The 57,671-nt window shown below is 66.9% G+C and carries 42 protein-coding genes (2 of these 42 cut by a window edge); 2 read left to right on the plus strand and 40 right to left on the minus strand.

The genetic code is table 11. The annotated features are described in order from the left end of the window. The 31 genes from VGM20_13595 to VGM20_13745 all read right to left on the minus strand — a co-directional run. Positions 1-929 carry the 5' portion of a tetratricopeptide repeat protein gene (locus VGM20_13595; GenBank protein HEY4101901.1) on the minus strand. It extends 211 nt beyond the left edge of the window, so the window shows 929 of its 1,140 coding nt (coding positions 1-929); its start codon is at positions 927-929; its stop codon lies off the left edge, out of view. 1 nt (position 930) lies between these two features. Further along, positions 931-1,554 (minus strand): chemotaxis protein CheC, encoded by a 624-nt coding sequence (locus VGM20_13600; GenBank protein ID HEY4101902.1) that lies wholly within the window; start codon positions 1,552-1,554, stop codon positions 931-933. A 31-nt stretch (positions 1,555-1,585) separates the two neighbouring features. After that, positions 1,586-3,088, minus strand: a complete 1,503-nt coding sequence (locus VGM20_13605) for a chemotaxis protein CheW (protein ID HEY4101903.1) — start codon at positions 3,086-3,088, stop codon at positions 1,586-1,588. Continuing rightward, positions 3,085-3,450 (minus strand): response regulator, encoded by a 366-nt coding sequence (locus VGM20_13610; protein ID HEY4101904.1) that lies wholly within the window; start codon positions 3,448-3,450, stop codon positions 3,085-3,087. The genes VGM20_13605 and VGM20_13610 overlap by 4 nt, the downstream gene beginning before the upstream one ends. A 22-nt stretch (positions 3,451-3,472) precedes the next feature. After that, the gene (locus VGM20_13615; protein ID HEY4101905.1) at positions 3,473-3,835 is read right to left on the minus strand and encodes a chemotaxis protein CheW; all 363 of its coding nucleotides are present in this window, start codon (positions 3,833-3,835) and stop codon (positions 3,473-3,475) included. Continuing rightward, positions 3,835-4,881: an RluA family pseudouridine synthase gene (locus VGM20_13620; protein ID HEY4101906.1), complete on the minus strand. Its 1,047-nt coding sequence runs from the start codon at positions 4,879-4,881 to the stop codon at positions 3,835-3,837. The genes VGM20_13615 and VGM20_13620 overlap by 1 nt, the downstream gene beginning before the upstream one ends. Further along, positions 4,844-5,401 carry a signal peptidase II gene (gene lspA, locus VGM20_13625; protein HEY4101907.1) on the minus strand — a complete coding sequence of 186 codons (558 nt, stop codon included), beginning with the start codon at positions 5,399-5,401 and terminating at the stop codon, positions 4,844-4,846. Before lspA ends, VGM20_13620 begins: the two co-directional genes overlap by 38 nt. After that, positions 5,334-5,717: a TraR/DksA C4-type zinc finger protein gene (locus VGM20_13630; protein HEY4101908.1), complete on the minus strand. Its 384-nt coding sequence runs from the start codon at positions 5,715-5,717 to the stop codon at positions 5,334-5,336. The genes lspA and VGM20_13630 overlap by 68 nt, the downstream gene beginning before the upstream one ends. Next, entirely contained in the window at positions 5,714-8,944 is a 3,231-nt protein-coding gene (ileS, locus tag VGM20_13635) for an isoleucine--tRNA ligase (protein ID HEY4101909.1), read from the minus strand. Before ileS ends, VGM20_13630 begins: the two co-directional genes overlap by 4 nt. Continuing rightward, the gene (locus VGM20_13640) at positions 8,937-9,620 is read right to left on the minus strand and encodes a YggS family pyridoxal phosphate-dependent enzyme (GenBank protein ID HEY4101910.1); all 684 of its coding nucleotides are present in this window, start codon (positions 9,618-9,620) and stop codon (positions 8,937-8,939) included. Before VGM20_13640 ends, ileS begins: the two co-directional genes overlap by 8 nt. 171 nt (positions 9,621-9,791) lie before the next feature. Then, the gene (locus VGM20_13645) at positions 9,792-12,140 is read right to left on the minus strand and encodes a DUF2723 domain-containing protein (protein HEY4101911.1); all 2,349 of its coding nucleotides are present in this window, start codon (positions 12,138-12,140) and stop codon (positions 9,792-9,794) included. Continuing rightward, entirely contained in the window at positions 12,137-13,309 is a 1,173-nt protein-coding gene (gene folP / locus VGM20_13650; protein ID HEY4101912.1) for a dihydropteroate synthase, read from the minus strand. Before folP ends, VGM20_13645 begins: the two co-directional genes overlap by 4 nt. After that, positions 13,306-15,294 carry an ATP-dependent zinc metalloprotease FtsH gene (gene ftsH / locus VGM20_13655; GenBank protein HEY4101913.1) on the minus strand — a complete coding sequence of 663 codons (1,989 nt, stop codon included), beginning with the start codon at positions 15,292-15,294 and terminating at the stop codon, positions 13,306-13,308. Before ftsH ends, folP begins: the two co-directional genes overlap by 4 nt. Beyond that, positions 15,294-15,827: a hypoxanthine phosphoribosyltransferase gene (gene hpt / locus VGM20_13660; GenBank protein HEY4101914.1), complete on the minus strand. Its 534-nt coding sequence runs from the start codon at positions 15,825-15,827 to the stop codon at positions 15,294-15,296. The genes ftsH and hpt overlap by 1 nt, the downstream gene beginning before the upstream one ends. A gap of 1 nt (position 15,828) precedes the next feature. Continuing rightward, positions 15,829-17,154, minus strand: a complete 1,326-nt coding sequence (tilS, locus tag VGM20_13665) for a tRNA lysidine(34) synthetase TilS (GenBank protein ID HEY4101915.1) — start codon at positions 17,152-17,154, stop codon at positions 15,829-15,831. Further along, positions 17,151-18,062, minus strand: a complete 912-nt coding sequence (locus VGM20_13670; GenBank protein HEY4101916.1) for a cation diffusion facilitator family transporter — start codon at positions 18,060-18,062, stop codon at positions 17,151-17,153. The genes tilS and VGM20_13670 overlap by 4 nt, the downstream gene beginning before the upstream one ends. Beyond that, a complete protein-coding gene (gene pdxH, locus VGM20_13675; GenBank protein HEY4101917.1) occupies positions 18,059-18,679 on the minus strand; it encodes a pyridoxamine 5'-phosphate oxidase in 621 nt (206 codons plus the stop codon). Before pdxH ends, VGM20_13670 begins: the two co-directional genes overlap by 4 nt. Positions 18,680-18,693: 14 nt before the next feature. Beyond that, the gene (locus tag VGM20_13680; GenBank protein HEY4101918.1) at positions 18,694-19,206 is read right to left on the minus strand and encodes a GNAT family N-acetyltransferase; all 513 of its coding nucleotides are present in this window, start codon (positions 19,204-19,206) and stop codon (positions 18,694-18,696) included. Then, positions 19,203-20,495, minus strand: coding sequence for a fumarylacetoacetase (gene fahA, locus VGM20_13685; protein HEY4101919.1), 1,293 nt, complete (start codon positions 20,493-20,495; stop codon positions 19,203-19,205). Before fahA ends, VGM20_13680 begins: the two co-directional genes overlap by 4 nt. After that, positions 20,492-21,370, minus strand: a complete 879-nt coding sequence (locus tag VGM20_13690; protein ID HEY4101920.1) for a hypothetical protein — start codon at positions 21,368-21,370, stop codon at positions 20,492-20,494. The genes fahA and VGM20_13690 overlap by 4 nt, the downstream gene beginning before the upstream one ends. Positions 21,371-21,473: 103 nt before the next feature. Further along, entirely contained in the window at positions 21,474-22,244 is a 771-nt protein-coding gene (locus VGM20_13695; GenBank protein ID HEY4101921.1) for a sigma-70 family RNA polymerase sigma factor, read from the minus strand. Between the two features lie 258 nt (positions 22,245-22,502). After that, positions 22,503-26,432: a DUF4175 family protein gene (locus VGM20_13700; protein ID HEY4101922.1), complete on the minus strand. Its 3,930-nt coding sequence runs from the start codon at positions 26,430-26,432 to the stop codon at positions 22,503-22,505. After that, positions 26,429-28,507, minus strand: coding sequence for a BatA domain-containing protein (locus tag VGM20_13705; GenBank protein HEY4101923.1), 2,079 nt, complete (start codon positions 28,505-28,507; stop codon positions 26,429-26,431). The genes VGM20_13700 and VGM20_13705 overlap by 4 nt, the downstream gene beginning before the upstream one ends. Then, entirely contained in the window at positions 28,507-29,409 is a 903-nt protein-coding gene (locus VGM20_13710) for a DUF58 domain-containing protein (protein HEY4101924.1), read from the minus strand. The genes VGM20_13705 and VGM20_13710 overlap by 1 nt, the downstream gene beginning before the upstream one ends. A gap of 7 nt (positions 29,410-29,416) precedes the next feature. Then, positions 29,417-30,454 (minus strand): MoxR family ATPase, encoded by a 1,038-nt coding sequence (locus VGM20_13715; GenBank protein HEY4101925.1) that lies wholly within the window; start codon positions 30,452-30,454, stop codon positions 29,417-29,419. A gap of 10 nt (positions 30,455-30,464) precedes the next feature. Beyond that, complete coding sequence (locus tag VGM20_13720; GenBank protein HEY4101926.1) at positions 30,465-32,858, minus strand: tetratricopeptide repeat protein; 2,394 nt, start codon at positions 32,856-32,858, stop codon at positions 30,465-30,467. Continuing rightward, positions 32,855-33,790 carry a hypothetical protein gene (locus VGM20_13725; GenBank protein ID HEY4101927.1) on the minus strand — a complete coding sequence of 312 codons (936 nt, stop codon included), beginning with the start codon at positions 33,788-33,790 and terminating at the stop codon, positions 32,855-32,857. The genes VGM20_13720 and VGM20_13725 overlap by 4 nt, the downstream gene beginning before the upstream one ends. Continuing rightward, positions 33,787-36,078 (minus strand): hypothetical protein, encoded by a 2,292-nt coding sequence (locus VGM20_13730; protein ID HEY4101928.1) that lies wholly within the window; start codon positions 36,076-36,078, stop codon positions 33,787-33,789. The genes VGM20_13725 and VGM20_13730 overlap by 4 nt, the downstream gene beginning before the upstream one ends. Before the next feature lie 158 nt (positions 36,079-36,236). Then, complete coding sequence (locus VGM20_13735) at positions 36,237-38,819, minus strand: ABC transporter permease (protein HEY4101929.1); 2,583 nt, start codon at positions 38,817-38,819, stop codon at positions 36,237-36,239. Beyond that, complete coding sequence (locus VGM20_13740; GenBank protein ID HEY4101930.1) at positions 38,819-39,175, minus strand: PadR family transcriptional regulator; 357 nt, start codon at positions 39,173-39,175, stop codon at positions 38,819-38,821. Before VGM20_13740 ends, VGM20_13735 begins: the two co-directional genes overlap by 1 nt. A 66-nt stretch (positions 39,176-39,241) precedes the next feature. Next, positions 39,242-40,738: a hypothetical protein gene (locus tag VGM20_13745; protein HEY4101931.1), complete on the minus strand. Its 1,497-nt coding sequence runs from the start codon at positions 40,736-40,738 to the stop codon at positions 39,242-39,244. 186 nt (positions 40,739-40,924) lie between these two features. Here VGM20_13745 and VGM20_13750 point away from each other — a divergent pair, with 186 nt between their 5' ends. Further along, complete coding sequence (locus VGM20_13750) at positions 40,925-43,843, plus strand: DNA/RNA non-specific endonuclease (protein ID HEY4101932.1); 2,919 nt, start codon at positions 40,925-40,927, stop codon at positions 43,841-43,843. A 46-nt stretch (positions 43,844-43,889) separates the two neighbouring features. Then, the gene (locus VGM20_13755) at positions 43,890-44,444 is read left to right on the plus strand and encodes a hypothetical protein (GenBank protein ID HEY4101933.1); all 555 of its coding nucleotides are present in this window, start codon (positions 43,890-43,892) and stop codon (positions 44,442-44,444) included. Here VGM20_13755 and VGM20_13760 read toward each other — a convergent pair. The 9 genes from VGM20_13760 to VGM20_13800 form a co-directional block, all read right to left on the minus strand. After that, a complete protein-coding gene (locus VGM20_13760) occupies positions 44,434-45,114 on the minus strand; it encodes a hypothetical protein (GenBank protein HEY4101934.1) in 681 nt (226 codons plus the stop codon). The two genes, VGM20_13755 and VGM20_13760, sit on opposite strands and share 11 nt — an antisense overlap. 350 nt (positions 45,115-45,464) lie before the next feature. Beyond that, complete coding sequence (locus VGM20_13765; GenBank protein HEY4101935.1) at positions 45,465-46,088, minus strand: HEAT repeat domain-containing protein; 624 nt, start codon at positions 46,086-46,088, stop codon at positions 45,465-45,467. Continuing rightward, positions 46,085-46,639, minus strand: a complete 555-nt coding sequence (locus VGM20_13770) for an RNA polymerase sigma factor (protein HEY4101936.1) — start codon at positions 46,637-46,639, stop codon at positions 46,085-46,087. Before VGM20_13770 ends, VGM20_13765 begins: the two co-directional genes overlap by 4 nt. A 276-nt stretch (positions 46,640-46,915) precedes the next feature. Beyond that, complete coding sequence (locus VGM20_13775; protein HEY4101937.1) at positions 46,916-48,229, minus strand: TolC family protein; 1,314 nt, start codon at positions 48,227-48,229, stop codon at positions 46,916-46,918. Continuing rightward, positions 48,229-51,252, minus strand: coding sequence for an efflux RND transporter permease subunit (locus VGM20_13780; GenBank protein HEY4101938.1), 3,024 nt, complete (start codon positions 51,250-51,252; stop codon positions 48,229-48,231). The genes VGM20_13775 and VGM20_13780 overlap by 1 nt, the downstream gene beginning before the upstream one ends. Continuing rightward, entirely contained in the window at positions 51,249-54,437 is a 3,189-nt protein-coding gene (locus VGM20_13785) for an efflux RND transporter permease subunit (GenBank protein ID HEY4101939.1), read from the minus strand. The genes VGM20_13780 and VGM20_13785 overlap by 4 nt, the downstream gene beginning before the upstream one ends. Positions 54,438-54,450: 13 nt before the next feature. Continuing rightward, complete coding sequence (locus VGM20_13790; GenBank protein ID HEY4101940.1) at positions 54,451-55,587, minus strand: efflux RND transporter periplasmic adaptor subunit; 1,137 nt, start codon at positions 55,585-55,587, stop codon at positions 54,451-54,453. Positions 55,588-55,749: 162 nt separating this feature from the next. Then, positions 55,750-56,799 carry a hypothetical protein gene (locus tag VGM20_13795; protein ID HEY4101941.1) on the minus strand — a complete coding sequence of 350 codons (1,050 nt, stop codon included), beginning with the start codon at positions 56,797-56,799 and terminating at the stop codon, positions 55,750-55,752. After that, positions 56,796-57,671 carry the 3' portion of a 6-bladed beta-propeller gene (locus VGM20_13800; protein ID HEY4101942.1) on the minus strand. The gene runs 273 nt beyond the window's last position, so 876 of the gene's 1,149 nt are visible here — the last part of the coding sequence; its start codon lies off the right edge, out of view; its stop codon occupies positions 56,796-56,798. Before VGM20_13800 ends, VGM20_13795 begins: the two co-directional genes overlap by 4 nt.

The raw sequence follows: 57,671 nt of genomic DNA on the forward strand, positions 1-57,671 counted from the left end.
GCGAGCGCTTCGCCGAGGTGCGCAGTCTGCAGCAGTGATCGCCCGAGGGTCAGGAGCACCTCGTCGGTGTGCGACGCCGACTCGCCGTCGCCGCTCTCGGCCGGGAGCTCGACCAGGGTTCCAGCGGCATCGCGCTCGAGCAACCAGACTTGTGGCAAATACCATGGAGAGATGAGCAATGCCCGGCGGATGGCAGCGAGCGCGTCGCCGTGCATTCCCATCCGCTCGAAGGCGAGGCCAAGAGTGAAGTGCGCCCGCGCCGAATCGGGATCTGCCGCAGCGGCAGCGGCCAGCAGCGGCAAAGCCTGGGCCGGATCCTGGTCCGCCAGCGCCGCGTAGCCGGCGAGAAAATGCAGCTGCGGTTCGATTGGCGATCGGTCGAGTCGCGGGGCGAGCACGGCCCGGGCGCGATGCGGAAACCCACGCCGCAACATCGCCAGCGCACGGTTGTGCGCGGCAGCCGACGAGTGCGCCGCGAGCGCCCGATCCCACGCGGCGTCTGCTGCGACGCGTTCGTGTCGCTGCTCGTGCAGGACCGCGAGCCCGTTCCACGCCTGCGTGGCAACCTCCGGATCTTCGATCGCCGCGCGGTAGCACGCTTCCGCCACCGCGGATTCCTGCTGCCGATGGGCGGCAACCGCTGCGGCAAGCGGATTTCCGGTGGGCCGCCGATCGCTCGGTGACTCGTCGTCCGCCGCGAGGAGGATCCCGTCGGTGCGCCCGGCGGCGAGCCGTTCGAGGGCGCGGATCGCGGATGCGGGCGCGTCCGGCATCGCGACGGCGCGCCGCGCGGCATCGAGCGCCGTGGCGTGCTCGCCGCGGCGCGCGGCGAACCAGGCGAAATTGTTGAGGGTCGTGGCACCGGCACGAGCAAGTCGACGGCTGAGTGCCGCCACGATCAGCAGATCCTGCGCCCGCTCGCCCGGCACGTCACTCGATCCGGATCGCCTCGAGAATCGCGCGAATCGATGCCTGGTCAGGCATCAACAGGAAGGCACCGGTCAGGGGCTCACCGGTCCCTTCGGCGCGGAACGATGTATCGACGCAGAACACCAGATCGCCTGGCGCCTCCCTCGGATCGGCGGTCGATCCGATCGCCTGCGCCGTCGGTCCGATCGTCAGCGAAGGGACCGACGGCAGGAGCATCATCCCCATGAAGTTGCTCAGGGCGGTGAGATATGCCGAGCAGACGATGTTGCCGACCTCCTTGAGCCCCGACTGCTCGAGCTCGCCGAGGGCGCGCGGCGGCCCGGGAGGGCGCCGGAGAATCAGGTCGCACAACCGCGTGGCGTCGTACTCTCCGAAGGTGAGCAACGCCCGGCCGGTGAGATCGCCGAGCATTCGCATGGCGACGACCGCGACATGATCGCCGAAGGCGCGCACCATCGTCGGCACTTCACCGAAGTGCACCCGGCGCACGCTGGGCACCGAGATCATGATGCGCTGATCGGTGAGCTGCGAGAGTGCGGTCGCGGCGTGCCCCGCGCCGATCGTCGCGACTTCGCGCAGGCCGTCGTGCCGGAGCGCTTCGATGTCGTTCGGAGTCGAGGTCATGAGAAAGTCCGGTCAGGAGTCGTCGGGCGAGTCATACCACGCTCGCCAGGTCCATCATCAGCGCCGGCAAACCGTCATCCAGCACCGTCGCACCGGTAATCCATCGTGCCATCCCCGCCGGCCGATCGATCGGTTGCACCACGGCGTCGACCTGGCCGTGCACCGCATCGGCGAGGAGCGCCACGCGCTGGCCGTTGGCCTCGACCACGACCACCGGGCGATGCTGCGGCGGATCGTCGCCGCGATACTGCAGCAAGCGACGCAGGTCGACGATCGGCAGTGCGTCGCCGCGAACGAAGAGCACCGCTCGGCCATCCTGCTGTCCGATCGATCCGGCTTCCGCCGCCACCAATTCCACCACATGCGTCAGCGGCATCACATACCGCTCCGACCCGATGCTGGTCACCAGTGCCCGCACGATGCCGAGTCGCGTCGGAAGCCGGATGCCGAAGATCGTCCCCCGGCCCGGCACCGTCGACAGCGAGAGGGACGCGCCCATTTCGCGCAGCCGCGCGACGACCACGTCGAGCCCGACACCGCGTCCCGACACCTCGGTGACCTGCGACGCGGTGCTGAATCCCGGTCGCTCCAGCACCGAGAGCAGCCCGTCGTCGGTCAGCACGGCGCGACTGTCGAGCATCCCCATCTCCCGGGCACGGCGCGCGACAGCGTCACGATCGATTCCGCGCCCGTCGTCACCGACCTCGACCACCACCGCGTCACCGTCGCGGCGCGCGACGACCGTGATCCGCCCGGCGGGGCGTTTCCCTGCCGCGCGCCGCTCGTCCATCGTCTCGATCCCGTGGTCCACCGCGTTGCGCATCAGGTGCAGCAACGGATCGGCGAGTTGATCGAGAATCGCGCGGTCGACTTCGAGCCCCTCGCCGGTGATCTGCACCTGCACTTCGCGACCGAGCTGACGCGCCAGATCCCGAACCATCGGCGGCACGCGCTCGAACACTTCGGCGAGCGGCGCCAGGCGGACGTCGAGGATGCGCGATTGCAGCGTGTCGAGCCGCCGGGCCATCCGGAGCGCCGCCTGCGAGATCGTCGAGAACGGGTCGATTTGTGCTCGCCGCTCGAGCTCCTGCCGCGCCGTCACGAGCGCGCCGAGATCTCCGAGCAGTGCGTCGAGCCGATCGAGATCGACGCGAACGATTCGTGCACCCCGTACCGGTGCAGCTGATTCGGTATCGGCCACCTCGCTCGATGCAATTGCCGCTTCGCATGCGAGCGTCACTTCATCGAGCTCGATCGCGAAGGCGCGCAGCCACGCCGGTGTCGCCACCTGGCCGCCGCGGCGAACATCGCTCAGCCGCGTTTCCGTCGCGTGAACCAGGTCGGTCGCGGCCGCAAACTCCAGCGATGCCGCCATCCCCTTGACCGTGTGCAGCGCGCGGAAGATCTCCTCGGCCGGCTCACGCTCGGCGGGTGTGTCGATCCACAGGTCGAGCGCGCGACGTGCGCCGCTCAGCAGCGACCGCGTCTCCGACGCGAAGAGAGCGACGTAACGTGCGCGGCGCGGATCGGTCATCCACCCAGTACGCGCTGAACCGCTTCGAGCACCCGCGCCGGCTGAAACGGCTTGACCACGAAGTCCTTGGCGCCGGCCTGGATCGCTTCCACCACCAGCGCCTGCTGGCCCATCGCGCTGCACATCAGGATCCTGGCCGCCGGATCGGCCGCGACGATCGCGCGGACCGCATCGATGCCGCCCATGTCGGGCATCACGATATCCATCGTGACGAGATCGGGCTTGAGCACCTTGTAGCGGTCGACCGCCTGCAGGCCGCTTTCCGCCTCGCCGACCACGTCATAGCCGGCACCGCTCAGGATGTCGGCGATCATCGTTCGCATGAAGATCGCATCGTCGCAGATCAGGATCCGGTGCGCCACGCAAAGTCCTCCGGCTGAAGAATCAGGCGAAAATCGCGGATGCGATCCGGCCCAGGTCAATTTCTGCAAGGCCCGTGCGAGCCTCCCCGACCAATTCCACCACGGCGTCGGCGACCAGACCGAACCGGCGGCCCTCCCATTCCACCACCACGATCTCGGAGCCGGTGGCACCACCGCCGCCAAGCTCGAGCGCCCGCACCGCGTCGGCGACCACCAGGATCCGGCCGCGGTGATTGGCCATCCCCCGAACGGCCTGGGCTCCCCCGGGCACCCGCACCATCCGCGCGTCGCGCAGGACCTCGATCACGCTGACGACCGGGATGTACCAACGCGATCCGGCCATCTGCACCACGAGGCCGCCGACCCGCAGTCCCCCCTCAGTCATCAGTCGTCCGACCCGAAAAAGCCGAGGGACTGGAGCGCCTCGTCGGCACCCGGCACGGCACCGGAACCCGCCACCATCTCGAGCATCGGCCAGAGATCAGCCGGCCACGGGGAAGTCAGCCGCAGTGCCTCCCCGGTCACCGGATGGCGGAACGCGAGAAGTGCTGCGTGAAGCGCCTGCCGGGGAGCGATCTCCTCCAGTCGCCGCGCCGCCATCCGGGCATTCCCGCCGATCCGCTTCGACCCTCCCGCCCCATAGACCGGGTCGCCCACCACCGGATGGCCGATCGATTCCAGGTGCACCCGGATCTGGTGGGTCCGTCCGCTGTGCAGTTCAAGCCGGACGAGGTCGGTCGACCCAAACCGGCTCACCGCAATGACATCGGTCCTCGCCCCACGCCCTGTGGGAAGTATCGCCATCCGCTTCCGGTCACGAAGGTCTCGGCCGATGGGGGCCTCGATCGAGAGGCGGTCCTCGTCGAGGTGCCCCCAGATCAGCGCGGCGTAGATTCGCGTCACCCGGCGCGCCGCAATCATCGCACCGAGCTTCCGGTGGGCGAGATCGTTCTTGGCCACGATGATGAGCCCCGAGGTGTCGCGGTCGAGCCGGTGCACGATGCCGGGCCGCCCCTCGGCGCCGCTGGCAAGGGTCGTCCCCCGGGCGATCAGCGCGTTGACGAGCGTGTCGTCCCAATGCCCGGGCGCGGGGTGCACCACCAGGCCAGCCGGCTTGTCGATCACCGCCAGGTGCTCGTCCTCGAAGACCACACGCAACGGAATCGGGTTTGGAGCGAGAACGCGCGCAGGTTCGGCGGGGACGTCTGCAAGGACGACCACATCCCCGCGCACCAGCGTGTGCGAGGCGCGAGCGGCGGCTGCGTTGACCGTCAGCGCGCCTGCAGCGAGCAGGCGCGCCGACTGGGTCCGCGAGATGCCGAGCTGATCGGCGAGAAAACGATCGAGTCGCTCAGTCCGCGCGACGGTGACGGAGAACGTCACTCCGCCGCGATCAGGCTGCAGCGCGGGAGGCGGCGGCGCGCCGGGCATCTTCGCGCCAGAGTGAAAGGGCCAGCGCAATGGCGCCGCAGGTCACGGCAATATCCGCGACGTTGAATGTCGGCCACCGCAACGTGCCCGCGCCGATGTCGATGAAATCGACTACGCCGCGCGCCGAGAGAATGCGGTCGATCGCATTCCCCGCCGCACCACCGGCGACGAATGCCACCGCGAACTGTCGCAGGTGATCGCCCGGCACCGCCTGTCGCGCGGCGAGGTAGAGCCACACGATCGCCGCAACGGCGATCGCCAGGAAGATCCATCGCTGCCAGACGCCGAGGTCGAGTCCGAACGCGGCACCCTGATTGTGGACGAGCCGGAACTGCACCGCATCCCCGATCACCGACACCACCCGCTCGCCCAGGCTCCGCTCCGCCACCAGCTTGGTGATCCGGTCGAGCACGATGGTGATCAGCATGATTGCCCAGAACGGGCGATTCCCGTTACCGCCGCTTGGCATCCTCTTCCTTTTCCTTGCACGCGATGCAGAGCCGCGCGTGCGGCAGCGCATCGAGCCGTTCGAAATCGATCTCGACGCCGCACTGATGGCACCGTCCGAATTTGTCGGGCTGGTTGTACATCCGGCGCAGCGCTTCGTTGATGTGCCAGAGGTACCGCCCCTCCTGCGACGCGAAGAGGAACTGCTTTTCGCGCTCCATGGCGTCGGTGCCCTGGTCCGCCATGTGGAACGAATACGAGGAGAGGTCGCCGTCCGACGATTGCAGCGTCGCATTGAACGACTCGTCGTAGTACCCGAGCTCCTTCATGACGCGCGTGCGTTCCTCGAGCAGCCGCTTCTCGAGGTGCTTCAACTGGGTCTTCGTCACAGGCTGTCCGGATGTGGTGGGCCGGAAAGGGTCCGGCCGTCCCCGACCTGCCGCACCGCAAGCGTCGCGGCAAGGTCATCGATCGTGATCTCTTCGCTTCGGTCGTGCGCGTCCAGTGCATCGCCGGTACGGAATTCTCTCGCCAGTGTTTCCGCGCCGATGTGGTCGCGGTGGTGCCGGGCCGCATCAATCAGTGCGGGATCACCGATGACGGATACCGCGATCCGCGCCGACACATCGTAGCCCGCGTCCTTGCGCAGCCGCTGGATGCGGTTGACCAGCTCGCGCGCCAATCCTTCGCGAATCAGCGGCGGCGTAAGCTCAGGGTCGAGCGCCACGACGAACGGGCCGTCGGTCGCGACCGGCCAATCGGTGGCGACGTCGCGCTCGACCACCACATCTTCGGGGAGCAGTTCCACCGTCTCGCCGCCGATCGTGAGTGGGCACGGATCGCCGTGCTCCAGCCGCTGCAGGCCGGTGCGGTCGAGCTGCGCCACCGCCGCCGCAATCTCCTTGACCCGCGATCCGAATCGCTTGCCGAGGGTGCGGAAGTTCGGCTTGCCACGCAGCCGGACGAGGTCGGCGTCGCTCGCCACGACGTCGATCTGCTTGACGTTGGTCTCCGACATCAGCAATGGCAGCAGCGATTCGAACACGGATCCTCGTGTCCCGGCGGGCACTGCCACCTTCATCACCGCCAGCGGCTGGCGCACGCGAATCTTCGCCGTCTCCCTCGCGGCCCGACCAAGCGACGTCAGGCGGCGCACCGCGTCCATCGCGACGTCGAGCTCGGAATCGAGCCGCCCGCGATCCGCCGGAAACGCTGCGAGGTGCACCGAAGTTCCGGTCAGCGCCCGGTGCAACCAGTCGCTGGCGAATGGTGCCGCCGGTGCCAGCAACGCGGCAGTCGTCGCCAGCGCCTCGGCCAGCGTTGCGACCGCGGAGGGATCGGCCTCGCTGTCGGGGGCCCAGAATCGGCCGCGATTGGTCCGGACATACCAGTTGGAGAGGTCGGCATCGACGAAATCGGCGACCGCCCGTGTCGCCGTGGTGACGTCGTACGCGTCGAACGCCGCGCGCACCGCCGCCACCGTCGCATCGACGCGCCCGAGGATCCAGCGATCGGCGTCGCTGCGTTTCGAGAACTCGGGAGCCGTTCCGCCACCGGCACCGGCGTACAGCGCGAAGAACTGATAGGTATTGCGCAGCGTGACCAGGAACTTCCCCGCCGTCTCGACCAGCTGCGCGGTATCGAATCGCTTCGGCTGCCAGACCTGGCTCGATAGCAGCATGTAGAGCCGCGCTGCGTCGGCGCCGTGCTCGGCGATCAGCTCCCACGGATTGACGACGTTCCCGCGGCTCTTCGACATCTTGTGGCCACTGGCATCGAGCACCAGCTCGTTGACGATCACGTTCCGGTACGGCGCCGTATCGAACACGGCGGTCGCGATCGCCAGGAGCGAGTAGAACCATCCGCGGGTCTGGTCGACGCCCTCGCAGATGTAATCGGCCGGGAAATGCGACGCGAAGTCACTATGGTTTTCGAAAGGATAGTGCCACTGGGCGTACGGCATCGACCCGGAATCGAACCAGGTGTCGATCACTTCCGGCACGCGCCGCATCGTCCCGCCGTCGGGCGCGGCCCAGGTAACCTCGTCGATCCACGGCTTGTGGACGTCGAGGTCGTTGGCCGGGACAAATCCGGTGCGTTCCTTCAGTTCCTCGTACGACCCGATCACCTCGATCACCGACGGGTCACGATCGCTGACCCAGATCGGCAGCGGCGTCCCCCAGTACCGCTCGCGCGACAGCGCCCAGTCGACGTTGTTGCCGAGCCATTCGCCGAAACGGCCACTTCCCATCTCGGGCGGGTGCCAGGCGATGTCGGCGTTGAGCTGCGACATCCGGTCCTTGATCGCCGACGTGCGGATGAACCACGAGTCGCGCGCCAGATAGATCAGCTTGCTCCGGCAGCGCCAGCAGTGCGGGTAGCTGTGGGTATGCTGCTCGGTCTTGAGATGGCGACCGAGTTCCTTGAGCCGCCTGATGATCAGTTCGTTGGTCGCGTCGGAGGTGACGAGCAGCCCTTCGAGTTCGGGCCAGCTGGTTCTGGTGAAGGTGCCGTCGGCTGCCACCGGCCGGAGCAACGCGAGCCCGTGCTCCTGGCCGGCGGCAAAGTCGTCGGAGCCGAACGCCGGCGCCATGTGCACCAGCCCGGACCCGTCGGTTGCCGTGACGAAGTCGCCGGGGACGACGATCGAATGCTTCCCGGCCTCGGCAATCGGCACGATCTCGAGCGGGCGGCGATAGCGGAGGCCGACGAGCGATGCTCCGGTGAACGTTGCCGCCGGCACCGCATCTGCGCCGAGTTCCTTCATCAGGTCGGCGCGCGACGTGGCCGCGATCAGGAGCCGCCCGTCGGGAAGCCGGAATGTGCCGTACTCGAGTTCCGGATTCACCGCGACTGCCACATTGCTCGGCAACGTCCACGGCGTCGTCGTCCAGATCACCAGTTCGCGGCGCGAATCATCGTCAACCGGGAAGGTGACGAAGACCGATCGATCGCGGATCTCTTCGTACCCGAGCGCGAGTTCGTGACTCGACAGTGTCGTGCCACAGCGCGGGCAGTACGGCAGGACGCGATGACCACGATAGAGGAGTTCGCGCTGGTGCAACTGCTTGAGCAGCGACCAGACCGATTCGATGTACGGGCGGGTGCACGTCACGTACGCGCGGTCGTAGTCGAGCCAGTAGCCGATCCGGTTGGAGAGCTCGACCCATTCGTCGCGATAGGTGAAGACGCTTTCAATGCAGCGGCGGTTGAACTCCGCGACGCCGAACTCCTCGATGTCCTTCTTCCCCTTGAAGCCGAGCTGCTTCTCGATCTCGAGTTCGACCGGGAGACCGTGCGTGTCCCATCCCGCGATCCGTGTCACCCGCTTTCCGAGCATCACGTGGTAGCGGCAGACCATGTCCTTGATGGTGCGCGAGAAGACGTGGTGAATCCCGGGGCGGCCGTTGGCCGTGGGTGGCCCTTCAAAAAAGACCCACGGCGTGCCGCCCGACGTCTGCTGCTGCACCTGCGTGAAGAGCCCTTCGCTCCCCCATCGGGTCAGCAGGTCGCGCTCGAGCGCGTCGGCGTTCCCGGCGGGCCACGACGGATAACCGCGCGAGCGCCCCGCGGCCGGCGAATTCGACTCGTTCACGTTGCTCGACACGTCAGTCACGGGGACCGAAGAGGATGCTGCCCAGCCGCAGCATCGTCGCCCCTTCTTCCACTGCAGCGGGAAAGTCGCTCGACATTCCCATCGACAGTTGGGTCAGCGCCGGGAAGGTGCTGCGGCGGGCGTCACGAAGCTGGCGCAGCATCGCGAAGGCGCGGCGCTGTTCCCGTTCGTCGTCGGTCAACGCGGCCATCGTCATCAGGCCGCGGAGTTCGACCCGGGGGAGAACGGCGATCGCGTCGAGCAATTCATCGAGGTGATCAGGATCGACGCCACCTTTCTGCGGTTCGTTGGAACAGTTCACCTGCACCAGGATCGGTTGGCGTGGACCGATACCGACTCGCCGGTCGAATTCCTGGGCCAGCTCGATCCGGTCGATCGACTCGATCATGGCGAAGCGACCGATGACCTGCCGAACCTTGTTGCGCTGCAGTGTGCCGATCAGGTGCCACCCGATGGCGACGCCGGCACACGCTTCCTGTTTCGGGAGCGCCTCCTGCACCCGGTTCTCGCCGACGATCCCGAGTCCCGCCTCTGCCGCGGCGTGGACCGCCTCGGGACCGTGCCCCTTGGTCACTGCCACGACCTCGACCGGGTGGCTCCATCCGCCGCGGTGCTGGCGCTCCGCGACCGTGGCCCTGATGGTGGCGAGGCGGGCGGCGAGGGCCGGTTCGGACATAACCGCCAAATCTAACGGGGCCGGTACCACGAGCGGCGGGCGAAGAATGCGGGGAAAGACCTGTCGGAGGGGTGACGCTGGATGCGAGCCGCGGGGCTATTTCCGGTCGGCGCGCGGGCGCTCGCGGATTGCTTCGGAACCGCTGGTCAAGTCCCGGACCACACCATCACTCTACTTCTCCATCCCGTGCCCCACGTTTTTCAGCACCCGCACTGCCACCGAATCATCTACCATCCTCACCGCGCGCCGGAGCAACGCCACCCCCCCCGCAGTATCTCCCCGCGCCAGCAGGGCAATCCCGACCTGACGATACGGCGCGGCGAACGTCTCGGCCACTGCCTGCGTACCGCCATCGAGTTTCGCTTCGCCGTCCTGTTCGAGCCGCCCGGGATGCCAGACACTGTCGATCAACGCCCGGGTGGTTCGCACGTCAAGCGCCACGCCGCCCGGCCCTGCGGCGTCGCCACCCGCGAGCGACGCCGAGTCGACCGGATCCGCCGGCATCACCAGCACCATCCCCTGCTGCACCAGGTGCGGCCCGAGCCCGTACAACGCATCGGTCGCGGCCGGTGACCACGCGATCGGGCGATGGCCGGCGTTGTATTCCACGATGTCGAAGATCGCCCGGTCCGCCGGCGTGACGAGGCTCCCCTTGGGAAATCGCATCACCCCTCGCCGGCCAAGGTCGAGAAGTTCGTCCTGCGGAGCGTAGAAAGCGCGGAACGCATCGATATCGTGGTCGCCGAGCATGTGCACCGGCCACGTGATCGGCATGAGCGTCGCGGAACGCCAGGGCGGAGGCAGCTTGTCGACCGTCGCATCAGCATGCCGCTCCCGCCGAATCGCCCGCTGGTACCAGTTGGTCTGCAGCAGCGGGATGCACACCACAGTGACGTCTCGGCGCATCCCTTCGACCTGCTGCACGAACCAGAGCGGAAAGGTGTCGTTGTCGCCCCAGGTGAGGAGGATCCCGTTGGGTGGCACCGATTGCAGCAGCGCTTCGCCGAAATCGCGCGCCAGCGTGACATCGGCGCTCTGACGGCGCGTCGCGGCGTGGCAGTTGAGGAGCAGCGGCACCAGCGCGAGCGCGAAGCCACCGATCGACAACGGCCGAAGGCGCACGGCGAGGCGCGGAATCATCGTTCGCGCCAGATCGACGAGGCCGATCGCCACCCAGATCCCCCACGCGATGAAGCTCGCGACGAAGAAATAGTCGCGATCGCGCACCTCGTGATCGGCGAGATTGAGCCAGCGATCCCACCCGATCGACGGACCCGGCTTGAAATTCAGGTAGAGCAGGAGGAGCGGGCCGGCGACAACGAAGAGCCCCGCGATCAACGCGAACGAACCGCGATCATCACGCCGCTGCGCAAACGCGCCGCGAATACCGAGCGTCGCCATCCCGAGCGTGAAGAGGAGTCGCAGCCACGACGCCCGCGACAGATCGCCGATCGACGCTGCCCACTGCCAGTCGAAGTACTGCGCGTAGTTGGCAATCTGGTACATCAGCAGTGTCACGCTTCGCCCCGGATTCGCCGGGCCATGCGCCATGATCGGGTTGTCGAGCGGACTTCTCGGTGGATACTGTGCCCGGCGAATCACATCGACGAGTCCGTGCCACGACGACGGGTCGCCGGCGTTGAGCCAGGGATGCTGATGCGCGCGCAGCAACAGGAAGAGCAGCGCCGAGACACCGGTCAGCGCCGCGACCACCACCACGGATGCGAATGCCCCGTCACCTTTCCTGGCCGCGACGCCAAGCGCCAGGGCGCTCATGACCGTTCCCGCACCGGCGATCCACACGCTTCCCAGCCCTATACCAACGAAAAAGACCCACGCCGCGCCGATGATCGCAATCCGGACCGCCTCGTGGTGACGCGTTCGCGGGTCGGCGAGCGGCTCCGTCCGGGCGACCGCAAGGAGGCACACGACAAGCGCCGGCCCCGCCAGCAGCCCCATCAGGTGATCACCCACCGCCAGCGCCAGGAGATACACCACCATCAGCAGCAGGCGGCCGCCGGCTTCCGTTTTCCGCACCGCGCGCCACCGCGTCACGCACCATGCCATCAACGCGATCAGCAGCGTCGCGCTGGCGTAGACCTCAGTTTCATTCGAGTTCTGCCACGACGTGAAGGTGAATGACGCGAGCATTGCCGCCGACAGTGCGCCGAGAGAGGCCAGCGTCGTTCGAGAGCGGACGTCGATGTCGACGTGCATCCGCATCAGGATGTCGTGAGCAACCAGGACCCAGCACCCTGCTGCCGCCGCACTGCACACCGCGCTGAAGAGATTGATCCGCCACGCGTACTGACCGAACGGAACGATCAGCCCCCAGACGTGCGTCAGCAGGACGAAGAGCGGCGTGCCCGGCGGATGGGGAATACCAAGGATCTTTGCGGCAACGATGAATTCGCCGGCGTCCCAGAAGGTGACTGTCGGTGCGAGGGTGACGAGGTAGATGAGGAGCACCGCAACCGCGGCGATCCCGGCGAGGCGGTACGGCGGCCGAGCCTCGTTCAAAGACCTGAGCCGATCACCGCCCGCGCCACTGCGAGGGCGTCGCGGACCGCCGCAGGATCATGCACTCGAAAGAGTCGCGCACCCCGCTCGTACGCCAGCGCACACGCCGCCGCGGTGGCACGATCCCGGTCGTCGACTGACCGCCCGGTCGCCTCACCAAGGAAACGCTTCCGCGATACACCTGCGAGCACCGGAAAGCCGGTTGCCACGACTGCATCGAGGTGCTGCAGCAACGCGAGACTCTGCTCTGCAGTCTTGCTGAAGCCGAATCCCGGATCGAGTACGATGGCATCGTGTGATACACCGGCCGCGGTCGCGGTACCCGCCGCTTCCAGCAATTCACCAACGACGCCGGTCGCGACATCGCCACCGTAGTCCGCGAGGTCGTACGACGCGAGGCGTCCAGCTTCCCCTCGCGAGTGTGACAGAATCATCCCGGCGCGATGGCGCGCGGCCACTCCCAGGAGTTCGGGGTCGTGACGTCCGGCGGTCACATCATTGACGATCACGGCGCCCGCCTGCAGCGCGGCCGCCGCCGTCGCAGCGTGCATCGTGTCAATCGAGACGGGCAGCTCCGGATACTTCGTCATGAGCGCCGCGATCACCGGTACGACGCGCGCGCACTCCTCCTCGACCGGGAGCGCCTGCGCACCGGGTCGCGTCGACTCGCCGCCGACATCGATGACTGTCGCGCCACCTTCCATCAACGAGTCCGCGACGCGCAATGCATCGTCAAGGGTGAAGGCGGCACCGCCGTCCGAAAATGAATCCGGCGTCACGTTGATGACGCCGACGATCACCGGGGCGCCGAGCGCGATGTCTCCGCGGGCGTGCACCCAGGTGCGTTCGACGTCGGGTGGGAGCGCCATGCCGATCGCCATCGCCAGTTGCTGCACCGGCTCCGGCTGCACCCACGGACGTGCGAAGGCGCCGAGGCGCGACCGCGCACCGGCAAGGATGATCCAGTCGGGACCAGTGACGAGTTCGAGGCCGAGTCGCCCCGAGAGTGGCAGCATCGCTTCGATTGCATCGGCGGAAACGCCGGAGACGTGCAACGCGGCGTACGCCATGCCGCCGGCGGCAAGGCGCGCGAAATCGCCCTCCCATCCGTGGGACAGGAGGGCGTCGCGAACCGCAGTCGCGCGGTTCGAGATCGGTGTGACGATCACGCGCCGGCGGGTTCGGCCGGTGGCGCTCCAAGAATCGGCGGCGGCGTGCGCAGCACCGCGGGCTCACGTCCCACCGGTACCGCCGGTGGCGTGCTTGCCGGCGGCGTCGGGCGCGGCGGCAGCGGGAGATTCCTCATCAACAGGTCGAGGTCGTCGCGATCGATCGTCTCGCGCTCGAGAAGCGCCTGCGCAATCCGCTCGAGCAGGTCGTGATTCTCGTGCAGCAGGCGAAGCGCGGTGGCAAACGCCTCGTCGACCAGGCGCTTCACCTCTTCATCCACCATCTCCGCGGTCCGCTCGGACGTCTCGCGGCGACTGCCGAATTCGCGACCGAGGAAGACTTCCTGCTCGCGTTCGCCGACCGCCATCAAGCCGACAGCGTCGCTCATCCCGTATTCCATCACCATCCGGCGGGCGAGCGTCGTCGCCTGCTGGATATCGCCGCCGGCGCCGGTCGTCACTGCGCCCTTGCCGAAGATGATCTCCTCGGCGGCACGCCCGCCGTAGCACATCGCCAGGCGGCCGATGAGCCAGTCACGGGTGTAGTTGTGCCGATCGGTCTCGGGAAGCGATGCGGTAAGACCGAGCGCGCGACCGCGCGGAATGATGGTGACCTTGTGCACCGGGTCGCTGCCCTCGGTCTTCATCGCGACGACAGCGTGACCGGCCTCGTGATACGCCGTCAGGCGCTTCTCTTCTTCCGTCAGCACGAGCGACTTGCGCTCCACGCCGAGCATCACCTTGTCCTTCGCCTCTTCGAGGTCGGACATGTCAACCGCACTCTTGTTGCGGCGCGCGGCGAGGAGTGCCGCTTCGTTGACGAGGTTGGCGAGGTCGGCGCCGGCCATCCCCGGCGTCCCGCGGGCGATGGTGCCGAGATTGACGTCGCCGCCGAGCGGGATCTTGCGGGTATGCACCCGGAGAATGCCTTCGCGGCCGCGGACGTCCGGCGAATCGACGACGATCTGGCGGTCGAAGCGACCGGGACGAAGGAGCGCCGGATCGAGCACATCGGGACGGTTGGTTGCGGCAATCAGGATCACGCCGTCGTTCGACTCGAAGCCGTCCATCTCGACCAGCAGCTGGTTGAGCGTCTGCTCGCGCTCGTCGTGCCCGCCGCCGAGCCCGGCGCCGCGATGGCGGCCGACCGCGTCGATTTCATCGATGAAGATGATGCATGGCGCGTGCGCCTTCCCCTGCTCGAAGAGATCGCGCACGCGTGATGCGCCGACGCCGACGAACATCTCGACGAAATCGGATCCTGACATCGAGAAGAACGGACGCCCCGCCTCACCGGCAACGGCCTTGGCGAGAAGGGTTTTCCCGGTCCCCGGCGGTCCGACGAGGAGCGCGCCCTTCGGCAATCGTCCGCCGAGGCGAGTGAACTTCTGCGGATCCTTGAGGAACTCGATCACTTCCTGCAATTCGACCTTTGCCTCATCGGCGCCGGCGACATCGGCGAAGGTGATCTTCGGCGTGTCGCCCGTCAGCAGCTTCGCCTTCGACTTTCCGAACGAGAAGGCGCGATTGCCGCCCGCCTGCATCTGCCGGAAGATGAACCAGTACAAGGCGATCAAGGCGATCCACGGCAGCGCGGCGATCAGGAGGCCGACGAGGTTCTCCTTCGGCTCCTTCGCGGTGATCGCGACGCCGGCGTCCTTCATCCGCTGCAACTCGGCCTCGGAGTTGGCCACCGGCAGGAGGACGGTGAAATCCTTGGTGGGATGGCCATCCGGCGGCACGGGAACCGCTGCGCGGAACTGGCCGTGCACCAGCTTTCCTTCGATCACTTCGACCGACACGACGTTCTTGGCGTCGAGCTGGCGGTCGAACTCGGTGTAGGTCACCTCGGTCTGCGACCCGTGCTTCGAGATGTACTGGAAGCCGGCAATGAACACGAGCCCCGCGAGTGCCCAGAGAGCCAGCGTCTTGCTGACAGCGCTCCAGCCACCCGACGGCGGACGCGGAAGATTACGATCAGGCATCAGGTCAAGTCACCAATGAACGGGAGATGGCGGTAGTCTTCCGCGTGATCGAGGCCGTAGCCGACGAGAAACGCGGGAGGCGCCGGAAAACCGACCCAGCGCAGCGCTGGCATCGGGACCGACAACAACTGTTTATCCAGCAGCGCACAGACGGTGATCGACGCCGGCCGGCGCGTTTCGAGCAATGACAGCATCTTGAACATCGTCCTGCCGCTGTCGATGATGTCTTCGACGATCAGCAGGTGCTTCCCTTCGAGTGGCGTTTCCGGATCGTACAGGAGGCGGATGTTGCCACTCGATACCGTCCCCGCCCCGTAGGAACTCGCCACCAGAAAATCGAGATGCAGCGGCCGATCGATCTGGCGCACCAGGTCGCTCAGGAAAATGAAGCTTCCCTTGAGCAGCCCGAGGACGAGCAATTCGCCGTCGGGATACGCCGCCGTGATCTCCTGGCCGAGGCCCCGGACACGCGCGGCGATGGTCGCTTCGTCGAAGACGATGCGAACGTCGCGCCCGCCCGTGCGGCGCTTCATCTCAGGTGAAAGCACACTCGACCCGCCAGGCATCGGCTCCCTCCGCAGGCACTCCGGCATCGGAACGACAGATGCCTGGCACCCACACCACGGTTGCATCGTCCCTGCGCACCACCAGCGGCCAGACTTTCCGCTGCGATCGCGGCACCCGGGCTTCGCGCATCACCACTGATACGGCGCGCGAGCCGCTACCACCGAGTGGACGAATCCGATCACCCGGACGCCACGGACGAACCTGATACGCATCCGGCACCAGCGTCGCCGACCATCCGTCTCGTGTCGCAATCGCCGCTTCGCCCGTTGTGACCACGAATCGTGCCCGTCCGGCGACCGTCGCGGCACCCGGCGCCAGATCCTCGGGATCGAACTCTGGTGCTCCGTGCCGGTAGAACGCCAGGCGTCCAAACGCGAGTTCCGCGCTCACTCCGGCCGCCAGCGACACCGCCCCATCGGCACTGCGTCGCAGGAGCCGATCGACTGCTGCCAGCCGCCGGTCACCAAGAAGGACGCCGACCCGCCGACCCAGCGCCGCCAGAATGGCGTGCCGCAGCGGTGAACGATAGTCCGCCACCACGGGCGCAGCAACGGAAATGCCGCCGTCGACCGGCCGCAGATCGAGCGCCGGAAGCGATTCGGGAAGGTCATCCCAGGCGCGCCGGGCGCGTGCCGCGAGGCGGGCGGTTCGATTGATCCGATCGACCGCGTCGGGGAGCCGCTCCACAACCGGTGGGATCACGGTCGTCCTGAGCCACGACCGGAGGTGCCGAGGGTCGGAATTGGCCGGGTCGGTCCACCCCTCGATCCCTCGCCGGGCGACATAGCTGGCGAGCTCGGAACGTGGCACCGACAGCAGTGGGCGGATCCATCGGCCGGTCCGTCCGCGCATGCCGGCGAGCCCGGCCGGACCGCTGCCGCGCAACAGGCGAAGGAGAATCGTCTCCGCCTGATCGTCGGCGTGGTGCGCGAGAACGATGAAGGAAATCTGTTCCGCATCGGCCAACGCTTCGAGCGCCGCCCGGCGCGCCACGCGCGCCCGCGTCTCGCTCACTCCGGCGCCGAGTTCGAGCCGGGCAATCCGGCAGCCGATCCCGCGGTTGGCGGCGGCGGCGGCCACGCGCTCGGCAACGTCGGCGCTTGCCGGGTCGATGCCGTGGTCGACGTGTCCCACCGACATCGCGCAACCGTGCTGCTCACCACCAATTGACAGCAGATCGAGGAGCGCCATCGAGTCCGGGCCACCCGACACCGCCAGGAGACACGACGTTTCTTCTCCGAGACATTGACGCAACCGGCGTGACGCCAGCTCGATCAATTCGGCGTCGGTCACAACGTGCCGGGCGTGTCGAACCGCCCTTGATCGAATGGCTCCATGTGCACCAGCACGTCCTGCACCGACGGCACCGCTTCGCGAATCGCCGTCTTGATCCGACCGCTCAGGACGTGCGCGTCGTCGAGCGACATCTGCGGATCGGCCTGCGCGTGCAGGTCGACGAGATAGCGTGCCCCGAACTTTCGCACCTTGAGCTGTTCGACCAGACGTACATCGCTGACGCCGCGCGCGGCGACCGCCACGCGGTCGAGGAGTGCCGTGTCGGGCGCGCCGTCCATCAGCTCGTGCAACGCAGGCCGCACGATGTGCAGCCCGTTGAGGAAGACGACGATCGATGCGACCGCCCCGGCAGCGCCGTCACACCACGCCCATCGCGCGCCCCCGAGCAGCGTCGCCGTGATACCCACGAGTGCCGCTCCCGATGTCACCACGTCGGCGCGGTGATGCCAGGCGTCCGCAGCGAGCGCTCCGCTGCCGACGTCGTCTGCCGCGCGCAGTACGGTGCGGAACAGCGTCGCCTTGATCGCGATCACCAGCACCAGGACGCCGAGGGTGAACGGCGCGGGCGCACCGTGATCGGCAAAGACGGCGGGGAGCGCGCGCCCCATGATCCCGAGTGCCGCGCCGCAGAGCATCAGGCCGACGGCGGCGGCGGCGAGCGGCTCCGCCTTGCCGTGACCATACGGGTGATCGTAGTCCGGCGAGCGAGCCGAGACGCGGAGTCCGCTCCACACGATGAGCGATCCGCCAACATCGGCAGCTGACTCAGCGGCGTCGGCGGTCAGCGCATAGGAGTGCCCAAGAATGCCGGCCACCCCCTTGGCCAGGGCGAGAAACGCATTGGTGACCAGACCCAGCTTGGCGAGTTTCGTCGCGCGTTGCAGTCCGCCGTCGGCCGCGTTCACGGGGAGAGCCGTACCCGCTCCCAGTCGTTGCCGTGGCGGCGGTACTCGATCCGGTCATGCAGGCGCCCGGCGCGCCCCTGCCAGAATTCGACCGTGTCTGGAACGACACGGAAACCACCCCAGTGGAGCGGGAGGGGAATCTCTCGTCCGGCAAACTCTTCGGTCACGCGCGCGACTTCACGCTCCAGTGCCGCGCGATCAGCGATGACCGCGCTCTGGTGCGATGCCCACGCTCCGAGCCGTGACTCCGCCGGCCGAGTGCGGAAGTATGCCAACGAAGTCGCGGCGTCGACACGCTCCACCGCTCCCGTCACCCGCACCTGTCGTTCGAATCCGCTCCAGTAGACGACCAGCGCAGCGCGCGGGTTGGCGTCGAGCTCGCGCCCCTTCCGCGACCGATAGTCGGTGTAGAAAACGAAGCCGGCCGCGTCGACATCCTTGAGCAGCACGATTCGCGCGCTCGGCCGGCCCTGCGCGTCAGCCGTTGCAAGGGTCATCGCATTGGCGTCAATAATGCCGGCGGTGCGCGCCTCGTCGAACCATCCGCGAAATTGCTGCAGCGGATCGGCAACAGTGTCGCCGATCTCGAGCGCGTCGTGGCGATATTCTCGCCGCATCTCCGGAAAGGTCATCAGTCGATCGCCCGGCGCTGCCGTTCGGTTCGCGCCACACAAAAACCGCGGGCGAGATAGTTCGGGAGGGCGGCCGCATGATCGAGCGTGCAGGTGTTGACCGTCACGCGGGCCGGACCAAGCGACCACGCTCGCTCCACCGCCGCCGCGAGCAGCGGCGCTCCCAGCCCCCGGCCGGTGTGCTCCGGGACCAGTCCGAAGTAATTGATGTCGACAGCATCTCCGGTCCGGCGCAGCTCGTAGTATCCGGCAATCGCTTCACCGTGACGCGCAGTCCACAATTCGACGGCGTCGGTGTCGATCGCGCGGTTCCAGTCATCCGCTGTCCACGGCAATCGCTCGACCCAGTGCCACGCTCCGCCGACGCGCCGGTAGAGCGCGGACGCGAGCGCCGGGGCGCCGGCACGCTCGTGACGCAACGCAATCTCCGGCGGGAGGGGGCGATCGCAACGCAAGGCGCCGCGCGACGGCATCTCAAGGAAGGTCACGGTCACGTCGACAACACGCGTCATGCGGGGAGCACCGATCCGGTACACGCGCCGAAGCCGATCGAGACCGCACCATCAGCGGTGCAGCGACCGCGGAACGTCACGTCGTCGCCGTCATCTAGGAACCGGCGGATTTCGCCACCGGGAAGGGTCAACGGATCGCGACCGCGCCAGGTCCGCTCGAGAAGGCAGCCGCGCGAATCGGGCGTCGTGCCGGAGACCGTGCCGCTTCCGAGCAGATCACCCATGTACAGGTTGCATCCGTTGCTGGCGTGATGGGTGATCAGCTGTGCCGGACTCCAGTACATCGCGTCGGCGAAATTGACATGACTGACCAGCATCGGTTCGGTGCCGGCGTCGCGCATCGCGGCGGAACGAAGCGCTGCGGTCAGTTCGATGCTCACCGTCCAGTCACCGGCGACGCGAAGATGATCGAGCGGCTCGGGATCGCCCGCCGGACGTGCCGGCATCGGCCGATGAAACGGAACGAGCGCATCCGCGGTCACCACCCACGGCGAGACGCTGGTGGCGAAGCTCTTGGCGAGAAACGGCCCAAGCGGTTGGTATTCCCATGCCTGGATGTCGCGTGCAGACCAGTCATTCAGCAGGCACATCCCGAAGATCCGGTTGGCCGCAGTCGCCGCGGGAACCGGCGTGCCGAGCGGGTTGCGGCCGCCGATGAAGATTCCCACCTCGAGTTCGTAATCGAGTGACTTGCTCGCGCCAAAGGTGGGCGTCATGTCGCCGGGAGCGGCGGTCTGCCCTCGCGGGCGGCGCACCGGCGTTCCCGACACCACAATTGACGACGCGCGTCCGTGATATCCGATCGGCACCCATTTGTAGTTGGGGAGGAGCGGATTGTCGGGACGGAACATCGATCCGACATTGGTGGCGTGGTGGATCGACGCATAAAAGTCGGTGTAGTCGTACACCTGGAACGGGACCAGAAACTCGAGCGACGATTGCGGCACGAGCGCCGGCCGCAGTCTCTCCTGCCACGCCGGATCGCTGAGTGCGTCGCTCAGCGCGAGGCGAACGGCGCGCCACTCTTCCGGCGGCCGCCCCGCGAAGACGTTCAACGCGGACAGGCCGACGCTCAGCGCGCCAGGTGGAAGATCCTTTCCCCACCCCGCTTCGAGCGCAGCGGGAATCACCAGCGCTTCGTCACCGATCGCGACGACAATGGCGCCGGCGGTGTTGCCGTGCTTGACCCGCGCGAACGGAAGGTTCTGCACCGGAAAATCCGCGTGACCATTGGCGCTCTCGACCCAACTGGTGCGCGCCGGATCGTGTGACCGATCGCCCAGCGTCATGCCACCACGCTCACGCCGAGCTCGTCGACCGGTTCGCGAAAGGAGCATGAACCAAATCCGACGAAGAGTCGATGCGCTTCTCCCAACGCCTCCCAATCGTACTCACGCTCTCGCCAGCGCAGCCCACCTTCGACCCATTCGTACGCATCGCGATCGCGGTCGCCGAGCATCCGTTCGATCACCGACACCTCGCCGCCACGCTCCGCCTCGGCCACCGCAGCGAGAATCGCCGCGAACCCGAACATTTCGTGGCGGGGAGAATTGGTTTCGTAGGTGAGCGCGTAGATACCGGGAAAGGTGTGATGCAGCCCGGCGGTGCACTTGAACCGCAGCCGGGCAGCAACCACGGCGATGATGAAATCCGCCAGATGATGCGCGTCAGGAAAGAGCCCGGGGGTGGTCCCGCCGGTCCGGACCTTGGCGTAGGCGCCCGCATTTGCGATCGCGGCAATCAGTGGCTGGTACGGACCTTCCCTGGGCACTTCGTAATGGCGCAGCAGCGTCTCCGGGATCAAATCATCGGTGCCGACCAGGTCGCCCACCGAACGCACCTTGTATTCGACGGAATCGACGACGAGCCCGCGTTGACCCCAGCGGGCATTGAATCGGCCGATCTCCTCGATCTCGGGCTGGATCACCGCGCCGAGCGTCACCGACAGGTGCCACGGGTCTACCGGATCGAGGTCGATCCCTTCCTCGTCGATCGCGCGCACCATTTCATCCAGCCGTGACGTCGGCACGATGAAACGGCCGAGGAGCCAGCGTTGGTCCGATTGGTGATAGATGTCGTATTGCCGGATCGCGTCGCGCATGCCGCACGCCGCCGGCGGGAACAGCCCGGCGTAGTCGATGATCTCGGTGAAGGCGGCGCGCATCAAAGGCTCCTCGAACGGCGAGCAGGGGACGAGGCGCAAATCTAAGGGCGGATGATCAACCGGGGATTAACAGCAGGTGGGGACACGATTTGCTACCGCGGGACTACTCGTTGGCATACTCCAGCATCGGGATCCGCTTGAGCCGGGCCAGCGCCTGCGCCCGAAGCTGGCAGACTCGCGATTCGGTCACACCGAGCTCGGCAGCGATCTCCCGCAGGGGCCGCTCCTCGAAGTACGACCGTGACACGACCAGCCGCTCGCGGGCAGGGAGCCCGTCCACCGCCGCCATGATCGCTCCGCGCCGCTCGGCATGCTCAAGGGCGCCGAAGACCGCTCCCTCGCCGTCGTCGCCGACCTGGTCCGCGAGATTCCGGCCATTCGGCTCCGGCTCCAGTGACACCGGCCCGGCGTGCGCGGTCCGTTCGCGCCACCGGTGCAGCGTCGTGTTGTCGACTCCGAGGTGCTGGGCGACCTCGCTCGCGGTCGGTGCCCGGCCGGTCCGCTGCTCCAGCTGCGCGACGGCAGAATCGAGGCGGCGCACGTGGGCACGATCGGCGCGCGAGAGGGGGTCTCTGGCCCGCAGCTCGTCGAGGATCGCGCCCCTGATTCGCCGCATCGCGAAGGTCGAGAACGCGAGTCCCCGATCGATATCGAACCCTTCCATTGCCTGCAGCAGGCCGAGCGATCCCGCGGAAACCAGTTCCTCCAGCGACACCGCGTCGCGCACTCGAGGAGCCACTTCGCGGGCGGCGTGGTGGACGAGGCCCAGGTAGCGGCCGAGCAGCTCGCGCCGGGCATCGGGATCGCCCTGGTCACGCCAGCTGCGCCATAGCGCATCGGTGGAGGTCTGGGTCGGTTGATGGACGGGTGACATTGGTGGCGCGGTGCATCGCAAGGTTCAGTCCACCGATCGGTGTGCAAGAAACCCGTGCGGCGGGCCGGCGGTGAAATTTCGACGCATCGCCCCGGTGCAAAGACCCACGAACAGCGGAAACGCAAGCGCCGCCACGAGATGTCTCGGGCGGCGCGGTGCCGCAGCGGTGCATCACCGCCGCGGTAAATACCGTGTGGATCGCGGGCCACGAGATGAACTGCGAAGTGGGTGCGTCATCGCCCCCACATGCGCCCTACTTCAGTTTGGGCCCTTTCGCGCCAGCGACCTGTAGTATTCCTCGACCATCGCCCGGTACTCCGGCGGCACCTGCGCCATCGATCCGAGCGCCGGGGTATTCCCCGCATCGCCGTTGAACTTCCGCCAGACGTTGAACTCAAAGTCTTTCAGTCCGGCGATGATCGACGCCTGCAGCTCGTCGGCGCGCCCCGGATTGGTTTGCTCCTGCAGCCGGTGCAGTTGCCCGATGGCGCGGTCGAGCGGTGCGACATCCACGCCCTGCTGGCTGAGCTGCTTCCGGAGCGCTTCGGCATCCTGCGCACGCACGGCGACCTCGCCGCGGAACTGGCGAATGTCGCCGAAACTACCTGTCGCTCCGCGACCGCGTGCGAGGTTGTTCGGTGCGCCGTTGCCACCGCCAGATCCACTGTTCTGGCCTGACGCCTGGCCAGCTTGTTGCCCGCCCTGGCCACCTTGTTGACCGCCCTGTTGTGAACCCTGCTGACCACCCGGTTGCGAACCCTGTTGACCCTGTTGACCCTGTTGACCGCCCTGCTGTGAACCTTGCTCACCACCCGGTTGGGAACCGCGCTGGCCACCGGGCTGAGCACCTTGCTGACCGCCCTGCGATCCACGCTGGCCGCCCTGTTGTGCGCGTTGCTGACCGGGTTGGCCACCCTGCTGGCCACGTTGCTGCTCGCCGCGGTTTCCCGATTGGCCGTCGCGCGATCCCTGCTGTTGATCGCCCTGTTCACCCGGCAGCTGGTCGCCCTGCGCTCCGGTGGTTCGATTGCGGAGCGACTCGAGCCCGCTGACGAGGTCGTGGGCCCGGTCCAGTGCCATCGACTGAAGCTGATCGCGCGGCGTCGACACACTGCCGCTCGCGGCTGCGAGCCGATGTGCCACACTGTCGAGCGTCTCCCCGATTTCGCGCTCCACTTCGCGCGAGCGATCGGCGGCGTTGTCACGCATCACACCCTTCGAGTAGCCGATCAAATCCGAGAGCTGGCGATTGGTGATCTCGTCGGCGGCCGACTGCGCCGCCGCCGCGGCCTTCGGTTGATCGCGGCGACTCTGCAGCGCCTGCTTGCGAGCATCCAGGCCGAGCTGTGAGACGGCGTTGGCAAGCGCGTCCTTCCGCTGGTCAAGCGCATTCATCTGCTGATCCCGCTGGGGCGACGGCGCCGAGGGGAGTCCAGCGACCGACGACGCGATCTGCTGCTGCTCAGCGCCGAGCGCGTTCGCTCGGCGTGCAAGATCCTGGATCCCCTGTCCTTCGGCTGATGTCTGCGCCCCCGAGAGGTTCCGGGCGGCGTCGCGCAGCCGATCGAGTGCAGCCGCCCCTTGCGGCGTCGAACCGCTGGCGGCCTGCCGCATGGCATCGGCCGCCTCCTGCATCCGTCGCGCGGCGTCGGCGAGTTCGGGCGAATTCTGGTCGCGCGAAAGCTTCTCCAACTGCCGCGCTTGTTCTTCGACCTGACGCGCGAGTTCGCGCTGCGACGATCCCATCGCGCCGCCGCTCGCTGCCGTCGGCGGGCGAATCAACTGCTGCCCCTGCTGACCGCTCGAACCACCCTGTGCTCCCGGTTGCTGCCCACCGCTCTGCCCCTGCTGACCGCCGCCGCTGCCACCACCGCGACCTTGCGCCCCCTGCGCACCTTGTTGCCCACCTTGCTGGCCGCCCGATTGGCCCTGCTGCCCGCCGCGTTGAGCGCCACCCTGCTGCCCACGGCCGGAGTTGCCATTCTGTGCGCCGGCACGCCGGCTCAGTTCGTCGGCCGCGCGCTGTTGCCGCTCGTTCTCCTGTTCCTGGCGGGCGGCGAGTTCCTGCAACTTCTGCTGCACCGAATCGATCGCCTGCTGCGCGTCGGTTGATGGCTGCGTGCGGGGCGTTTCGTACTGATTCTTGAGCTTGTCGGTCTGCAGCTCGAACAGATCGGCGAGATCCTTCGGATCCTGGCTGCCACCCCCACCGCCGCCACCGCCCCCTCCACTCCCGCGCTGAATGGTGATGGTGCGGTACGCGTCATCGGCGGCCTGCAGATGCTGCAGCGCCTTCTCCTGCGCCGGGATCGCGTCGCCCATTGCATGGCGGCCGAGGCCGTCCTCGGCGGGTTTCATCGCAGTGGCGGCGCTGTCGAGTTCGGCTTGCACCAGCACGAACAGCGTGTCCTCGCCTCGCACACCACGCTCGCTGATCTGCGCCGCCTGCGTGGCGACGTCCGTCATCAGCTTCCCCTGCGCAATCGCCAGCGTCGTCGCGTTGGCGCGGCGGTCGCGATCGCCGGTCCTGGCGCTGTCCCGCTGCCAGTTGAACGTTCCCGAGATGATCTGCCGTTGCCGCACGGTGAACTGACCGGGATTCGCCCCACCCCGTCCGCCACCGCCTCCGCCACCAGCGTTGGCGTCGGCGCTCTGATAGTCGAGACCGTAGGGACGGACCTCCATGAAGTAGATGTCGCTCGACGCCGCATTGCCGGCGCCGTCGCGGGCGGTCGCATGGTACGCCACGAGATCGCCGACGTGGAGCGACAGATCCTCGAGCATCACGGTGTGAACCGCGTTGAAGTCGATGCTGCCGTGATGGGTGCTGTCGCTCAGCGGCACGACGTGATCGGCGCCACCGTTCACGGCATAGTGCAGTTCGACGCCCTTCACCCCGTAATCATCAGACGCCCGGATCGATATCGGTACCTCGTCGACCGACATCACCCGCGTATCGTGGCCCGGCTTGTCGATGCGCACCGTCGGAGGATGATCGACCAGCGCTTCAACCGAATGCTGCACCGTACCGGGAACCAGTGTCCCGTTGGCGGCGACCAGGTCGACGCGGTAGAACCCGTCGTGCGCAATGCGGAAGGAGCCTGCGAGCCCGCCGTCGGCGCCGCGAATCAACGGGACCGTACTGCCATCATCGAAATGCAGCGACCCACCGGTCACCGGCAGCGTCGGCGTGATCCGGACGAGTGCGGAGGTCCCGGTCACCGCCACGACGTCGCCGCCATCGCTGATCTTCTGCACCGGCAGCCCGGTGTACGCGGGATAGTGCAGCTCGACGTCAAGCTCCTTCACCGTCGGAAGGTCGGTCACCGTGATGTGATACTGCGGCGAACGGAGGCTCCCCGCGTCGACGTAGTAGATCGTGTTCCGGTTGATGTCGAAGAGGCGAGCAACGAACCCGATGCTCGTCGAGTCGCGGACCATCGCAATCCGCGTCCATTGATCGGAACTGTCGGTCCGGACTACCAGCTCAGCCTGTACGTCGGGGAGCGATCGCACCGCGGCGCGAACATCGAGGGCGGCGCCGCGCGGAATAGAGATGTTTCCCGGCGCGACCGAGAGTGCCGGAATCGCAGCCGCCGCAGCACGCGACCACGGCACGAAGAGGATCTTCGCGATCTCCCGAACGGTGGTCGGCCCTGCCACAACGAGCAGCGCACCGGCGGCGGCGAGTGCCGCGAATCTCGCAACGGCACGGCGCGCGCGCGGCCGTTCGATCGCGGCACCGCGCTCGAGCTGATCGACTGCCGCGATGGCGCGGTCAATCACCCGTGCGGCAAGCGCCGGCGACTTGCCCGCTTCGCTTCCCTCGTGCAGCTGGTACACCGCACTCAGGAAGAGTTGGCGAAGGTCGGGCGCCTGCTCTTCGATGTAGAGCGCGACCTGCTCGTCCGTCGGACGGCGGAACGCGGGAACGATCATCCACCGAACCACTGCAATGGCGAGCAGGAGGTATCCGACGACGCGTGTCGCGACGATGATCGTCGCCGCGGATGACAACGCCGCGCGAAAGCCGAGACCGATGAGAAGTGCCACGATCGCAGCGGCAACGACGACCGGAATCCCTTCGATCACGCGCCGGCGTCGCCAATGGCGCCTGATTTCGGCGACCGCGCTCCGCAGTTCGACGTCCCGCGGGCTCGCGCCCGGAGCTTGATCGAGATCGGTCATCGTCCGCTCCCCTCCGATGTTGGCCCAACCACCGTCGCGGCGGTCCCGCGCCAGCCCGTGCTCGCCACCACCATCTCACCCAGCAAGGCGATCGCCGCCAATATCAGTAATAGACGCCAGATCCGCTGCTGGCGTTCTGCCTCGACCAGCGACGCCGCGCTGCGCTCAGTCGCCTTGATCGAATCCTGACCGACACCGACCATCAACTCGCCCGCGGGCATGGCACCGAGATCGGACTCGCGCGGCGCCGGGTTGACGGCGATCACCTTGATCGGATCACCCGACGGATTGCCGTCGTAGACGGTGTAGAACCCGGCTTCGGTCAGTGTCGTGGCATCGGCCCGCTGGCGACCTTCCGGCCGAACGATCTCCTGCGAGGGAGTCCGGATGACGGGATTTCTCGCGGCAGTCGGCAGCAGCCATGCATCACCCACCGTTCGGGCGAGCGGTGCCGCGGCGTTCCCGGCGGCATACAGTACCATCCCGCGGAGGAACGGAAGGTAGGTCGGCTGGAGGGGGAAATCGCTCGACGTTGCATCGAGGGGCATGGCGGTGACGAGGACACGCCCGGCACCTTCCTGCCGCTCGACCAACGCCGGGAGACCGTCGTCGAACCGCGCGACAACCTGGGCATCGCCCGTAGGAATGAGGCGCGGATATCGAAAGAATCGCGCCGTCCCAAGCGGCGCCGAACCGCCGGCGCGAAACGGCGCGAAGATCGGATGATCGAGTGCCGCGGTGCCGAGCAGGCCGCCACGATCCGCAGTACGGTCGACGAGACCGCGTTCGGTCGCCGGCAGGATCCCCGCGGAGCCGCCGTGTGCCGCCAGACGAGGGCCGGCGGCGACGATCAGGCCACCGCCATCGTGGACCCAGGCGGCAATCGCCGACCCGGCATTCCCCCCGGGCGTGGGCACATCGTAGAGAAAGACCGCCAATGCATCGCGCATCGCGCTGCCGTCGATCGCCTGCGCTGCGCGGCGCTCGATCTTGATCGAGGGATCGTTCCCCGCTTCGAGAGCACGCGTGAGATACAGCATCTCGTCCGCCGGAAGATCCGGCGGCGTGGCGACAATCACCCGGCGGGTGACCTGCGCCGGCACGACGGCCGAGAACGCATCGTCGGCGGTGAGTGAATCGTGATCGATGCTCACGATCAACCGCGCCTCGCCAATCGGCAGCGGCACCGGATCGAAGGTGACGCCGATCGTTCCGTCACGCGGAAGTGTCGCCGGACGAGTCGCCGCCACGCGGCCATTGAGCGTCAGCGTGAGATGTACCGGCCGTGGCATCGGAAGCTCGTGCGCGGCAACCTGCGTCGACACCACGAGCCGGCTGCGCGCGCTGTCGGTGCCGGCAAGGCGCTGCACCGTAATGCCCGTCACGGCGCTGTTGCTGTGAGGTTTCGGAGACGCATTGACCGCGCGCACGGTGACCGCCGGAGGCAGCGTAAGGCCGGTCATGCCGGTCGCACCTGCGCGTTGCAGGTCGGTCACGACATCGATCTCTCCGCCGGTGGCATCGGCTTCCTTGACCAGCACCTCGCGCGCCGCGCGAATCCCCGCACCAAAGCGTGTCCCGCCTGCAGTCGGATGCAGCCGTGACACCGCGGCGAGTGCCGCCGCATGATCGAGCGTCAACGGCTGCTCGACACTCGCCTCATCATCGAACGCAACCACGGCGACCCGGTCGCCGGGACTCAATGCGTTGATCAGCGCCCGCGCCGAGTCCTCGGCCGCGCGCCAAACCGCCAGATGACTCATGCTCATCGAGCGGTCGATCAGTACCACGATCCGGCGCGTGCCGCGCGCCGGCTTCGCATCGGGCCGGGGGCGAAACACCGGCCGCGCAAACGCGAGCACGGCCAGCGCCACGATGGCACACCGCAGCAGCAGCAAGGGAATGTCGGTGATCCGCCGGCGGCGCGCGGTGCTGATCGTCACCCGCTGCAGGAACATCAGCGACGGGAACCGCATCGGCTTCTCCCGCTCGCGCCGCCTGAGGTGCAGGATCAGCGGCACCGCGACCGCCGCCAGCCCGGCGAGCGCCAGCGGAACGAGAAAGAGGAGCGGCATCAGCGCGCCTTGCTCCCCATCAGTCGAAGATCGAGAAAGGTCCGCAGCGACGCATCGAGGGGCCGATCGGTTTCGCTTACTGCGTAGTCGATGTTCTCGCGCCCGAACTCACGCAGCAGCGTGCGCCGATGTTCCTCGAAGATTTCCTGATACTCCTTCCGGAGATCGTCGGGGCGGAGCGGCATCCGCACCCCCGACTCGGCGTCCTCGAAGTTGCCCGGCGCCGTCCATGGCAGGTCGCGCTCGCCGGGATCGATGACGTGAAAGACGATGACGTCGTTGCCGCGCGCGCGCATCCCCGATAATGAGCGCCGGAGCACCGAGGGATCTTCGTAACAGTCCGACACCAGGACCACGATCCCCGATCGCCCGCGCAGCTGCGCCACGCGTTCCATCATCGCCGGGATCTGCCCTTCGCCCTTCGCCTTGACGCGACCGAGCGTGTGCAGCAGAAGGTTGAGGTGTCGCGTTGAGGGCGGCACGATGTCGAGAATGTCGCCGGCGAGGGTCACGAGGCCGACGCGATCGCCCTGTCGCTGCGCCAGCCACGCCAGCGATGCAGTGAGAAACCGGGCGTAGTCGAATTTGGTGTACGACGCCGTGCCGTAATCCATCGAGGCCGACGCATCGAGCGCGAACACGACGTCCGCATTGGTGTCGGCTTCGTACGTCTTGAGGTAGAAGCGGTCGGTCCGGCCGTACACGCGCCAGTCAATCCTGCGCAGATCATCACCCGGCTGGTACGGCCGGTGCTCGGCGAAGTCGAGCGAGAGCCCCGCGCGCGAGGAGCGGTGCAGCCCGTGCAGGAAACCGTCGACGACACTTCGCGCCAGCAGCGAGAGGTCACCGATCTGCCCGAGGATCCGCGGATCGATGAACGATTCCGGCGCCGTGTTGCTCACGAGCGGCTCAGAGCCCCGACTTCGGCAGCGGTACCGCCTCGACCAGCCGGTCCACCAGTTGATCGCTGGTGACGCGCTCCGACTGCGCCTGGAAGTTGCGCAGGAGCCGGTGACGAAGGACCGGTCGCGCCAGCGCACGCACATCGTCGAATGTCACATGGACCCGCCCCTGCAGCAGCGCCCGCGCCTTCGCGCCGAGGATCAGTGCCTGCGCGGCGCGGACACTTGCACCATACGACAGCCATTGCCGGATGAAGTCCGGCGACCCGTCGCCCGGGCGCGTCGCACGCACCAGCTTCACGGCGTACCGCACCACCGCATCAGCCACAGGCACGCGGCGCACGACCTGCTGGTATGCCAGGATCTCCTCGCGCGAGATCACCGGCACGATGGCGTCGGGCGGCACTGTCGTCGTCGACCGCACCACGGCGACCTCATCCTCCTCCGGCGAATACTCCATCACGACCTCGAACATGAAGCGATCGAGCTGCGCCTCCGGAAGCGGATATGTCCCCTCGAGTTCGATCGGATTCTGCGTCGCAAAGACGAAGAACGGCGGCTCGAGCTGGTACGTCTTCCCCTGCACCGTGACGCGCTTCTCCTGCATCGCTTCGAGGAGCGCCGCCTGCGTCTTGGGCGGCGTCCGGTTGATCTCGTCGGCAAGGACGACGTTCGCGAAGATCGGCCCGGCAAGGAACGACAGCTTGCGGTGGCCGGTCACCGGATCATCCTGGATCATGTCCGTTCCCGTGACGTCGGACGGCATCAGGTCCGGCGTGAACTGGATCCGCGAGAAGGAAAGATCGAGCGCCCGCGACAGCGAGTGGATCAGCAGCGTCTTTGCGAGACCGGGGACGCCGACGACGAGACAGTTTCCGCCGGCGAAGAGTGCGATCAACGCCTGCTCCACCACCGCCTGCTGCCCGATAATCACCTTGCTCAGTTCGGTCGCGATCCGGCCCCCTCCGGCATGCAGCCGTTCGGCGAGCGCCGCGTCGTCGAGCCGGTCGGTCTGGGAGGGAGGAGAGGTCAACGTCACGGCCATTCCCTTTCGGTCAGATGTGGCTGCCCTGGATTTCCAGGAGCAGCGATTGCGCCTTCTCGAACGCCGGCGCCTGTTCCAGCACCTGCAGGATCTCGTGGCGCGCGCCGTCCTTGTCGCCCGCGCGGAGAAGGGCGCGGGCGAGTTGATACTGCGCATCGAGCTTGTCCGACGGCCCCATCGCGATGATCGCGCGCCGCTCGACGACCGCGGCGGCATACCGACCGAGCTTCTCGCTCAGGTCGGCGATCTGCTGGTGCAGTTTCTCGTCGTACGGCGAGATCCACTGCTGTCGGCTCAGCGCGTCCAGCGCGCCGGCAGTGTCGTGCGCCTGCAATCGCAGCGTCGCCTCGACCTCGTTCGCATCGGGGGCGGTCTCGTTGTTCATCGTCACCGCATGCACTTCGGTGATCGCCCGCTGGAGGTCGCCCGCGTCGCGGTCGGAGTGACCGAGATACCACGCGGGGCTCTCTGTCCCGTTCTCTTCAGGGAAGAGCTTGAGCGCGGCAACGAATACCGTCCGCGCGGAGTCCTTTGCTCCCGCGTCGAGGAGCGCCCGTGCGTCCTTGACGAGCGAGATGTACTTGCCCGTTGGCGGCGCCATGCCGTTGGACGAGTCAATCGATGCGAACGCGCCGGCATATCGGGCGCGCACCCACTGGTCGAAGTGCTCGTCGAACTGGGCGGGCGTCATCCCCAGCGCCTGCTGCAACACCGCCGGTGTGCCGAGCCCGTCGCCCCATCCCTTGAGCATGGCGCGGATCGCGGCAATCCCGTGTTCGCTCTCGATCATCTCGCACACCAGTGACGCCTCGAAGTAGCTCAGGCCGATCTCCGCGGGAAAGGTCGGCCGCACCAGCCCCTCGTTGATCGCTGTCGCCGTGGGCAGCGCCCTTCCCTTGTACGCCGCGATGAAGTCCGGCGAGACGCGCGCCCCCCACCCGCGACCGGTGCGCCGCTCTTCGAGCACCGACAATCCTTCCGAAAACCACCTCGGCATCCGGTTCCCCGACACGCCGAGGGTGAAGGTATGCGCCAGCTCGTGCAGCGACGTCGATCCGTAGTTCAACTCGCCTGCGTCCTGTGATCGCGGCGAATCGAGCACCAGCACGGTTCCGAAGCTCGCACCCAGCGCTCCCACCCCCGGGAGACCGATGGTGCGCACGGAAAAGTCGGCGTGGCGATTGTAGAACTCGAGCCGGATCGGCGTCGGCGGCGTGTACTCGTAGCGTGCCGCGAAGATGTTGTACGCCGAATCAAGCAGCGGTGCGAGATAGAGCGCGAGGTAGTCGGCTTCATCCGCCGGTGCCACAAATTCGAACCGTCCGGTGGTGACCGTCTTGAACGATCGCAGATTGTCGAGGAGATCGAGGGTGTTCTTGTGCCAGAGATTGTAGGGGTCGATTGCAAACGACCGCTCGAGATTCGCGCGACCGTCGACCATCGCGCCGATCCGGAGCTGATTGTCCGCCAGCACGCCGAGGGCGCGCGCCGACATCGAGTCGATCCGCACCGCCTGCAGCGCCATCGCGATCGCTTCGCGGTAGCGGCGGACCTTCGCCACCGCATCCGCGACGTCGGTATAGAACGTGGCTCCATGCGGCTCCGCTCGTGCCGCGGCCGTCTGCGCCGCGTGCCAGCCGGTCGAATCGCCCCGTAGCCACGCAATCGTGCCGAGCACCGCCCACGCGTCGACCGCGGCGGAATCGAGCGCGATCGCGTGCGACGCAGCCGTGATCGCCGAATCGTACGCTTCGGCATCAAGATGCACCTGCGCCAGCAGCACGTAGGCGGGAGCGTGTGCCGGATCGGCAGCGAGCGCCTTCCGGGCCGCATCGGTTGCATTCGGATCGAAGTTGAATGCCGCATCGCGCGCCAGACCGAGCAGGGCGCGCGGCTCGCTCGGTGCGATCGTCAGGATGGCGCGATAGCTCTCTTCTGCGTCGGCGAAGTTGTACTTGTCGAGGAGCAGGTCGGCTGCGCGAATCTGCGATTCGATGTTGCTGCTGTCACGCGTGGTGGCGCGATCGAATGTCTGCAGCGCGTCATGGAATGCCTGTGGATCACGGCTGCCGAGCACGACGTACGCCCGTCCTGCCGCGATGATGTCGGGCGCCGACCAGGTGGTACCGCCCGCCGTGAATGCCACGGCAATGGCGGTTGCGCGGGCACTGGCGTCATTCCAATCGCCACGCCGCAGCGCCAGTTCCGCCATCGCCGCGTCATCGGTGAGATAGCCCGGTGCCTTCGTCGCGACCGCGCGCTGCGCCAGGGCCGTCGCCTGGTCGATCCTGCCGATCCCGATCAGCGAATCAACCGGATTGACACGATAGCGCAGTCGCTGCCCCGCGAGGGGGCCCGCGACCATCGCCGATAGCGCCGCCACCCCGAGCAGCAGGCGCGTCACGGCCTGGACCCACCCTGCAACTGCTTGATCGTCTGGGTCTTCTGCGCAATCTGCAGCAGGAGATCCTCCAGCTTCGTCGCATAGGCGGTCGAATCAGTCGTCGCCTTCTGGCGGCGGAGCGAGTCCACTCGCGCTTCGAGAATGCGGCGCTCGCCCACCAGTGCGACCACTCTCGGATCGGTGCTCGCAGCCTCGCCCCCAAACGCGATCCCCGCCGCGATCCCGCTGCTATCGACCAGCACCGCGTGCTCGGTGAGGAGATGCCGGGCATTGTCGTACGACTTCGCCACCTGATCGCGCGCCCAGCTGAACGCCTCCGCCACCGAGATCCGGCCGTCCTTGTCGGCGTCGGCATCGGCTGTCGTGAGCGCCTTGACAAAGAACCCCGCGAAGACCGACGCGTTGCGCTCCATCGCCGTCCGCGTCGCGGTGATGATCACCCGGTTGGGTCCGGCGAGGATCGGCGCGAAATCGCCGCTCCCGGTCGCTGTATTGACGAATACGATAGTTGCCTTCGACATCGGCATGAGCCAGGCCGCGTAATCGGTGGCAGTGGGATCGGGACCTGGAAGGTTGACGCTTGACTCGCCAAGTTCGCCACTCCCGTGACCGATCAGGACAATCAGCACCACATCCCCCGGTACCACACGGCGCGCCACCGTGGCGAACGCGGCGTGTACGTTCTCCTTCGTCGCCCGGCCGGTGACGCGCGGATCGCCGGTGGAATCGCCCGCGAGATAGACGAGGTTCGAATCGGCGACGTGCCACTGCGTTCGCGCCGCCTCGTCGATCGCATCCGCTTCGGCCGCGAACTCCCGACCGAACTGCGGTTCGCCGGCAAGACCGGTGATCAATACCACGCGCGTCGTCCCTCCCTGCGCCGCCAACGCGGCGGGAAGCAGGAGCCACGCGACCGCAATCCGACGGATCATGCCAGCCCCCGCCAACGGCGCCAGCTCCAGTCGGCGCCCAGGAGGAGGAGGATCATGATCAGCACCGCAGGCATGTCCCAGAGATCGCGCGACTCGTGCGCGGTGATGCCGCTGTCGGTGAGGACCACATCCTCGGGCAGCTGCGCAATCGCACTCAGCGGATAGTACTTGCCGCCAGTTTCGCTCGCGATCCGCTTGAGCAGCGGCGTCCGCAGTTCGGCGTGATCCATGTCGGCGCCACGCGAATCGGCGAGCATCGCGCCGGCGGGCGCGCGGACCGAATCATTCCCCCGCGCCGCGACCACATTGAACCGGTACATCCCCGGCTCGGTGGCGACGAACCTGCCGGCATAGGTCCCGTCCTGCAGCACGGTTCGATCGAGCGGCACCGTGAATTCCACGCCGGTTGGCGAGGTGACGCTGGCAGTCACCGCCGCGTCGTTGACATCCATATATATGGAGTCGACGACGCGCGCCCGGAGTTCGACAGGCTCGCCCGGCCCGACCTTGTCGGGGACCGCAGCCACCTCGACACGGTCCGCGACCTGGTCGAGATCCCATCGCACCAGCTGCCGCCAGAAATTGTCGTAGGTCGGGTCGTCAATCGGCGTGGCGGGATTCATCTTCCAGATCCAGCTGTCCTGGACGCCGAAGATCGTCGCGATCCCGCGCCCGTAGCGCTGCGTCACCAGAATCGGGCGCACCACTCCCTTGGCGCTCCTCCCGACCAGGAGCGTGTCCGCGCCGGGACGAAGATCGCCGAGCTGGTTGACCGCGGTGAGCGGCGGAAGCGAATCCCACCGCGCGACATTCTGCGCCGGCATGGGGCCGAGCTGGAGCGCCGGATGCACCAGGCCTGCGGCAGTCGGTGCGAGCTTGAGCGTTGCCATCGACGTGTCTGCGACCGGCCGTCCGCCGTGCTCCAGCGTCGCCGGGAGAATGTCGGCCACTGGTGTTCCCGCATAGCCGCCTTCCGCCAGAGCGCTGCGCCCGCCCAGCACGATCAGCGCCCCGCCGCGGCGATCAACAAAGTCGGCGATCATCCGCAGCTGGTCGCCGGTGAAGAACGACGCTTCGACGTCGCCGAGGATCAATGCGCGGTACCTGAAGAGTTCGTCGCGTCGCGTCGGAAAGCCGCCGATCAGCTCGAGCGAATCGCCGACGTTGATCCGCAGGAACTTCCCCTTGGCACTCCGGAGCAGGCCGACGAGCCGCACCGACGAATCGCCGTCGAACGCGCGACGCAGGAAGGCGAACTCCGGTCGCGGCTCCCCTTCGAGGTAGAGGACCCGTTCCACCGGCGGACGGACGCGTATCAGCGCCTGCGCTTCGTTGTTCTCCGTGATCAGTTCGCCCCGCAGCGTCGACACCCGCACCGTGATCGCGTGCGTACCGACGTCGAGCGGCGGCAACCGGAGCGGGACCTGCACCACATCGCGGCCGGACGGGAGCGTGAGCGGCATCGTGGCGACGATATGGCCGTCGGCTTCGGCGGTGATCATCACCGAGTCACCGTTGACGCCGCGCGTGCCGATCGTCGCACTGACCAGCACACCCGACCCCTTGAGCGTCGTCGCCGGCACGTTGAGCCGGTCGATCGACACATCCCGTCCGAACCGCTCCTGGCCGACCCCGACGGTGTAGACCGGAATGTGTCGTGCTCGAAGCCCCACCAGCGCAGTGGTGAGATCGCCCGCCCCGTTGTCCGCGCCATCGCTCACCACCACCACACCGGCGACCGGGACATCGGCCAGCTCGTCGCGCGTCGATTGCAGCGCGGCAGCGATATCGGTACGCGCCCCCGCGCCGCGCAACGCCGACGCATCGGTGAGCGTTCCCGCATCCGCACCGAACCGAAAGAAGCGGACGGCGAACTTGTCAGAAAGGTGTTTGACCAGTGTCGTTGAATCGGCGAAAGCCTCCTGCTCCGCACTCAGTCGTGTCTCCGCTCCCACGTCGGGGATGCGCATGCTCCGCGAATCGTCAAGCACGACCGCAAGCACGTTCCGCTCCGGAACTGCGCTCGTCAATGCCAGCGCCGGTCGCAACAGGCACCCGGTGATCACCAGGAAGCAGGCGAGCCGGAGCGCACCGAGAACGATGCGGTCGACGCCGCGGGTACCGCGAATGCCGCGCGCCGCCAGAAAGACGACGGCCGCGGCAAGCGCCGCGCCGATCCCCAGGACCAGCGCGGGAACCACAGGGGCAAGGACCAGTTCGCCGCGCTGGAACACGCGCGGCGGATACTTGAAGAGGAAGATGAATATCTGCTGGAAAATCGATGTCACGACGATTCCGGCATGGGGACTCGGCTCGTTGGACGGTCGCCGGATCGGGCCCGATCGCGGCAAGTTCCGGACAGCTGAATGGTAACCCTACGCGAGCGGCGGGCGGGACGTTGCTGCAACCGGCACCCGGGCCTGGGAAGCCCGGGTTTGCTGCGTGGCTATTCGCTTCGCATCACGCTCGACGGCGAGACGCGAATCGCGCGGACGGCGGGGATGGCGCTTCCGGCGACGACCATGCCGACACAGAGGACGACTGCGACGATGAAGGTCGGCGCATCGAACGGTTCGACGCCGGCCAGGATGCTCGACATGATCCGCCCCGCCGCATACCCGGCGAAGGCGCCGGGGATGATGCCCGCCAGTGCCAATCCTCCCCCTTGCGAGAGGATCATGGTGACGATCTGGCGCGGGCGGGCGCCAAGCGCCATGCGGACCGCCATTTCCTGCCGGCGCTGCGACACCGCGAAGGCGAGCAATCCGTGCAGGCCGATCCCGGCGAGGAGGAACGCGATCGCGGCGAACGCGATCAGCACACGCACCTGCACCTCTCGCGACGCCGTCTGGCTCGCCACGATCGCCGAGAGGGGCTCGACGTCGGTCACTGATTGCGACGGATCGACCTCGCGCACGATGCGCCGGACCATCGGCACCAGCGCGGCCGGCGGGAGCGTCGACCGGATCGCAAGATCCTTCGGCGCATAGAACATCATCGAGCTGTCCTGCATCTGCGCGTACGGCAGATAGACCTGCGGCTCGGCCACCCGTTCAGGGCCGCGCGTGCGCACCTCCCTCGCGATGCCGACGACGGTGCGGTCGGCGAAGGCGATGTTGAACCGCTGCCCGATCGGATCGCGCCCCGGCCAGAGTTCCTTGGCGAACGATTCACTCACCACCGCCGTGTTGGGTGCGGTGTGTCCATCGGCGTCGCTGAGTCTGCGTCCGCGCATCAGGCGGATCTGCATCGCATCGAAATAGCCCGGGGTGATATATCGCAATGAGGCGTGATGGGTGACTGTGTCGGGCGACGCGCTCGCCTTCCAGATTCCGCCTCCCATCTTCATCGGCAGGAACGACGTGTAACCTGCGGCCGTCACGCCGGGGATCGCCCGGGTCTCTTCCAGGACACGCTGATAGAAGGCGCTCCGCCGATCGACGCTCCAGTAGCGGAAATAGGGGAGCTCGGTTCGCAACGTGAGGACCTGCTCCTGACGAAATCCTGGATCGACTGCGCGGACCCGCAGCATGGCGCGAAACAGCAGTCCCGCCGAAACGAGCAGCACCACTGACGCCGCGACCTCGACGACCACGAGCGTCGCACGCAACCTCGACCGCCTGCCGCCGCCACTCCGGACATCATCGCGCAACCCCTCGAACGACGATCCACGACCGACGCGGACCGCCGGGATCACGCCAAAGCCGATCCCTGTGACCACGGAGAGCAACGCCGCAACGGCGAGAACGCGCAGGTCGACCGTCGGTAGCTGCGTCATCGGCAACCCGTCTGGAACGAGTTGGTTGAGTAGCGGAAGCGCAACGAAGGCGAGCCCGACTCCGAGCGCTCCTCCGGCGATCGCCAGCATCAGGCTTTCGGTCAGCAGCTGGCGAATCAGACGTTCGCGCCCCGCGCCGAGGGCGGCTCGCACCGCGATCTCACGGCGCCGCGCCAGCGCACGCACCAGGAGAAGCGACGCGAGATTGGCGCAGGTGATCAGCAGGACGCAGAGAGCCGCACCGCAGAGCGCTTCGAGCAGCGAACGATTCCGCGATGCTGTCGAGAAGGCATACGTGTCGCGCAACGACATGACATTCGCGCCGATCGATCCGTCAGCCTGCGGATAGAGCCGCGCCAGATCCCCCGCAACGCGGTCCATGTCACGCTGCGCCTGGCCGACCGTCCGCCCCGCCTTGAGCCGCGCCACGACGTAGAACCAGTTGTTGGTCCGATCGGTGTCGGTCGCTTCAGTCACATCCATCGGCGCCCAGAGCCGGACGGTGCGGTCGGGAAAGGCGAACGAACGCGGCATGACGCCGGCCACGGTCACCGGGCCGCCGTTGATGGTGATCGACCGCCCCACGACGTGCGGATCGGCACCGAAATCGCTCTGCCAGAGACCGTAGCTGAGCACTGCGACGCGTGCGCCCCGCAACACTTCCTCAGCCGACGGGAGTCGACCAAGGTACGGAGCGACGCCGAGGATATCGAGGAGCGGGCCGCGCACCGATGCGACCGAGATTTGATCCGGTGCCGCGCCGCCGAGCATCGGCCACGATTGCAGGTTGTAGGCACCGATCGCGTCGAACGACGTCGATTGCCGCTCCCAGTCCGCGACGTTCGCCGGCGATGGCTGCAGCATCGAGTATTCCGGCGGCCGCTCCCACACTGTGACGAGCCGATCGGCATTGGGAAAGGGCAACGGGCGCAGGAAGACGTAATCGGCGACCGAGAATGCCGCGGCATTGGCACCCACACCGAGCGCAATGACGACGACCGCCGTGACGGCGAACGCCGGCGCGTTGCGCAGCGAGCGAAATCCCTGCCGGAGATCCTGCTTCAGGAGGTCCCAGTGCACCGCTAGCGCGCTCGCGACCACATCAAGCATCGTGCCGATCCAGAACCACGCGACGCCGAAGACTCCGCTCGTCGCCGCGCGGCGCTCGGCTACCATCCCCAGGAGTTCGCCACCGTACTCGTGCCGGAACGAGACCGGGTACAGCCGCAGCAGCGCGCGGTAGAACCACATCAGGCGCGCTCGGTGGTCAATCCCTGCAACCGTGCCATCCTGACCAGGCTCAGCAGCCGGCGCGCCTCGGCCTTGGCGACTTTTGTCCCGAACGGCGTGATGGCGTAGTAGCGTCGCCGCTCGTCATCGAATTCGCGGGCAGGGCGCGTCGCCGTTTCGCGAATCACCCCCTGCTCCAGCATCCGCTGGATGGTGCGATAGAGCGTGCCCGGCGAGAGCTTGATCTCGCCGCCGGTCCGCTCGGCGACATCCTGGATGATGGCGTATCCGTGAAGTTCGCCGGGTGCGACCGACATCAGGATCTGGAAGGTGGCCGGGGACAATGGCAGGAGGCGGTCGACAGCGTCGTGGGTCATGGGCCGGAATATATCCATGATGGATATATCGTCAATGGGTATATCCGTCCGGAAGTGATGCGCGGCTCAGCCGCCCCGCGCGATCCGGTACAGCGTCCAGACGTGGGTCCGTTCCTCCCAGTGGGTCACGTCGAAATGGAGCATCCACGACGGGAGCGAGCGGTGCGCCAGCTCGAGGCGCATGCCGGGGGCTGTGGGCGGAACGATTCCGTTCACCGGAAGGAAGAGGTCACCGTCGCGCGGGTGAACGCGCGCGCTGTCGGCGAGCGTCAACGAGCTGTCGACCGGGACGATGGTGACGAGCGGCGCACGATAGACATCGAGGTGGAGGCGGGCGAAGGCGTACGGGCTGTCGCCCTGAACGTACAGCGTCGTCGGCCGGTGCCTCGCGTAGTCGTAGAGGTACCGCCACGTCGTGACGCCGTTGTCGGCGGCGCGCGTGCCGACAAAGAGGAGTGCCGCGAAATCGACGACTGCGAGGGCGCCGAGTCCAACCTTTAACATCCGGCTCGCCCTCACGGCACGCCCCAGATGCTGCCAGCCGACGACCGCGAGAAAGAGGAGCGGGAACGCCATCGGAAAGAGGAATCGCAGCTCCTTGTGGCTCACCGCAATGTGCCCCACGACGAACGCGACGAACGCCCACGTGATCAGATGGTCGCGCGCGCGATAGATCCCGACAGCGGCGAGAACGATGAGCGGGATCGCGATCACCGGGATCGCGTGGTTCATGACCTGCGGGAAGTACCACCACCAGGGTGCGACGCCGAAGCTGGCCGCTGCACCGTGAATGATGTTCGACGCGAAGTACCTCCATGGGGTGAAGACCAGATTGCCGTAGAACCACCAGTCCACCACAGTGCCCATGGCAATCGCCGCCACACCTCCCGCAACGAGAGCGCCGATCCTGGCCCACCCGAATCGGCCGCGGATCAGTACCCAGAGACCAACGCCGGCAAGCGCGAATCCCATCTGGAACCGGAAGACGAACGAGAGGCCCAGGGCGAATCCCGCTGTGATGTAGTCCCGCACGCGAGTCTCGGAGCGCTCGGACGAGTCGAGCGGCAGCAACGACAGGCCAAAGAGGAACGACAGCGCCGACCAGTTCTCCGACGAAAATCGGACGCTCAGGAAGGGCATGAACCAGAGGAGGAACGACGCACCCAGGAGTAATCGCGACCCCGACTCGCCGAGAACACCGGTCAGTCGCCGCGACATTCGCACGAAGACCCACACGGCGAGCCATGCGCTGAGGAGGCGCAGCAGGAGCGCCCAGATGAATGGATTTGAGATGCCGACAGCACGCGCTGCACGCATCACGACTAGCGCAATCGTCGGCTGGAGAGTGGGGCGGATCTGCTGGGGAAATTCCCAGGGAAGGTCGGCCGCCGGGGTCTGGCCAAGCTTGTAGTTGGCGAACTCGAGCAGCTGGAAATGCTCGTCAGGGTGGTAGAACCCTTCGCTGCAGTATGCCGTGATGGTGTAGATGACCAGCCCGAGAATGATCAGCGCCCGGTGTGACAGACGAGTTGGCTGGATCAGAGTGAGCTCCGGGGGCGGCACGTCCGGGAGATCGGGCGGGGCAGATCAATCTACCCCCGCCGTCGTGCAAATCGGTGATGATCGAACGTTACCTGCTCGAACCAATTCCGTGGCACTGCACAATTGTTTCGGAAATTGCCGCCGATAGCTTTGGCAGCGCGGTTCTCCGCACTCACGCCCTGTGCACCAATCATATCGAGGCTCTCAATGCGACTTCCCTTCCGCCGCACGGCGCTCGTCCTCGCCCTCGGCCTGATCGCAAGTGCATGCAGCGACACGCCACCCAGCGCACCGGGCATCACCCGGACGTCAGCGACGCCGGCACACCTGATTGCACCGCCGTCGATCGTGATCTCACAGATCTACGGCGGCGGCGGAAACTCGGGGGCCACGCTCACCAATGATTTCATCGAGATCTTCAATCCCGGTGCGGCGACGGTCACCATCGACGGGTGGAGTGTGCAGTACGCTTCCGCGGCAGGAACGTCGTGGCAGGTCACCAACATCGTCTCCGGGTCGATCCCGGCGGGCGGCTACTTCCTGGTGCAGGAGTCGAAGGGCGCCAACGGGACCCAGGCGCTTCCGACGCCCGACGTGAGCGGAACGATCGCGATGAGCGCGACGGCGGGTAAGGTCGCAGTCGTCTCGTCGACGACGGCACTCACCGGCGCATGTCCGACGACGGCGATTGATCTGGTCTCGTTCGGCACGACTGCGAGCAACTGCGGCGCCAACACCACGGCGACCTTGACCAACACCACTGCGGCGTTCCGCGGCAACAGCGGCTGCGCCTACACGCAGGATCTTTCCGTCGATTTCACCACCGGCGCCCCGGCACCGCGCAACAGTGCATCACCGGTAAATATCTGTCCCGACCAGGTTCCGGTTGGCCCACTCGATCATGTCAAGCTCACCGGACCGACGACCGTCGCTCCCGGCGCCACGATCCAGCTGGTGGCAACGCCGCAGGATGTCAACAATCAGACCGTGACCACCGCGACGGTGGCCTGGGGGACAAGCGATGGGACGATCGCCACGGTCAACCAAAGCGGTAACGTCACCGGCGTCGCAGCCAACGTGAATCCGGCGACAATCACTGCGACGGCAACCGACAACGGAATCACCAGGTTCGCGACGCTGGGAGTCACCGTGGCAACGCCGGGAATCGGCTTCATCGACGTCAGCAGTTCGTCGACATCGTTCCCGCCAGGTTTCCAGACCCAGCTCTTCGCCACCGCGCGCGTGTCGTCCGGCGGCACAGTGGTACCGGCGACCTTCACCTTCACCGCCGTCGATCCGACGCTCGCCACGATTGCCACCGTCGAAGGGACCGGCATCATCAGCGGCGTCGCAGCACCAGCTGACGGCACGACGCGCCCCGGCTTCATGATCACCGCGACGCCAACCGGCGGCGGCACGCCATTCTCGTTCACCACTCATTCGATCGCCATCGAGACGCCGCACCCGGCGCCGCTGTCGATCTACGCCACCAACGACGAATTCGGCGATCCGACTGCGGCATCGGCGAGCACACCCGACGACTTCCTCATCACCCGACCGCAATACACCATCTCGTACAACCAGTCGCGCGGCACGCCGAACTGGGTATCGTATGAACTCGATGCGCGGCAGATGGTGGCGGGGCAGGATCGCTGCAACTGCTTCACCGCCGATCCGCTCCTCCCGGTTGCGAAGCAGATCCTCACGTCGGACTATACCAACGGCGGCTTCGATCGCGGGCACATGACGCGCTCCGCCGACCGCACTGCCGGCAACACCGACAACGCGGCGACGTTCTATCTCACCAACGTCGTGCCACAGACCGCCGACCTGAACGAAGGAGTCTGGGCGCAGTTCGAGGACGCGATCGCCGATTCCGCCGAAGCGGGGCGCGCGGTCTATATCATCACCGGCCCGATCTTCTCGCCCGGCCACTCGCTCACCTTCCTCAAGGGCGAAGGGAAAGTCGCGATCCCCGACAGCACCTGGAAGGTGGTCCTGATCGGTCCCCGGCCGAACGGCGTGCCATTCACGCACGGCAGCATCCAGACCTGGGATAACGTCGCCGGGCTCACGATTCTGGCGGTCAACATGCCGAACATCGCCGGCGTTCGCAGCGACCCGTGGCAGAAGTACCTGACCACCGTCGACAGGATCGAAGCGTCAACCGGGCAGAACTATCTCTCGCTGCTCGGCCAACCGTTCCAGGACGCGCTCGAAGCCGGCGATCACGCACCGGTCGCGGCGTTCTCGGCCACCGGAACTCGCAACGAAGGTTCCTCGCTCACCTTCGACGCCTCCGCGAGCACCGATCCCGATCTTGGCCGCACCGACCTCGGACGGACCGAAGCGCTCACGTATCTGTGGGCCTTCGGCGACGGATCGACCGCGAGCGGGAAGGTTGTCAACAAGGCGTATGCCGACAACGGTTCGTACACCGCCACGCTCACGGTGAGCGACGCATTCGGGTGGCAAAAGAGCACCGCGCAGACGATCGTGATCGCGAACGTGACGCCGACGGTCACCCTCGCTGCGACGACGCCCCTCTCGATTCTCTCGGGCGATGCGGTGAGTGTCAGCGGTGGCTTCGCCGATCCCGGCGCCGACGCGCCGTGGCACGCGGTGCTCGACTGGGCCAATGGCACGACGATACCGTCGACACTCTCGGCAGCGGGCGCGGCGGTCGTAACCGGAACGTCGACCTTCGACGCCATCGGCAGTCACACCATCACTCTCTCGGTCACGGACAAGGACGGCGCCACCGGCTCGCAAGGCGTCACCGTGACGGTGGCACGCCGCCCCGTCACCGCCGATGCCACCCCGTCGTCATTCGACATCACTGATCCCGGCAATGGCGACATCAAGATCACGCTGCATTCCGACAGTCACGTCGACGTGTCGACGCTGAATCTTTCGTCGGTGATGATCGGGTCGGTTGGGCTGGGCGGGAAGAAGGTCAAGGTGCACTCCGAACCGCACGACGCCGGGACGATCGTGTTGCGGTTCGCGCGGAAGGATCTGGTCGATGCCGGCGTGGTGACGAGCAGCACCACCGAGCTGGTCGTCACTGGAACGTTGAGCAACGGGATCGAGATCGTCTCACACGTTCCATTCGGCGCGGAATGACGCACCGCGCGATTGCTGGTGGCCCCGCCGCCGCTAGCTTTCGCGCATGCGGAAAGCAGTTCTTGCAGCCCTGATCCCGTTCGCCTTCTCTCCCGCCGCGCGCGCGCAGCGCTCGGTGGGGGTGCAAGGAAGCACTCCACCCGCCGCGGCGTCGGCGTGCCGGGGAACGTTGACGGGAACCGTCCCGACGCCGTTCACCTGCACCGCCGCCTTCGCGCCGCGCCCCGGCATGCCGATTGGTGCTATCGTGTTCAATGGTACAGTGGAAGACACCAGGCGCCCGGTGATGATTTCGGTGAGCGTCCTCTTTGGCGAACAGCTCAAGGAGGGGAGTTACACCGAGGCATCGACCACGGCGGTGCGGTCGTTCTCGATCATGGCCGCTGAAGGAACGCGTCCCGCGTCGGCGTGGGTCGGGGCGTCGGGAACGGGTGATGTTCCTGCAGCCGGGAAGTTCGAGCTCAATATCTCCTCGCTCCTCCAGGAGACCTCACCGCAAGGACGCCCCGAGTACATCGCGCACGGGACGCTGGTCGCGACCCTCCCTGCGGCGCCGGCGAGCGCCAGTCACAATCGCGCGACGCTCAAGATCACTTTCTGAACGGCTTCGGGGCACCGTCGGTGTAGGGAGCGTGGGCGTCGCGGCCGGGCGGCGTGCCCGGGAGCTGGCCCGTCAGCGTGACGTTCCCATTCAATGCAACGAGCTTGATCTGCGGCCCACCGCCATTCAGGACCCGATGTTCGGTTCGCGACGCACTATCTCGCGGCGGCGTGAAGTAGTTCGCGCGCGACGGTACCCCGTCGATGTTCGCGACATCAAAGCCGCCGGTCTTCGACGTTGTGAGGGAAGCCCAGGCATCGAGGACCTGGCCCCGATGCGCTTCAGCATCAATGGTGGCCTTGGTGTCGGCCGGAAATGCGAGCTGGACATTCCCGTTGCGGGCGAGAACGTTCACTGGTGACCTGAGCACGAACGCCGGATCCGACTGTGACGTACCGAGCGAAATCCACACCTGACCGTCCCGGTTTTCAATGAGCGTCGGCCCGGTCGCCTGAAAGACTGACACCCGGCCTTTCTTCATCGTGATGGTCAGCCCACCGGCAAAACGCTGGACCGCGACGCTTCCGTCCGCAGCGTCGATCTGCAACTCGGCGAGATCCGCCGGAATCGCGACCACCAGGTCGGTGTGATGCTCATGCGCGATCGAATCCGGGATGTCGAGACGAAGTTCGAATGCTCCGGGACCGCGTTCAGCAGTTATCCAGGTCAATGGCGAAGCTGTTGATCCAAACTGCCACGTCCATGGCAGCGTCGAACTGAACCACTCGATTGAATCGTTCAGCGCGGCGATAACCCGGATTGAAGCCCCGGTCGTCGATACCCGGAGTGCCTGATTCGGAGCGGAGTGTCGAGGCACTCCGCTCACGCGGGCGTGAGCCATGTCGGCCAGGCACCTGATGTCCACGGAATCGCCAGTACAGCGCCGGACCGGACCGGCCAGCCCTTGCACCAATTGACCGTTTCCACGGTGCGCCATCAGCGCCATCGTCGACGCGCCGACAACCGCCACGAACGCATTCCCTCGCATGATCCGCCGCCCTTCCCTGTAGGTCTGTCGCTTCAAAACCCCGCCACCTGCTGCGCCTCGAGCCGCACCGTCGAATCGAGATCGCGCCGGCCGAGAAATCGCTCCACGATTCGCGCACGCACCGCCGCGTTGAGCCGCTGCACGCTCCGCAGCATCTCTGTCTGCACGAACGGCGATCGCTCCGCGCCGAATGACCGCCGCGCCGCCTCGGCGAGCGCCGCCGGCGTCGCGATCCGCCCCAGCGCCGCCGCCGCCGCCACGCGCACGTTGGTGTTCGAATCCGCGAGCAGCGCATGAATCAGCGCGGTGACGACCGAGTCGTCTCCCAGCTTCGAATTCCCGGCATTGTTCACCGCCTCGAACCGTCCCGGCGCCGGCAGCGTCGCCAGCGCCTTGGAGAGCTCCGCCCGCAGCGCGGCAATCTCCCCTTCCCGCCGGTTCCGGTCGATCCACCACCCCGCCACCACCGCGACGAAGAGCGCCGCAGCCATCGAGACGATGATCCAGTTGCCGATCGACCGCCGGGTCCCTGACTCTGCCGCCAATCGCCGATGGAACTCCGCGGCCAGCCCCGGCGTCACCGGGAGCGGTGGCAGATCGTGCAGCGCGTCGAGGAGCTGCTGGTCGCTCTCCGACAGGAATGATTCGTCAGTCATCGTGTGTCTCCTGCGAGCGTTGCCCACTCGCGTTTGAGCGCCCTGAGCGCGCGGTGGACGCGGACCCGTGCCGCCCCCTCGCTGCACCCCAGGGCAAGCGCCAGATCGCGATGCGACAACCCCTCCATTCCGCGGAGGAGGAGGACTTCGCGATGGGCAAAAGGGAGCGCCGCGAGGGCGCGATCGAGCTGTTGCCGGTCTTCGCCGACGATCAGCGTATCAAGCGCCGACGGATTGTCGTCGGCCCAGTCATCAGGCTCCGGCGAGGTCGGCTTCTGGCGGCGGAAATGGGTCGCCGCCGTGTTGCGGGCGATCCGGAAGAGCCAGGCGAGGAAGTCCCGCGACGGGTCGAAGCGAGACCGGTACTTGAGGATCCGGAGGAAGACTTCCTGGACCAGGTCGTCGGCGGCATCCCGGTCGCCGGTGAGCCTGGCGAGGAACGAATGGACTCGGGGGTGATGCCGGACGAAGAGCGCCTCCAGGGCGATGGTCTTCCCGCCCTGCAGCTCCCGCATCAGATCGCGATCCGATTCCTCTACCAATGCCGTCATCGCCGGTGCACACCGAACCTATGTCCGGATTGTTACCACGCGCGCTCTGTGGAAAAGTTCGAACGCACCTGTGAGCGTGATTTTAGCGGTGTGGACAAACGCTGCAATCGATCGAAGCCACCATGAAGTCGCTTCGATATCACCTGATCCAACCTACACGGCACCAATATCTTACGACGCTATCGCCGGCAGGCCACTTCATGTAAAGGATGAGCGTTTTTCAACACTCGCGGCCATGTTGGGGACGTTGGTCCTTGTTGGAAAACCCGATCGCTCTCAGACCTTCCTGCCGATGATCCCTTCCAGCTGCGCCTTCGCCAATAGATAGGAGTACCTCGCCTGCACCGCAGCCCCCTGCGCCGAGAGGAGTTGCTGCTGCGCGGTGAGAACATCGGTGATCGTCGAGACGCCGGTCCGGTACTGGTCGGTCGCGATCCGGAGGTTGAGCTCCCCGGTAGTAACCGACGCCTGGGTGACAGCGATCGTCTCTTCAGCGGTCGACAGCGCCGCGAAGACCTGGTTGACCTGCGCCGCGAGGAAGTTCCGTTGGTCGGCAAGTTCCACTTCGGCGTCGGTCACCTCGATCGACGCCTCTTCCACCTGGGTCTCACGCTGGAGCGAAGTCCAGGGACTGAAGGAGAAGCCGAGGTTAAGGCTCCGGCGCGGCGTGAGGGTGAAATTGTTTTCCTGGTTCGCCGTCCAGTTGTCGCCGGCCGAGACCGCGATCGTCGGGAAATAGGTCGACTTCGCTGATTTGTACGCCTCATGCGCCGCGGTCACGTTCGCGGCGAGGCTCCTGAGGCTCGGCGCCGACGCCATCACCTCAAGGCGCACGGCGGCGGTGTCGACCGGAGGGGGAAGGCGGTAGAACGTCGAATCATCGAGCGCAGCGACCCGGCCCGGCATCCCGACGAGCCGCCCGAGATTGCTCTCCCCGTTCACCAGATTCGACTGCGCCTGCAGGACGCCGAGCTTCGACTGGAGGTAGGTCCCCTGCGCCGTGAGCGAATCGGAGAGCCGCCCCGATCCCGCGTGCAGTTTCGCCGTCGCCAGCTTGAGCTGCGCCTCGGCCGATGCCACGTTGCTCTGCGCCACGACCACCAGCTGCTGGTCGGCAAGTGCAGCGAAGAACGCCTGCGTCGCACCGTAGTCGCTGGCGAAAATCGTGCTGGTGAGCGACGCGTTGGCCGCGGCTTCGAGCGCCCGCTGCCGCCGCAACTGATAGGTGCGCATGAACCCATCAAAGATCGTGTATGTCGCGTTGAGCCCGAATGAATAGGAGAAGGTGCTCTGGTTGCCGCTGATCAGCTCCGAGGTCACCGGGTCGAGGCGTGCCTGTCCCGACGAAAGGAGGAGGTTCGCGCCTGGCGTGAGTGTGAGCGCCGGGATGTACTGCCAGAGCGCGGACCGGGTCTCGAGTTGGGCGGCCCGTGTTGATCCCTGGGCAGTGACCACGGTTGGCGACGCCGCGCGCGCCAGCCGGATCGCCTGTTCGAGCGTCACCGCCTGGACCGGTTGCTGCGCATCAACGTGGCCGGCGGCGATCATCCCGAGCAGCACGGCGCCCGCAATTCGTCCTCTCCAACTCATCAAGCGCTCCTCCTCGCGTTCGACCGCGCCAATCCCATCAGCATCGCCGGCATGACGAACATCACTCCGAGCGTGCCGGCAATCGTTCCGCCTGCGGTCGCGAGCGCGATCGCTCCGAAGATCGAATCGGACTTGGTGCCGACCGCCATCGGAATCAGCGACGCCAGCGTCGTCAGCGTCACCAGCACGATCATCGTGACGCGATCGGTCGCGGCGTGGAGCGCGTCGCCGAAGGTGAGCCACGTTCCACTGCGGCGCGATTGCAGCGCGGCGTCGATCAGGAGGATCGAATGATTGACCGCGAGCCCGACGACGAGGATCACGCCGACCGCCGCCTGCCTGGTGAACGCCGTATGGGTGAACCAGAACGCCGCGATCACTCCGCCGAGCGCCATCGGCAGCGCCAGGAGGACCATAGCCGCCGCCCACACCGAGTTGAAGACGATGGCGACGGCGAGGAGGACCAGGATGATGCCGAGCGCGAAGACCCGGTTGAGCCCCTTGGCGGACTCGTCTGCCTGGTAGTTGTAGGTCTCGTCGGCGACAGTATATCCCGGCGGCGTGGTGATTGAATTCATGAACGCCTTGTGCACCCGGTCGGCAAGCTTCTGCGGTCCGCGGAAATCGTAGGTCAGCGTCCGGACGTACTGCTGGTCGCGCCGATCGATCTCCGAAAGTCCCACCACTTCGCCGACGGTGCTCACGTCGCCGATCCGCGTCGGAACGCCGCGCGGATTCGACACCAGCGCGTCCGACAGCTGCCCGATATCTCGCTCGCTTGCCCCTGCCGCACGGAGCAAGACCTCCACTTCGTCGTCGCCCTCCTGCAGCGTGGTCGAGCCAGAAATGCCCCTGATCTGCCGTGATACGCTGTTCGAATAGTCCTGCGCCGATGCGCCGATCCGGCCGAGTGCGGTACGGTCGGGGGCGAGTGATACGCTCACTGCGTGCTCGCTGCCGTACGAATTGCCACCGTTCACGTCGACGTCGCGCACCCGCGGGATCCGCTCGAGTCGCGCCTTGAGGTCGAGCGCCATCTGCAGCACACCTTCGTACGAGTAGCCGAGGATCGTAATCCGCCGCGACACTGAGCCGCTCCCGCCCGACGAACTGTAGAATCCCGGCCCTTCCGGCTTCGAGACAGAGACATTGTCCGTACCGCCAACGAGCACCGCACGTTCGGTGAGCTTGTCCGATACCACCCACGGCGCATCCGACGCGCTCCCCTCTGCGGTGAATTCGACGTTCACATTGCCGTTCCGCCGATTTCCAGTCGACCGGACCAGCGCCACCCCCGGCTGTCCCACCGCATCGGCTTCGAGCTCGGAGATGATGTGTTCCACCGCCGCAGGATCTGATCCCCGCGGAAAACCGACGCTCGCGGTGATCGTCGTTCTCGGTGCGCCGAAGTCGCGCCCCCAGTCGACGCGCGGCACCTTCTTGATGAACCCCCAGGTCAGCACCGCGAGCGCCACGACTGTGAGGCCGAGGGTCAGGTACCTCCAGCGAAGCGTCGCCGCGACCATCCGTTCGTAGAGCCTGCCGAGACGTGGCCAGCCGAGCGCGCGTCCTTCTTCCCCTCTGCCGACTGCGGGGACGAAGACCAGCGATGTCCCGACCGACCAGAAGAGCGCCAGCGCAAAGGCGATCGCGAACGGCGCGAACGCGGCGCGCGTGTTTCCCTGCAGATAGAGAAATGGAAGGAGGACGACCGTCGTGGTGAGGGTCGAACCGAGTACCGCCGGCGCAATCCGCGCACCGGCATCGGCGCGGCCATCGGGTGTGTTCCGTGCCGCACGCAGCCGTTCCACCACCACGAGCCCATTCTGGACCAGGATGCCGACCCCCATGCCGAGGCCGGCGAGGGTCAGCAGGTTCGCGGGGATGTGCATCAGGTAGAGCGACAGCGCCGCCCCCGCGATGGCGACAGCGGCACTTCCGATCACCAGCAGCGCGCGCGGCCCACTCCGGAGGGAGAGCAGCAGGACGAGAAAGACCGACGCAAAGGCGATCGCGCCGCGGGTGACCAGGTCGTCGAGTTCGTGGGCGAGATCCTCGCTCTCATCGCTGTTGACCCTGAGCCGCACGCCGGGCGGAACGAGCGCCTTCAGACCCGGAAGCGCTGCGCGGGCGAGCGCCGCGGTCCTGATCGCATCGGCGCCGGGCTCGCGGTAGAGCGAGATCGACACGGCGGTCTGGCCATTCAGTCGATAGAACTGGCCGTTGGCATCTTCCTCGGGGCGAATCGCCGCCACCTGTCCCAGCGAGAACGTTCTCCCTCCCGGCGCGATGACTGGAAGGCGCGCCAGGTCCGCGACCAGATGTGGCTGATCGTGGATCGATACGCTCATCGCGAGCGAACCGCGGCGGATCTCGCCGAGCGCCTGGACCTGCCTGGCGCTCGCCAGCGCAGTGCTCAGCGCGGTCGGCTGGATGTTGAGCTGATGCAGCAGGGTTGGATCGTACTCGACCGTGATCCGGTTGTCGGCGCCGCCGTTCTCATTCACGCCGGCAATGCCGGGAATGCTCGACAGCTTCGGTTCGAGAATGTCGCGAACGACGCGCGCCAGCGCCCCAGGCGTGTACGGTCCGACAACGTTCACTTCAAGCAGTGGTTGTTGCTGCAGATCTTTCGGTACCCAGTTGGACACCGACACATTCGCCTGCGCCGGAAGGTCCCGCTTCAGCGTCTGGATTCGTTCGAGGATGCCAAGGCGCGCCAGAGTAATGTCGGCGCCGGGATCGAGGTCGACGGTGACCGTCGAAGCACCCTCCTCGGAGGTCGACGAGGTACGCCGTACACCACGAACACCCTGGACCACGCCCTCGATCGGCGCGGTGAGGTACGTCTCGATCAATTCCGGCGAGGCACCCGGGAACGATGCGTTGACCTGCAGCCGAGGGAATTCGATGGTGCTGCGCGTCGCCAGCGGAAGCTTGCCGAACGCCACGGCACCCGACACGAAGATCCCGGCTGCAATCGCCCAGAGGACGGCGGGACGATGTGCCGCCCAGCGAATCATGCCGGCTCCGCCACCGATGCGACGGCCACCGTCTTCCGCGCCTTGCTCCGTTCGATCATCGCATACAGAGCCGGCATCAGGAAGAAGGTCACCGCGAGCTGCGTCACCGACCCACCGAGCACCGCGGCGCCGAGCGGCTGGTAGAGGGCGCCGCCACTGCCGAGGTTGAGGACGAGCGGGATGACGCCGGCGATTGCGGTGAACGTCGTCATCGTGATGGCGCGGAGTCGCTTGTGTCCGCCGCGAAGGACCGCTTCATCGATCGGATAGCCGAGGTCGCGGTAGCGGTGGATCGCGTCAAGCTTGACGACCGCTTCGTTGTCGGCCATCCCGATCATCACCACTATACCAATCAATGAGACAGCGTTGAGCGACTGCCCGGTAAGCCAGAGGAGGATCACGCTCCCCGCGCCGGCGATCGGTACGGTGGTCATGATGATCAGCGGCGAGGTGAATGAGGAGAACTCACCGGCGAGGACGAGGAACATCAGCGCCGCGGAGAGAACGGCGACGAGGGAGAGCTGCTTCGTCGTCTTGCGCTGCTCCTGGTCGGCGCCGGTGATCTGCCATTCCACCCCCGGCGCGAGAGTGAGCTTCGAGACCGCCTTGTCGACGGCGTCCGACGCGCGCGCCGTGCCGCCGCGTTCGACCACCGCCTCGACGACGGAGACCGGCCGCTGGTCGACGCGGACCACTTCCACCGGTGCACGCGTCTCCTCGACGGAGACGAGTTCGCCGAGAGGAACACCCTGCACCGTCGACGCGAGCGCCGTCTGAAGATTCTCGTTGGCACTCCCGGCGTAGCGGACCCGGATCGGTGTGCGACGATCGGTCTCACGGAGGTCGCTCGCCTGCACCCCGCCCAGCGCGCCTTGCAGCGAGTTGAGTACCGCGCTGATCGGGAGCCCTCGGCGCGCGATCCGGTCGCGCAGCAGCGACACCTCCATGATCGGCTCGGTCCCGGTGAAGGCGTCGCGCACATCGGCGAGGTCGGGGACCGTAGCGACCGCGGCACGCACCTGGGCTGCCGCGCGCTCTGCATCGCCATCCTTCTGCGCGGAGACCTCGACACGAACGGTGCGCCCTTCACGCCCGATCAGCGAACCAAACTCCGATTGCCCGGCGAGGTCGATCGCCAGCGCGCCCTGCGCGAGATCGGGGACCGCTCGGCGCAGGCGGTCCGCGAACGCCGGCGCGTTGGTTCCGTGGGGGACCGGAAAGACGAACATCGCCGTCGCCGGCGAGCCGGGCTCTGCGCCGCTCAGCACTTCCTCGTCGCTCGCCGACCCGATCCTGGCGTAGGTGCCGACGCTGCCGAGCGATGCGGCGGCCGCCTGCAGCCGCCCCGCCTGACGAATCGTCTCCTCGATCGCAGTCGCCGGCGGGAGGCGCAGTTCTGCGGTCACGCTCCCCTCGTCGACCTGCGGCAGGATCTCGCGCGGCAGGTGGACGAGGAGATAAACGGTGAACGCGACGCATACCACCGCCATCGCTATCACGCGTCCCGGATAGCGGAGCGACCAGGTGAGGCCCACTTCGTAGACCCGCGTGAGCCGGAACCCGACGCGGTCGAGAAAGGAGGCATTAGCCGGAAGCGCGTGCATGTGTGGCTGGTGCGCCATTTCGGGGCGCCAGCGTTCGTCGGCGTGGTCCTCGGCGTTGGCCTTGTCATCCCGAGCGACCGGCCCTGAGCCTGTCGAAGGGCGAGGGACCGGGTCGCTCTTCTTCCGCCCCCACAATGTCAGCACCGGCATCAGCGTCAGCGCCAGCACCAGCGACGCCATCAGCGTCACCACCACCGAAATCGACAGGTCACGAAAGAGCGCCGCCGACAGCCCCTGCACGAAGACGATCGGCCCGAAGACGAGCGCAGTGGTGAGCGTCCCGGCGATCAGTGGCGCCGCAACTTCGTCAGTCGCGACGCGTGCCGATTCGCGCGTCCCTTCGCCGAGATCGCGACCCCGCTCGGTCGCCTCGGCCACCACGATACTGTTGTCGACCAACATCCCGACGGCGAGTGCGAGTCCGCCGAGGGAGAAGATGTTGATCGTGACATGGAAGAGCTGCATCAGCGTGAGCGACACGAAGACCGACAGCGGCACCATCACGCCGATCGCGAGCGACATCCGCACGTCGCGCAGGAAGAGGACGATGATCAGGATCGAGAGGATCCCGCCGACGACGATCTCCTGCCAGAGGTTGGAGAGTGCCGCGCTGACGAACTTTGCCTGCGCCGCGACGATGCGGACGTGTACATCGGGGAACTGCTTCGCCAAGAGATCGAGGGTCTTCTGCAATTCTGCCGTGACGGCGACGGTATTGGAACCGGCGTCCTTGTAGACAACGAGCCCGATCGCGGCCTTCCCGTCGAGGCGCACCACGGTGCGCGGGTCGGCACTCGCCGGAGTCACCGTGGCGATATCGGAGAGCTTGATCCCCTGCGCCGCCGGGCCGACCGGGACGTCGCGGATCTGCGCCGGGTCCTGCAATTCGGTGAGCGTTCGCACCGAAAAACGGAACTGGCCGCGGCGCACGGTGCCGCCATTGTCGATCGCATTGGCGTTGCTGATCGCGGTGGCGACGTCGTCGGGGGTGATTCCCAGCGCTCGGGCGCGATCGGGATCGACATCGACGCGGATTTCGTCGGTCGGGTCACCGACGACCGCGACGCTCGCGACGCCGGCGATCTGCTCGAGGCGCCGAGCGTGGACATCCTGGCCGGTGCGCGCGATGGCGCGGAGGTCACCGGGACCGGTGAGCGCCAGGACTGCGATCGGCCGCTCACCGGGGTCCGAGGTCAGCAGCGTCGGCCGGTCGACGCCGGTGGGAAACGATGTGGATGCGTTGTCGAGGTGCTCGCGCACGGCGAGGACCGTCTTCGCCATGTCGGTCCCCCACGCGAACTGCAGCGTGGTGTTGTCCTCGCCGTTGCGACTGACCGAGCGCATGCCGGTGAGGCCGGGAATCGCGCCGATCGCCTTCTCGATCGGTTCGGCAACGAAGCGCGACACCTCTTCGGCAGCGGCTCCCTTATATACGGTGCGCACCGCGAGCACCGGCAGCGTGACGTCGGGGAGGAGCGACACCGGCATCTGCGAAATCGACACCGCGCCCAGGAGGACGAGGGTCATCGTGGCGGCGATGGTGGTGACGGGGCGGCGGAGCGCCGCGGAGCTCAGCGACATGTGAGCGGGGCCGTCAGGGCGTGTCGCCGGTGCGCTTCTTGATGAGCTGGATCGGCGCCTGGTGCGTGAGCGTCAGCTGGCCGTCGGTGAGGACGATGTCGCCCGGTTTGAGCGGGATCTGGCCGCTGGCGCTGTCGGGAAGGATTTCGGTGTCGATACCGTTGCTGCGCCCGGCATTCACATAGACCCACTGCGCCTGGCCGTTCTGCGCCACGAAGACGAGCGGCCGATTGTCGCGTTCGATCACGGCGCGCGCGGGGACGAGAATCCGGTTCGGCAACCGGTTCGCCTCGAGCTTGATGTCGGCGTACATCCCGGGGCGGAGCGTGCCGTCGCCGGCGATCCGGATGATCGCGCGCCCCGCACGGGTCACGGTGTCGACAAGCGGCAGCAGTGCTGCGATGGTGCCGCGCACCGGCTTGTCGGGAAATGCGGCGATGGTGACCCACGCTTCGCCGCCGACGCGAAGGAGCGGGAGATCGTGCTCGAGGACCTGCGCTTCGACACGGAGGTCTTTCATGTCGACAACAGTGGCGATGTCGGCGCCGGCGGAGATGTGATCGCCGACTGCAACTGATACGTTTTCGATCACGCCGTCGAACGGCGCGGTGATCACGGCGTGCTGGCGTGCCAGCGTCGCCTTGTCGAGGGCGACCTGCGCGCCGTCGACGCCGGTCGATGCGCGGACGAAGGCGCGCCGCTCGGGACGGATCTGTCCCTCGACGGTGGAATCGGTGTAGACCTGCGTGTTGTAGTTCACGATGTCGGCGTTGAGCGACGCCTGCGCAGCGCGCACATCGAGGTCGAGCGGTGTCGGATCGAGCTTGGCGAGGATCTCGTTGCGGGTGACATGGTCGCCGGCGCGGATCGGCACTGCCTGCACCGTTCCGGTCGCCTCGGCCTTCACATCGGTGCGGGCGTCGGTGCGGATCTGCCCGGTGGCGTTGACGGTGAGGACGAGGTCGCCCTTGCGCACCGGCTCGCCGACGACGGGAAGGGCGAGGGTGCTGCCGGCCTTGGAGGAATCGACGGCGGCGGTGATCGGATCGCCGGTGGTTGAATCGTTCGCCTTCGACTTGCACGACGTCAGGGTCGCGGCGGTGGCGAGCGTGGCGGCGATGGCGGCGTGCGGGAATCGCGAACCGATCATGGGACCTCGAAACGGGCGCAGTGACGGCGCAGCGTGAAGCGCGGCGCACGCGCCGAGCTCTGGCGGCGTCGACGGTATTCGCTGGAATCGCTGGTATCTGATAGATCGGTCGGAACGGCGCGGGATGCAAGGGGGAGAGACGCGCCGATCCAGCGATCGGTACTACATACTGCAATAGAGGATCCCGTCGACCCATCCAGGCGGTGTTGCATCGCCGATTCCTGCCACGCATGCATATGATGAGCCCTTGGCGAGCGCCGTCCCCACCCAGCCTCGCCGGCTGGTGGCCAGCACGCGCACGTCCGCCACTGGCGATGCTGCGAGCCCGAGCGAATCATCCGTCGACACATAGTGTCCGGCGCGGTCCTTCACCCGCTCGGCGGCCATCAGCGCCCGGAAGAGTGCGGAACGAGTGGCTGCGGCAGTCGGCGCAACCGGCGGCACCGGAGACGCACATGCCTCATGGGGCGCAGGGCGTTGCAGTGGCCGTGCCAGCGAAAAAAACTCGATCCGGTCGAGCGAGTCACTCGCCGAGACACCGAGAATGCCGGTCTCCGTGACCCTGAGCGGAGTAAACCCGACCGGCAGTTCGCTCTGGGCAATCCGCCGGCCATCGGCGGATGCTATCGCAAATACATGCCCTGCCAGCGGTGCGGACCAGAACAATGATCCATCCTGCAGCGCAACGCGAACGGTGGTATCCGGGTAATGCGAGGCGAGTTGCCGGACGCAGGCGATCGCAGGAGCGTCCTCGACGCGTGACATAGTGCGGTTGACAAAGATTAGCCGACGGGACTGACTCCACTGATCCCCCTTCTGCATTACTCCCATCGGCGCGCCGGTCTTGCCATACCATTGCGTAGAACTCGTCGCAGGATCGTGCGCGCCCACAGAATCGCCGCTGGCAACGAGCTCAATGGTGACCGACTTTGCCTGAGCGCCTCCATCGATCGCGGTGCGGCGCACCAACGCTCCGCTCCGGCGATAGACCCGGACCTCTCGCGGCATCGAGTACGCGATGGCAACCAGATCATTCCCGAGAAGTGCAGCATCGCTCACGCCGCTCGCGCTCGGCACGCCCCCCTTGGCGGAGGCGATGATCGACCACTGCGGATGCGTGGCGACCTTCCAGCTGGGTTGCTGCGCATCAAGCGACCCGAGATGGGTCCCCATGAGCATTCCAGCTGATGCGACGAATCGAACTCTGTTCATCGGGCTGCCTCCCTCACGCCGTTGCCGTCACCACGAATGAAACCACCGGTAGGCACCCAGTCGCATCCGGTTGGGGATACCACATACGAGTAAACGACCGATCGGACGCGATTCTGGCTGTTGACTTGTCGCGCCAGGACGCTCACCGTGTCGCCCCGAAAGAACGGGATCGGCGTGACATCTGTTTCAACCGGAAGTTCTGCGTCGACACACGCGTGATTGCCGTCCGGCGCGAGGAGTGCCAAATACGTTCGAAACGCGCCGTATCGGCCGCCATGCCCGGCGGTACCGAGCATTTCCATGTCGACGTAGGCGATGAGGTAATTCCCGTCCGCCTGCCGATTGAGACCAGCTGACGCCGATGCCAGCACCTGATTCGCATCGGTGGGTCGAAGCTTCTGTTGCCGCGCAACAAGATCGTCTGGCTGGCCCCGCCGCCGGGCTGCCGGGATCGGAACGCTTCCCAACCACGCCCCGGCCGAATCCACAAAGTCGAGGCCGATTTCACCCGGCAGCAGCATCGCGAAGCCGGCGTCGTGAGGTGCAAGTTCCGAGACGCCATACCCCATGAGCACGCCTGAGGCTCCGCGAAATCTCGTCGGCATCCGACCGATTGCATGAACGGAGTCGTGGGTCCATACCCATCGCCCCGCAATCCCCTCGGTCATGTGGAGGGCGAAGTACACAGTGTCGCCTTCGACCTGCCAGTCCTGACCAATGTCCTGCGCAGGTAGCGCTACCATTCGGTCAAAGCCGCCGGTCGACGCATCGAACACCTCCATTGCGTGCCGATTGACATCGACCACCGCCAGCAGCGAGTCGTGGGCGACCAGATGCAGCGGTCCGGGAAGCTGGAATTCCCCGGGCCCACT

The organism is Gemmatimonadales bacterium, from assembly GCA_036500345.1.
GTDB lineage: Bacteria > Gemmatimonadota > Gemmatimonadetes > Gemmatimonadales > GWC2-71-9 > Palsa-1233.

Coding starts and splice junctions, on each gene's coding strand:
- VGM20_13600 (HEY4101902.1), bottom strand. CDS start 1,554: ATGACCTCGACTCCGAACGACATCGAAGCGCTCCGGCACGACGGCCTG.
- VGM20_13605 (HEY4101903.1), bottom strand. CDS start 3,088: ATGACCGATCCGCGCCGCGCACGTTACGTCGCTCTCTTCGCGTCGGAG.
- VGM20_13615 (HEY4101905.1), bottom strand. CDS start 3,835: ATGACTGAGGGGGGACTGCGGGTCGGCGGCCTCGTGGTGCAGATGGCC.
- VGM20_13620 (HEY4101906.1), bottom strand. CDS start 4,881: ATGCCCGGCGCGCCGCCGCCTCCCGCGCTGCAGCCTGATCGCGGCGGA.
- lspA (HEY4101907.1), bottom strand. CDS start 5,401: ATGCGCTGCCGCACGCGCGGCTCTGCATCGCGTGCAAGGAAAAGGAAG.
- VGM20_13640 (HEY4101910.1), bottom strand. CDS start 9,620: ATGTCCGAACCGGCCCTCGCCGCCCGCCTCGCCACCATCAGGGCCACG.
- ftsH (HEY4101913.1), bottom strand. CDS start 15,294: ATGCCTGATCGTAATCTTCCGCGTCCGCCGTCGGGTGGCTGGAGCGCT.
- hpt (HEY4101914.1), bottom strand. CDS start 15,827: ATGAAGCGCCGCACGGGCGGGCGCGACGTTCGCATCGTCTTCGACGAA.
- pdxH (HEY4101917.1), bottom strand. CDS start 18,679: ATGCGGCGAGAATATCGCCACGACGCGCTCGAGATCGGCGACACTGTT.
- VGM20_13680 (HEY4101918.1), bottom strand. CDS start 19,206: ATGACGCGTGTTGTCGACGTGACCGTGACCTTCCTTGAGATGCCGTCG.
- fahA (HEY4101919.1), bottom strand. CDS start 20,495: ATGACGCTGGGCGATCGGTCACACGATCCGGCGCGCACCAGTTGGGTC.
- VGM20_13690 (HEY4101920.1), bottom strand. CDS start 21,370: ATGCGCGCCGCCTTCACCGAGATCATCGACTACGCCGGGCTGTTCCCG.
- VGM20_13695 (HEY4101921.1), bottom strand. CDS start 22,244: ATGTCACCCGTCCATCAACCGACCCAGACCTCCACCGATGCGCTATGG.
- VGM20_13700 (HEY4101922.1), bottom strand. CDS start 26,432: ATGACCGATCTCGATCAAGCTCCGGGCGCGAGCCCGCGGGACGTCGAA.
- VGM20_13705 (HEY4101923.1), bottom strand. CDS start 28,507: ATGCCGCTCCTCTTTCTCGTTCCGCTGGCGCTCGCCGGGCTGGCGGCG.
- VGM20_13715 (HEY4101925.1), bottom strand. CDS start 30,454: ATGGCCGTGACGTTGACCTCTCCTCCCTCCCAGACCGACCGGCTCGAC.
- VGM20_13725 (HEY4101927.1), bottom strand. CDS start 33,790: ATGATCCGTCGGATTGCGGTCGCGTGGCTCCTGCTTCCCGCCGCGTTG.
- VGM20_13735 (HEY4101929.1), bottom strand. CDS start 38,819: ATGTGGTTCTACCGCGCGCTGCTGCGGCTGTACCCGGTCTCGTTCCGG.
- VGM20_13740 (HEY4101930.1), bottom strand. CDS start 39,175: ATGACCCACGACGCTGTCGACCGCCTCCTGCCATTGTCCCCGGCCACC.
- VGM20_13750 (HEY4101932.1), top strand. CDS start 40,925: ATGCGACTTCCCTTCCGCCGCACGGCGCTCGTCCTCGCCCTCGGCCTG.
- VGM20_13755 (HEY4101933.1), top strand. CDS start 43,890: ATGCGGAAAGCAGTTCTTGCAGCCCTGATCCCGTTCGCCTTCTCTCCC.
- VGM20_13765 (HEY4101935.1), bottom strand. CDS start 46,088: ATGACTGACGAATCATTCCTGTCGGAGAGCGACCAGCAGCTCCTCGAC.
- VGM20_13770 (HEY4101936.1), bottom strand. CDS start 46,639: ATGACGGCATTGGTAGAGGAATCGGATCGCGATCTGATGCGGGAGCTG.
- VGM20_13775 (HEY4101937.1), bottom strand. CDS start 48,229: ATGAGTTGGAGAGGACGAATTGCGGGCGCCGTGCTGCTCGGGATGATC.
- VGM20_13780 (HEY4101938.1), bottom strand. CDS start 51,252: ATGATTCGCTGGGCGGCACATCGTCCCGCCGTCCTCTGGGCGATTGCA.
- VGM20_13785 (HEY4101939.1), bottom strand. CDS start 54,437: ATGTCGCTGAGCTCCGCGGCGCTCCGCCGCCCCGTCACCACCATCGCC.
- VGM20_13790 (HEY4101940.1), bottom strand. CDS start 55,587: ATGATCGGTTCGCGATTCCCGCACGCCGCCATCGCCGCCACGCTCGCC.
- VGM20_13795 (HEY4101941.1), bottom strand. CDS start 56,799: ATGAACAGAGTTCGATTCGTCGCATCAGCTGGAATGCTCATGGGGACC.